At 63.6% G+C, this 57276-nt stretch carries 55 protein-coding genes (2 of these 55 running past the window's edge); 33 read left to right on the forward strand and 22 right to left on the reverse strand.

Features of this window, described 5'->3' with window-relative positions; translation table 11 throughout:
- Window positions 1-85: the 3' portion of a nuclear transport factor 2 family protein gene (locus ABD791_RS15055; RefSeq protein ID WP_345068195.1), read on the forward strand. Its footprint begins 485 nt before the window's first position; 85 of the gene's 570 nt are visible here — the last part of the coding sequence; its start codon lies off the left edge, out of view; its stop codon occupies window positions 83-85.
- Window positions 86-87: 2 nt separating this feature from the next.
- The gene (locus tag ABD791_RS15060; protein WP_345068197.1) at window positions 88-1743 is read left to right on the forward strand and encodes an FAD-dependent oxidoreductase; all 1656 of its coding nucleotides are present in this window, start codon (window positions 88-90) and stop codon (window positions 1741-1743) included.
- A 95-nt stretch (window positions 1744-1838) separates the two neighbouring features.
- Here ABD791_RS15060 and ABD791_RS15065 read toward each other — a convergent pair whose 3' ends face one another.
- Complete coding sequence (locus ABD791_RS15065) at window positions 1839-2780, reverse strand: alcohol dehydrogenase catalytic domain-containing protein (protein ID WP_345068199.1); 942 nt, start codon at window positions 2778-2780, stop codon at window positions 1839-1841.
- A 163-nt stretch (window positions 2781-2943) separates the two neighbouring features.
- On the opposite strand from ABD791_RS15065, the gene ABD791_RS15070 reads away from it, so the two are divergent.
- From ABD791_RS15070 to ABD791_RS15090, 5 genes are all read left to right on the forward strand, one after another.
- On the forward strand, window positions 2944-3984 hold the full coding sequence (locus ABD791_RS15070; protein WP_345068201.1) for a cyclase family protein: 1041 nt from the start codon (window positions 2944-2946) through the stop codon (window positions 3982-3984).
- A 124-nt stretch (window positions 3985-4108) separates the two neighbouring features.
- The gene (locus tag ABD791_RS15075) at window positions 4109-5296 is read left to right on the forward strand and encodes a thiolase family protein (protein ID WP_345068203.1); all 1188 of its coding nucleotides are present in this window, start codon (window positions 4109-4111) and stop codon (window positions 5294-5296) included.
- 195 nt (window positions 5297-5491) lie between these two features.
- Entirely contained in the window at window positions 5492-6166 is a 675-nt protein-coding gene (locus ABD791_RS15080; protein WP_345068205.1) for a TetR/AcrR family transcriptional regulator, read from the forward strand.
- A 157-nt stretch (window positions 6167-6323) separates the two neighbouring features.
- Window positions 6324-6833 (forward strand): nuclear transport factor 2 family protein, encoded by a 510-nt coding sequence (locus ABD791_RS15085; protein ID WP_345068207.1) that lies wholly within the window; start codon window positions 6324-6326, stop codon window positions 6831-6833.
- Window positions 6826-7620, forward strand: a complete 795-nt coding sequence (locus ABD791_RS15090; protein WP_345068209.1) for an enoyl-CoA hydratase/isomerase family protein — start codon at window positions 6826-6828, stop codon at window positions 7618-7620. The genes ABD791_RS15085 and ABD791_RS15090 overlap by 8 nt, the downstream gene beginning before the upstream one ends.
- Before the next feature lie 146 nt (window positions 7621-7766).
- On the opposite strand, the gene ABD791_RS15095 is transcribed toward ABD791_RS15090, so the two are convergent.
- On the reverse strand, window positions 7767-8318 hold the full coding sequence (locus ABD791_RS15095) for a carboxymuconolactone decarboxylase family protein (protein WP_345068211.1): 552 nt from the start codon (window positions 8316-8318) through the stop codon (window positions 7767-7769).
- Window positions 8319-8413: 95 nt separating this feature from the next.
- Window positions 8414-9370: a crotonase/enoyl-CoA hydratase family protein gene (locus tag ABD791_RS15100; protein WP_345068213.1), complete on the reverse strand. Its 957-nt coding sequence runs from the start codon at window positions 9368-9370 to the stop codon at window positions 8414-8416.
- A 168-nt stretch (window positions 9371-9538) separates the two neighbouring features.
- On the opposite strand from ABD791_RS15100, the gene ABD791_RS15105 reads away from it, so the two are divergent.
- Window positions 9539-10516 carry an NAD(P)H-dependent flavin oxidoreductase gene (locus ABD791_RS15105; RefSeq protein WP_345068215.1) on the forward strand — a complete coding sequence of 326 codons (978 nt, stop codon included), beginning with the start codon at window positions 9539-9541 and terminating at the stop codon, window positions 10514-10516.
- Window positions 10513-11346, forward strand: a complete 834-nt coding sequence (locus ABD791_RS15110) for an enoyl-CoA hydratase/isomerase family protein (protein WP_345068217.1) — start codon at window positions 10513-10515, stop codon at window positions 11344-11346. Before ABD791_RS15105 ends, ABD791_RS15110 begins: the two co-directional genes overlap by 4 nt.
- A gap of 27 nt (window positions 11347-11373) precedes the next feature.
- Here ABD791_RS15110 and ABD791_RS15115 read toward each other — a convergent pair whose 3' ends face one another.
- Window positions 11374-12390, reverse strand: a complete 1017-nt coding sequence (locus tag ABD791_RS15115; RefSeq protein WP_345068218.1) for a LacI family DNA-binding transcriptional regulator — start codon at window positions 12388-12390, stop codon at window positions 11374-11376.
- An 87-nt stretch (window positions 12391-12477) separates the two neighbouring features.
- Between ABD791_RS15115 and hisD the strand changes: the two genes are divergently transcribed.
- From hisD to istB, 4 genes are all read left to right on the forward strand, one after another.
- Window positions 12478-13791, forward strand: a complete 1314-nt coding sequence (hisD, locus tag ABD791_RS15120) for a histidinol dehydrogenase (protein ID WP_345068220.1) — start codon at window positions 12478-12480, stop codon at window positions 13789-13791.
- Window positions 13781-14548, forward strand: coding sequence for an SDR family NAD(P)-dependent oxidoreductase (locus ABD791_RS15125; RefSeq protein ID WP_345068222.1), 768 nt, complete (start codon window positions 13781-13783; stop codon window positions 14546-14548). Before hisD ends, ABD791_RS15125 begins: the two co-directional genes overlap by 11 nt.
- Window positions 14549-14630: 82 nt before the next feature.
- Complete coding sequence (locus ABD791_RS15130; protein ID WP_345068224.1) at window positions 14631-15023, forward strand: hypothetical protein; 393 nt, start codon at window positions 14631-14633, stop codon at window positions 15021-15023.
- Window positions 15020-15745: an IS21-like element helper ATPase IstB gene (gene istB, locus ABD791_RS15135; RefSeq protein ID WP_345068226.1), complete on the forward strand. Its 726-nt coding sequence runs from the start codon at window positions 15020-15022 to the stop codon at window positions 15743-15745. The genes ABD791_RS15130 and istB overlap by 4 nt, the downstream gene beginning before the upstream one ends.
- 145 nt (window positions 15746-15890) lie before the next feature.
- Here the strand turns inward: istB and ABD791_RS15140 are convergent, their stop codons facing one another.
- From ABD791_RS15140 to ABD791_RS15175, 8 genes are all read right to left on the reverse strand, one after another.
- Window positions 15891-16199, reverse strand: a complete 309-nt coding sequence (locus ABD791_RS15140; RefSeq protein ID WP_345068228.1) for a hypothetical protein — start codon at window positions 16197-16199, stop codon at window positions 15891-15893.
- Between the two features lie 267 nt (window positions 16200-16466).
- The gene (locus tag ABD791_RS15145; protein ID WP_345068229.1) at window positions 16467-17543 is read right to left on the reverse strand and encodes an MBL fold metallo-hydrolase; all 1077 of its coding nucleotides are present in this window, start codon (window positions 17541-17543) and stop codon (window positions 16467-16469) included.
- Window positions 17544-17624: 81 nt separating this feature from the next.
- Entirely contained in the window at window positions 17625-18536 is a 912-nt protein-coding gene (locus tag ABD791_RS15150) for a 3-hydroxyacyl-CoA dehydrogenase family protein (RefSeq protein WP_345068231.1), read from the reverse strand.
- Window positions 18537-18540: 4 nt separating this feature from the next.
- Complete coding sequence (locus ABD791_RS15155; protein ID WP_345068233.1) at window positions 18541-19725, reverse strand: thiolase family protein; 1185 nt, start codon at window positions 19723-19725, stop codon at window positions 18541-18543.
- Window positions 19726-19772: 47 nt separating this feature from the next.
- Window positions 19773-20894, reverse strand: a complete 1122-nt coding sequence (locus ABD791_RS15160; protein ID WP_345068235.1) for a bifunctional 2-methylcitrate synthase/citrate synthase — start codon at window positions 20892-20894, stop codon at window positions 19773-19775.
- Between the two features lie 26 nt (window positions 20895-20920).
- The gene (prpB, locus tag ABD791_RS15165; RefSeq protein ID WP_345068237.1) at window positions 20921-21832 is read right to left on the reverse strand and encodes a methylisocitrate lyase; all 912 of its coding nucleotides are present in this window, start codon (window positions 21830-21832) and stop codon (window positions 20921-20923) included.
- The gene (locus tag ABD791_RS15170) at window positions 21832-23367 is read right to left on the reverse strand and encodes an MmgE/PrpD family protein (protein ID WP_345068239.1); all 1536 of its coding nucleotides are present in this window, start codon (window positions 23365-23367) and stop codon (window positions 21832-21834) included. The genes prpB and ABD791_RS15170 overlap by 1 nt, the downstream gene beginning before the upstream one ends.
- Window positions 23364-24158 (reverse strand): GntR family transcriptional regulator, encoded by a 795-nt coding sequence (locus tag ABD791_RS15175; RefSeq protein ID WP_345068241.1) that lies wholly within the window; start codon window positions 24156-24158, stop codon window positions 23364-23366. The genes ABD791_RS15170 and ABD791_RS15175 overlap by 4 nt, the downstream gene beginning before the upstream one ends.
- Before the next feature lie 250 nt (window positions 24159-24408).
- Here ABD791_RS15175 and ABD791_RS15180 point away from each other — a divergent pair, with 250 nt between their 5' ends.
- The 4 genes from ABD791_RS15180 to ABD791_RS15195 all read left to right on the forward strand — a co-directional run bounded on the left by ABD791_RS15180 (window position 24409) and on the right by ABD791_RS15195 (window position 28239).
- Window positions 24409-25605, forward strand: coding sequence for a Re/Si-specific NAD(P)(+) transhydrogenase subunit alpha (locus ABD791_RS15180; protein WP_345068243.1), 1197 nt, complete (start codon window positions 24409-24411; stop codon window positions 25603-25605).
- Complete coding sequence (locus ABD791_RS15185; RefSeq protein WP_345068245.1) at window positions 25605-25916, forward strand: NAD(P) transhydrogenase subunit alpha part 2; 312 nt, start codon at window positions 25605-25607, stop codon at window positions 25914-25916. The genes ABD791_RS15180 and ABD791_RS15185 overlap by 1 nt, the downstream gene beginning before the upstream one ends.
- Complete coding sequence (locus ABD791_RS15190) at window positions 25913-27286, forward strand: NAD(P)(+) transhydrogenase (Re/Si-specific) subunit beta (RefSeq protein ID WP_345068247.1); 1374 nt, start codon at window positions 25913-25915, stop codon at window positions 27284-27286. The genes ABD791_RS15185 and ABD791_RS15190 overlap by 4 nt, the downstream gene beginning before the upstream one ends.
- Before the next feature lie 194 nt (window positions 27287-27480).
- Window positions 27481-28239, forward strand: a complete 759-nt coding sequence (locus tag ABD791_RS15195; RefSeq protein ID WP_345068248.1) for a MerR family transcriptional regulator — start codon at window positions 27481-27483, stop codon at window positions 28237-28239.
- A gap of 344 nt (window positions 28240-28583) precedes the next feature.
- Here ABD791_RS15195 and ABD791_RS15200 read toward each other — a convergent pair whose 3' ends face one another.
- Window positions 28584-29852 carry a multidrug effflux MFS transporter gene (locus tag ABD791_RS15200; protein WP_345068250.1) on the reverse strand — a complete coding sequence of 423 codons (1269 nt, stop codon included), beginning with the start codon at window positions 29850-29852 and terminating at the stop codon, window positions 28584-28586.
- 140 nt (window positions 29853-29992) lie between these two features.
- Here ABD791_RS15200 and ABD791_RS15205 point away from each other — a divergent pair, with 140 nt between their 5' ends.
- The 4 genes from ABD791_RS15205 to ABD791_RS15220 all read left to right on the forward strand — a co-directional run bounded on the left by ABD791_RS15205 (window position 29993) and on the right by ABD791_RS15220 (window position 33809).
- Window positions 29993-30502: an HtaA domain-containing protein gene (locus ABD791_RS15205; protein WP_345068252.1), complete on the forward strand. Its 510-nt coding sequence runs from the start codon at window positions 29993-29995 to the stop codon at window positions 30500-30502.
- Window positions 30503-30653: 151 nt separating this feature from the next.
- The gene (locus tag ABD791_RS15210) at window positions 30654-31709 is read left to right on the forward strand and encodes a cupin domain-containing protein (RefSeq protein ID WP_345068253.1); all 1056 of its coding nucleotides are present in this window, start codon (window positions 30654-30656) and stop codon (window positions 31707-31709) included.
- A gap of 7 nt (window positions 31710-31716) precedes the next feature.
- Complete coding sequence (locus ABD791_RS15215) at window positions 31717-32949, forward strand: FAD-dependent monooxygenase (RefSeq protein WP_345068255.1); 1233 nt, start codon at window positions 31717-31719, stop codon at window positions 32947-32949.
- Window positions 32946-33809, forward strand: a complete 864-nt coding sequence (locus ABD791_RS15220; protein WP_345068257.1) for a fumarylacetoacetate hydrolase family protein — start codon at window positions 32946-32948, stop codon at window positions 33807-33809. Before ABD791_RS15215 ends, ABD791_RS15220 begins: the two co-directional genes overlap by 4 nt.
- A 74-nt stretch (window positions 33810-33883) precedes the next feature.
- On the opposite strand, the gene ABD791_RS15225 is transcribed toward ABD791_RS15220, so the two are convergent.
- The gene (locus ABD791_RS15225) at window positions 33884-35005 is read right to left on the reverse strand and encodes a zinc-binding dehydrogenase (RefSeq protein ID WP_345068259.1); all 1122 of its coding nucleotides are present in this window, start codon (window positions 35003-35005) and stop codon (window positions 33884-33886) included.
- Window positions 35006-35299: 294 nt separating this feature from the next.
- On the opposite strand from ABD791_RS15225, the gene ABD791_RS15230 reads away from it, so the two are divergent.
- The 5 genes from ABD791_RS15230 to ABD791_RS15250 all read left to right on the forward strand — a co-directional run bounded on the left by ABD791_RS15230 (window position 35300) and on the right by ABD791_RS15250 (window position 40708).
- Window positions 35300-36538, forward strand: coding sequence for an acyl-CoA dehydrogenase family protein (locus tag ABD791_RS15230; protein WP_345068261.1), 1239 nt, complete (start codon window positions 35300-35302; stop codon window positions 36536-36538).
- An 8-nt stretch (window positions 36539-36546) separates the two neighbouring features.
- The gene (locus tag ABD791_RS15235) at window positions 36547-37299 is read left to right on the forward strand and encodes an SDR family NAD(P)-dependent oxidoreductase (protein ID WP_345068262.1); all 753 of its coding nucleotides are present in this window, start codon (window positions 36547-36549) and stop codon (window positions 37297-37299) included.
- Complete coding sequence (locus ABD791_RS15240) at window positions 37289-37813, forward strand: flavin reductase family protein (RefSeq protein ID WP_345068264.1); 525 nt, start codon at window positions 37289-37291, stop codon at window positions 37811-37813. Before ABD791_RS15235 ends, ABD791_RS15240 begins: the two co-directional genes overlap by 11 nt.
- Before the next feature lie 57 nt (window positions 37814-37870).
- Window positions 37871-38734 carry an SDR family oxidoreductase gene (locus ABD791_RS15245; protein WP_345068265.1) on the forward strand — a complete coding sequence of 288 codons (864 nt, stop codon included), beginning with the start codon at window positions 37871-37873 and terminating at the stop codon, window positions 38732-38734.
- A gap of 186 nt (window positions 38735-38920) precedes the next feature.
- Entirely contained in the window at window positions 38921-40708 is a 1788-nt protein-coding gene (locus ABD791_RS15250) for an HNH endonuclease signature motif containing protein (protein ID WP_345068267.1), read from the forward strand.
- A gap of 292 nt (window positions 40709-41000) precedes the next feature.
- Here ABD791_RS15250 and ABD791_RS15255 read toward each other — a convergent pair whose 3' ends face one another.
- Genes ABD791_RS15255 through ABD791_RS15265 form a run of 3 tightly spaced genes read right to left on the reverse strand, consistent with a single transcriptional unit; the run spans window position 41001 to window position 44516 of the window.
- Window positions 41001-42062, reverse strand: coding sequence for a maleylacetate reductase (locus ABD791_RS15255; RefSeq protein ID WP_345068269.1), 1062 nt, complete (start codon window positions 42060-42062; stop codon window positions 41001-41003).
- Complete coding sequence (locus tag ABD791_RS15260; protein ID WP_345068271.1) at window positions 42059-42943, reverse strand: dioxygenase family protein; 885 nt, start codon at window positions 42941-42943, stop codon at window positions 42059-42061. The genes ABD791_RS15255 and ABD791_RS15260 overlap by 4 nt, the downstream gene beginning before the upstream one ends.
- 16 nt (window positions 42944-42959) lie before the next feature.
- Window positions 42960-44516: a class I adenylate-forming enzyme family protein gene (locus ABD791_RS15265; RefSeq protein WP_345068273.1), complete on the reverse strand. Its 1557-nt coding sequence runs from the start codon at window positions 44514-44516 to the stop codon at window positions 42960-42962.
- Between the two features lie 352 nt (window positions 44517-44868).
- On the opposite strand from ABD791_RS15265, the gene ABD791_RS15270 reads away from it, so the two are divergent.
- From ABD791_RS15270 to ABD791_RS15285, 4 genes are all read left to right on the forward strand, one after another.
- On the forward strand, window positions 44869-46455 hold the full coding sequence (locus ABD791_RS15270; protein WP_345068274.1) for a sugar ABC transporter ATP-binding protein: 1587 nt from the start codon (window positions 44869-44871) through the stop codon (window positions 46453-46455).
- Entirely contained in the window at window positions 46452-47444 is a 993-nt protein-coding gene (locus ABD791_RS15275) for an ABC transporter permease (protein ID WP_345068276.1), read from the forward strand. Before ABD791_RS15270 ends, ABD791_RS15275 begins: the two co-directional genes overlap by 4 nt.
- Window positions 47441-48463 carry an ABC transporter permease gene (locus ABD791_RS15280; protein WP_345068278.1) on the forward strand — a complete coding sequence of 341 codons (1023 nt, stop codon included), beginning with the start codon at window positions 47441-47443 and terminating at the stop codon, window positions 48461-48463. The genes ABD791_RS15275 and ABD791_RS15280 overlap by 4 nt, the downstream gene beginning before the upstream one ends.
- A gap of 96 nt (window positions 48464-48559) precedes the next feature.
- Window positions 48560-49855 carry a substrate-binding domain-containing protein gene (locus ABD791_RS15285; RefSeq protein ID WP_345068280.1) on the forward strand — a complete coding sequence of 432 codons (1296 nt, stop codon included), beginning with the start codon at window positions 48560-48562 and terminating at the stop codon, window positions 49853-49855.
- Window positions 49856-50194: 339 nt separating this feature from the next.
- Here ABD791_RS15285 and ABD791_RS15290 read toward each other — a convergent pair whose 3' ends face one another.
- Together ABD791_RS15290 and ABD791_RS15295 are read right to left on the reverse strand one after the other, a co-directional pair.
- Window positions 50195-51475 (reverse strand): cytochrome P450, encoded by a 1281-nt coding sequence (locus tag ABD791_RS15290; protein ID WP_345068282.1) that lies wholly within the window; start codon window positions 51473-51475, stop codon window positions 50195-50197.
- Window positions 51476-51526: 51 nt separating this feature from the next.
- On the reverse strand, window positions 51527-52513 hold the full coding sequence (locus ABD791_RS15295; RefSeq protein WP_345068284.1) for a PDR/VanB family oxidoreductase: 987 nt from the start codon (window positions 52511-52513) through the stop codon (window positions 51527-51529).
- Between the two features lie 220 nt (window positions 52514-52733).
- Here ABD791_RS15295 and ABD791_RS15300 point away from each other — a divergent pair, with 220 nt between their 5' ends.
- Entirely contained in the window at window positions 52734-53339 is a 606-nt protein-coding gene (locus ABD791_RS15300) for a TetR/AcrR family transcriptional regulator (RefSeq protein WP_345068286.1), read from the forward strand.
- A 50-nt stretch (window positions 53340-53389) separates the two neighbouring features.
- Here ABD791_RS15300 and ABD791_RS15305 read toward each other — a convergent pair whose 3' ends face one another.
- Window positions 53390-54127, reverse strand: a complete 738-nt coding sequence (locus tag ABD791_RS15305; protein ID WP_345068288.1) for an SDR family NAD(P)-dependent oxidoreductase — start codon at window positions 54125-54127, stop codon at window positions 53390-53392.
- A 20-nt stretch (window positions 54128-54147) separates the two neighbouring features.
- The gene (locus tag ABD791_RS15310; protein WP_345068290.1) at window positions 54148-54780 is read right to left on the reverse strand and encodes a TetR/AcrR family transcriptional regulator; all 633 of its coding nucleotides are present in this window, start codon (window positions 54778-54780) and stop codon (window positions 54148-54150) included.
- A 148-nt stretch (window positions 54781-54928) separates the two neighbouring features.
- On the opposite strand from ABD791_RS15310, the gene ABD791_RS15315 reads away from it, so the two are divergent.
- Window positions 54929-55444 carry a MarR family winged helix-turn-helix transcriptional regulator gene (locus ABD791_RS15315; RefSeq protein ID WP_345068292.1) on the forward strand — a complete coding sequence of 172 codons (516 nt, stop codon included), beginning with the start codon at window positions 54929-54931 and terminating at the stop codon, window positions 55442-55444.
- Here the strand turns inward: ABD791_RS15315 and ABD791_RS15320 are convergent.
- Window positions 55441-56154: a flavin reductase family protein gene (locus ABD791_RS15320; RefSeq protein WP_345068294.1), complete on the reverse strand. Its 714-nt coding sequence runs from the start codon at window positions 56152-56154 to the stop codon at window positions 55441-55443. The two genes, ABD791_RS15315 and ABD791_RS15320, sit on opposite strands and share 4 nt — an antisense overlap.
- Before the next feature lie 286 nt (window positions 56155-56440).
- Here ABD791_RS15320 and ABD791_RS15325 point away from each other — a divergent pair, with 286 nt between their 5' ends.
- Window positions 56441-57276: the 5' portion of an SMP-30/gluconolactonase/LRE family protein gene (locus ABD791_RS15325; protein ID WP_345068296.1), read on the forward strand. Its footprint extends 112 nt past the window's final position; 836 of the gene's 948 nt are visible here — the first part of the coding sequence; the start codon lies at window positions 56441-56443; its stop codon lies beyond the right edge, outside the window.

Here is a 57276-nt window from a genome sequence, read left to right on the forward strand (position 1 = left end):
CGCCTGGACGAAGTCTCAACGAGACAAAAGCGATGTTCTTTACGCGCCATGGCCGGAGTCGGACGTTATTAATAAGGAAGAGTGAAAATGTCAGGCAAAGAAGAATCCCGTTGGGATGAGGAGTATGACGTCATTGCCGTCGGCTCAGGAGCTGGCGGAGTGGCCGCGGCGATCGCTGCAGCTATCGATGGTGCACGCGTACTCGTGGTCGAAAAGTACCATGAGCTTGGCGGCGTCACCGCGCTGTCTGCTGGCCAGATTTGGATCGGTCCTACGACTCAAGCGCGCGAAGCAGGAATCGAAGACTCGGTCGAAGACGTCCGCGCTTATGTGGATTTTTTGAGCGCCGGCTACGGTAACACTGACACGCGAGATGCCTACATCAGGACTGGCCCGCGGGTGATTGATGAACTTGTGGCTCTGGGACTCGACCTTCAGGTCATCGAGAAGATGCCCGACTATTACTACCCCACAGCTCCGGGTTCCAAGGCTGAAGGTCGTTATCTGGAAGGCGTACCTTTTCCGGCGAACAAGCTCGGGGAATGGGAGCACAAGACGATTTCAAACGCCGGCGTGAGCACCGGTGGCGTGGGAAGTAATGTCCTCAGCAATCGTGACTTGATTGAATGCGGAGGAGATCGCGAAAAGCTTGCTGAGCGAGGTATCGAGCGTGCAGCACGTTCGGAGCGCGCGCAGGGCGCTGGTATTTCGGCGAACCTCATCGCGATGGCGCTTGAGCGGGGCGTAGAGTTCCGCGCTAGTACGACAGTCGTCGAGTTGCTGGGCACCGACGGTGTCGATGGCGTCGTCGTTGATGGAGCGAGTGGCCAAAAGCGAATCCGTGCGAGCCGCGGAGTGGTGTTGGCAACGGGTGCGTACGACTGGAACCCCGAGCTTATGGAGACGTTCGAGTACGTGCGCAACCTCTATAGCGTTGTGTTGCCCACCGTTACCGGCGATCATTTCAAACTAGCATCGCGCTTTCGGGCGGCGATCGGCACGACTCTCCCGCAGGGCAAATCGACCCACCTCGGTATTCACATTCCCGGCGAGGAATGGGGTGGCCGCAAGATGTATCGTCATATGTTCCCTGGCATGCCCCACACCGTCGTTGTGAACCGTAAGGGTCGACGCTTCGGCGACGAATCATTTTTTCACAGCTACGTGGCCGCGCTCTACACGTTCGACGGCGACAAACAGGACTTTCCGAACTGGCCGGCATGGATGGTGTTTGACGAGGAATTTCGCCGAAAGTACAATCTCGGACCTCTCGCCGCTGGGGCGCCAATGCCCGAAGGTATGGCGATCACAGCCGATACCATCGAGAACCTGGCAGAGGCCGCTGGCATCGATGTTGAAGGACTCTCCGAAACGATCACGCGGTTCAACCAAGCCGCCGATTCTGGCGTAGATGACGAGTTTGGTCGCGGTTCGAGGCCATGGAGCAGGCTTTCGGCTGGAGACCCTGCTATGAAGCCAAACCCCAACATCGGCCCTGTGTCGAAGGGGCCATTTCATGCGATCAAGCTTGAGCGCGTCAACACGGGGCTTGCCTCTGCAGGGCTGAAGACTGACGAACAGGCGCGAGTAATCGACGTAGATGGGCAACCGATTCGCGGTCTCCATGCTGTCGGTAATACGGCTGCTCGACTTGAGTTCGGTGCTGGTTACAACAGTGGAATGGCTGTGGGTCGGAGCCTGGTGTTCGGTTATCTGTCTGGCAAGTCACTCATGGCCGGATAGGCTGCTCAACCAACGTGCTGAGGTCTCGGATCCGTATTCAGAATCCGAGACCTCAGCACGTTGCGGGGGAGCGATTGCTCAGCTTGATTTACCGATCATTCCCCGAAAACAGCGACTAAGCGCCCGCGCACGTCGCCGTTGCGTAGCCGGTCGAGCCCAGCAGGAATCTCGTCGAATGTAATCAGTTCCACCTGCGGTGAGAGCTCTCCACGATCGACGTAGCCGAGCATCGCAGTGATGTCAGCGGGGACTCCACCGAGCACGGAGAGGAGCTTGAGTTGCTTCATGATCATCGTGTGAGTGTTGATCGTCGCTTCGGATCGTCCCATCCCCACCAGGACGACTCGACCTTCTGATTTGACAGCCTCGATAGCTTCCGCAGTCGTGACGCCCATCCCGGCGAAATCGATGATCACATCCAGCTCTTCGTCTTTCAACTCAAGGATGCTTCGCACAACCCGTGATGCGCCTGCGTCTGTCGCGAGCTGCCAGGCCTCTTCGTTAATCTCGGCGACGAAGAGTTCAGCGCCCAGCAACTTTACGAGTTTCGCGCCAGTGAGTCCGAGCCCGCCGACGCCAATGACGCCGACCTTCTCGCCAGCCTTCACCATGCCGGTCGATACGACCGCATTGTGTGAGGTCTGTCCGGAATCGGAGATAGCTGCGGCAATCTCGAATGACATTCCGTCAGGGATCGGGATCACAGAGCCTTCGTTCGCGATCACGTGTTCGGCGAATCCGCCGTTACGCAGGTATCCGAAGAGCTCGTTACGTGGCCACACGACAACTCGCTGGCCGACGTGGAATGCGGTCACACCCTCGCCGAGGGACGTGACCTCGCCGGCGATTTCGTCGCCAGGAACGATGGGCAGGTTCGCAATCTTCATCCACACTTCATCGTCCATAAGGCCAATGACGGAGTGGCACAGGCCCGCCGCGCGGACGCGTATGGCGACCTCGCCGGGGCCCGGTGTCGGTGCCGCTATGTCGACGAGCTCGAGGGGCTCGCCTGTCTTGCTGAAATGCCATGCCTTCATGAGCAGAACTCCCTTGTTCGGTCGACGTCGCGGCTTTTACGGTGCGCGGCGTCTCCATCTTGCCTGTCAAAATCGATCTATGCAACGTTAGTGTTGACGATGTGGCGGGTACGCCGTAAAGTCAAGCTGAGCGCCGCCGCTCATTCGCGCGGCGGCGTGATCGATGAAGATCGGAGAACACACGATGAGTCGCGACGAGGCGAACAGCATCCCGGCCCGCACCTGGAAGGCGCCAACGTATGAGGTGACTGCAGCGGGCAAGGTTATCGGAGGATACACGCCGACGGGTGTCAATAACTGGGGTCGTTGGGGCGAGAACGATGTCCTGGGCACGACAAACCTCATCACGCCTGAAATCGTGGCCAATGCGGCCAAGCTGATCAGCACCGGTCGAGTTATCTCCATGGCGCTCCCGATCGGCACAGACGCTCCGGCATGGTCGGGGCGGCCCGCACCCCAGCATTACTTCACGATGACGGGGACAGACATCGTAGCCAGCCTGTCGTCACCTGATGACGAGCCAAGTGTTACCTTCACCGATGACTATGTCACGATGGCGATGCATGCGTCGACGCAGTGGGACAGCTTCGCGCACTGGGCGTTGGATGGCGTCCTGTACAACGGATTTTGGGTCGGCAACGTTACAGCGGCCGGATCTCGCGATCTCGATATCTCCCAGCTGAAGGAGTCCCTCGTCGGCCGAGGAGTCCTGTTGGATCTCCCGCGCCTATTGGGTGTGGATTTCATGGAGCCGGGCACACTCGTGACTCCCCAGATGCTTGACGACGCAGCAGCAAAAGAGGGGGTGGAGATTCGCTCTGGCGACATCGTCATCATCCGGACCGGCCACGTCGAGCGTTGGTACACGCTTGAGACTGATGCCGAGCGCGAGGACTGGAACGCGCGCGTGCCTGGCGTGGGGCGCGACACTATTGCGTGGCTTCACGCGCAGGATGTCGGCGCGCTTGTCGTTGACAACCCTGGGTGCGAAGTTGTTCCCAATGAGTTGCCGATGACTGTCCCCTATCCATTCCACGGAGGGGCACTCGTTGACTTGGGATTGCCATTGGGGGAGCTCTGGAGCCTCGGTGCCATCGCCGACGCGTGTGCAGCGGATGGTGTATATGAATTCTTTGTCAGTGCTCCGCCGCTCAACCTGCCGGGCGGGGTGGGGTCTGTTATCAGCCCCATCGCCATCAAGTAATTCTTCTTGACGTCAACCAATGTCTCAGAAGAGCGCAATACTTTTACCGTCATTTCCGGTCTCGCTCTGATGCAGCCGCGGCAACATCAGAGCGAGACAACGAAGTCCCGAAAGGATCACACCCATGAACACCACTGAAAAGGTTGTCATTGTCTCGGGAGCCCGCACGCCCGTCGGAAGCTTCGGAGGTGTGCTGAAAGACGTTGCGGCACATGAGCTCGGTGCAGCAGCAGCTATTGAGGCTCTCCGCCGTGGAAACATAGACGGAGCCGACGTCGGAGAAGTGATCATGGGCTGTATTGCCCAGAATGGCCCAGACGCCTACAACGCGCGACGCGTTGCGTTGGCAGCGGGATTGTCGAACAAGACGCCCGCTTTCACCGTAAATCGCTTGTGCGGATCAGGGCTTCAAGCTATCTGGTCGGGTGCGCAAGAGCTGCTGTGGGGCGGAGTGGATGTGGTCGTCGCCGGAGGCGATGAGAGTATGTCGCGCACGCCATTCATGGACTTCAATGCCCGCGGAAACGCGCGCCTCGGTGACCGCAAGCTCCTCGACGGTACTGTTGCTATTCTGACCGATCCGTTTAGCAACGCTCACATGGGCGTCACCGCGGAAAACGTGGCCGCGAAATATGGCGTTTCCCGAGCTGAACAGGATGCGTTCGCTGTTGAAAGTCAGCGACGGGCGTCTACCGATGCCGCTCGGGCTGCGTTTGCGGAAGAGATCGTGGCGGTGTCCTCCGGTGGGCGGAGGCCCGTTGAGGTCTCGGTCGATGAGCATCCTCGGCCCGAGACCACGATGGAGGCTCTTGCAGCCCTCAAGCCGGTATTTCGTGAAGGCGGTACGGTGACCGCGGGCAACACGTCGGGCATTAACGACGGAGCAGGTGCCGCGGTTCTCATGCGCGACGGTGATGTTCGTGCGCGAGGGCTCTCCGGACTCGCCACGATCGAAGCAGTGGTGACCGCTGGTAATGAGCCTGAACTTATGGGGTATGCGCCGGTGTATGCACTGCAGCGGTTGTGGGACAAGACCGGGTTGACGCCAGCCGACGTAGACGTCGTCGAGCTCAATGAGGCCTTCGCGGCGCAGGCCGTGGCCGTCATTCGTGACGCTGGCCTTGACCCTGCGAAAACCAACCCTTACGGCGGCGCTATTGCCATGGGGCACCCGGTCGGAGCGACCGGCGCGATCCTCACGGTCAGAGCTGCGCTTGACCTGCATCGCCGAGACCTCGAGTACGCCGTCGTTACGATGTGTATCGGTGGCGGACAGGCGCTCGCCGCACTCATTCGACGCTGGGACGCGTAGATCCGAGAAGAATGGACATCAGTTCTTCCTGCGGATGAGAGTCCTCTCGGCCGAGTCGCATTGGGCCGCTTTGGGGCGATTCTCAGCCTCACCGGGGTATAACCTTGCGATGATGTCTAACAATGATGTTGATAATTTGGGTAGTTGCGCACCGATAAGATCTGCCCAATTCAATCCACGATCTAGGAGTGCATTTTGGTAAAATCCGACTTGAGCGGAATTGGAAAACGGCGGCAGAATGCCCTCCGAGACGGCAACTCTGATTACGCGGCCAAACGGGCTGAACTCGTAAAGCTGGCTGCAGACGTGTTCCGTGAGAAGGGTTATGCCGGCGCGACGCTCGGCGACGTGGCAGCTGCCTTCGGAACAGATCGTGCTTCGCTCTACTATTACGTGTCTAGTAAAGAGGAGCTCTTCCAAGAGTGCATTCGAGGGCTCACGGGCACGAACTTGGAACGCGCCGAGCATATTGCTGCGAAGGAAGAGTCTCCGCGCGTGCGGATACGGGCGCTTATTGCGATGCTGCTGAACTCGCAGGTTGAGCACTACCCCTACATGTACCTCTATATCGGTGAGGACATGGCCCGCATCACGTCAAATGACGCGGAGTGGGCAGCGCAGATGGTTGACATTACGCGCAAGATTGAGCGCATCTTCATCGATGCGATCAACGAGGGAAAGGCGAAAGGGGAGTTCCGTGCGGATCTATCGACGACTCTCATCGCGAACTCGATTTTCGGAATGACCCAGTGGACTCACCGCTGGTATGTTCCGAACAAGAGCCGGTACTCGGCTGACGATATTAGCGGAACCTTTGCTGAGGTGTTGCTTTCCGGCATTGACGTCGAACGGGTTGCGTCTCAAGCCTGAACTGTCGCGTCTCGAGCCTGAAACCCGCACCGCCAACTGTTGCGTCTCGATGCTTCGCCGGCGGTGCGGGTTTTGTCGTGAACGCAGGTGTTGACGATGGCATCAACACCTGCGTAGAATGACGTAAGTCATCATCACGACAGACAATGGAGACCCCGTGATCGTCAACGCAGACAACCTGATCGCCACCGTCCAGCGCATGGCCGACGAGGACGCGATCGAGCGAGTCCTTTACACCTATGCTTTCCACCTTGACGCGGCTGAGCCGCAGGGGATGCTGCCACTGTTTACCGAGGACCTGTATGTGTCCTACGGGAACCACGGCGCGTCAGGTGCCGAGGCTTACCTCCACACGCTCGCCAACCCCGACACGGGCATCGCCGCGTTCTTCGCCGGCACAAGCCATCATGTGTCGAACGTTGTGATCGACTTCGTCGATGAGAACACGGCGAACGTGCGATCTGTGCTTCTCGCATGGCACAAGTACAACCGCGAGCGCCCGAACGGCATCGTGTACGGCCGATACCACGATGTCTTTGTTCGCACCGATGAAGGATGGAAGATCACTCGTCGCGAGCAGCAGACGGCAGGCACGGATAATTACCACGCGCGTCCCGAGAAGATGCTCATGATTGATCGTTCGTCACGGGAGCAGTCCGGTGAGTGACGTCGCTACAGCTGAAGCAGAGATCCTCTATGAGGTCAGGGATCATGTCGCCTACGTGACGCTCAACCGGCCAAAGTCGCTAAACGCCATCACTCACGGGATGGATGATTCGCTGGCTCGCATCTGGGATGAGATTGACGCCGACCCCGAGATCTGGGTCGTGCTGCTATCTGCTTCGGGCGAGCGGGCCTTCTCTGCTGGTGCCGACATTAGTGGCGGCGTCAGCACACGAGACAAGCGTCTCGCTATCGGGGGCGGTTTGACCGGTGTCGGTGGGCCGCTTCGAATTCTGAAGAAGCCGCTGATCGCTGCTGTGCAGGGCTACGTGCTGGGTGCCGGTTTCGAGCTTGCGATGTGTGCCGATATCATCGTCGCCGCCGACACGGCAAAGTTCTCGCTGCCCGAGATTAAGGTGGGGATTATCGGCGAGGCCGGTGTTGTTCACCGCGCCGTGCGCCAGCTCCCTTACCGCGTTGCGATGTCGCTCATTCTGACCGGCGAGCGCATGCCCGCCGAGCAGGCATTGCACTACGGGCTGGTGAATGAGGTCGTGACCGCGGACGCACTGACTGAGGCGGCCGAAGCCTGGGCGCGCAAGCTTACGTCAGCATCACCCCTTGCTCAGCAGGCGGCAAAGCACGCTGTCAACGCTCGCCTCGGGCACCCGCTCGAGGTTGCTGTCGCTACCAAGTTTGACGTCATCGAGGAGTACGCGAGCTCGCATGACGTTGTTGAAGGCCAGGCGGCTTTCGTAGGTAAGCGTTTACCGGAGTGGACCGGCCGATAGTAAATATCTCGGCATTCGATCGGGTGACCGACTGAAAGCGAATGCCCGGCCATATTTGGCCGGGCATTTCGCTTTGAAGCGTCGAGTCGTCTGCTTAGGCTGATCTGCAGAGCGACGAGAACGTCGCCATGTCTATCGACGATGCGTCAGTGTACGCCGATGTGGCTACTGGATGCAGCGCCGATTGCCAGCGCCTCCAGAATCATTGTGCGGTTCGCGCCCATCAGCACGGATGTGCGCAGGTGCATCCGCATGCCGGGCAGGTAGCGGTGCGAAACGGATGCATCGGCTGCCATGCTGATCAATTCTTTGCTCAGAGTGTCTACATGGCGGCTCTTGAACGGAACCCCGACGAATGTGATGAATGCCGTGAAGCTGTCCGGGGATGTCCAGAGCAACGCTTCAAGGAAGCCGGGAATCTCTTCCTTCATGGGAATCCAATAGCGGCGATCGCCGACATGGCGGTCCCAGATTTCTTGCCTCTCGGGATCGAACGCACCGCGTTCAGCCGACCCCGGGGAGGCCAGGTCGATCATCCTGGCGCCTTCGAAGAAGGTGTGTACCCCGATTGAGGCTAGTAACGTGACGACTTCGCTGAGCTGGTCTGGTGTCACACCGAGTGATACGGCTTCGTCGTGCCGCTGCTGCGCTGCGTCGATGTCGAGGCTCGAAGCCGAGATGTCCAGTGCGAACTGCATCAGGACGCGCTGGATTTGAGTCAGGCCATCCCCGTCAGGGACGTTTGCGAGAAGGTCACCAGCCTGCGCGTCGATCTCCTGTTGGCTGACCGCCGTCATGCGTTGGTGCCGTCGTCGGTGCGTTGTCCTGCAAGACTTCGCGACGGAATGATGGGCGCGATCTCCGATGCTCGGCCCTGAAACACCGGGTCTCGCTTCTCCAGGAATGCGGCGACGCCTTCCTTGCCATCGCCCATCGATGTCCGAAACATCGCCAGGGACTCCGCAAGATGCGCAGCAAGCGGATCGGTAGCGCCCGCCCCATGTAGGAGCAGTTGCTTTGACAGCCCCAACGCGACCGCAGAACGACCTCGAACAAATTCCTGCGCGAGCGCATAGGCGACCGGGAGGAGGTCATCTGGCTCATGGATCGAGCGAACGAGGCCCGCGCGAAGCACTTCCTCGGGCTTGAGGATGCAGGCTGAGTAAACCCATTCCATCGCCGTCGACAACCCCACGAGGCGGGGAAGGAACCAGGTCGAGCATGCTTCGGGCACGATGCCGAGGCGACCGAAAACGAAGCCGATGCGCGCTGAAGTGCTGGCGAGACGGATGTCCATCGACAGCGTCATCGTTGCGCCGATACCGACCGCAGGGCCGTTTATTGCTGCGATCACGGGTTTCGGTAGTGACTGGATGGCCAGCGTCACTCGTCCGCCGGTATCGCGAAGGCCGTCGTGAAATGGGCCCTGATCATAGGCGGCTTGGAATTCCTCTGGTGTCGGATCGAGAGATTCGTCGAGGCCGAAGACATTCCCGTCGACCGCGAGATCCATGCCGGCGCAGAAGCCTCGACCCTCGCCGGTCACGATCACGGCGCGCACTGAGTCTTCTCGGGCTGAGGTCAAGAACACATGTTCGAGCTCTCGCGCCATGGTGACGTTGAAGGCATTCAGCGCATCAGGGCGGGAGAGAGTCAATAACGCGATGCCGTCGTCATCGACGTGCCACGTCACCGTTTCAAAGGAGATTTCGGATGAATTCGAGGAAGTCATACGCTCATCATGCAACATAAGTGTTGACGACGTCTAGCCCTCGAGTGATTCAGTGTGGAGTGTAAGCAACGCTCGCGTTGACAGCCGCTTTAATCACGACTACAGTCAGGCGGAGCGGCGCAGAGCCTCAGATATGAGGACGGCGGCTGCGAATGTCTTTAACCACGATGGAGAGGTTGGTCGTACATGATCGTTACGAAATTCACCGAGGCGTTCGGTGTCGAGCACCCGATCGTCTGCGGCGGTATGACTGGAGTTGGACGCGCCGAACTTATTGCAGCGGTCGCCAATGCAGGGGCGCTCGGATTCTTGTCGGCGCTCTCGTATCCGACTCCAGCCGCCCTCGACGAGGCAATCAGGCAGACCCGAGGCTTGACCGATCGCGTGTTCGGTGTCAACCTGACCATGCTCCCCACCATCAACCCGGTGCCGTACGACGAGTACGTTCAGGTCATTGCGGACAACAAGATCTCGATTGTGGAGACCGCAGGATCCAATCCAGCACCCTTCATGCCGACATTTAAGGCGGCCGGCATCAAGGTCGTGCACAAGACTGTTGCCGTTCGGCACTCGCTGACGGCACAGCGCATCGGCGTTGACGCGCTGTCTGTAGACGGATTTGAATGCGCGGGTCACCCCGGTGAAGAAGACATCCCGAGCCTCGTATTGATTCCCGCGGTGGCAGCGAAAGTTGATTTGCCCATTATTGCTTCGGGTGGCTTTGCGACCGGAAGTGGGCTCGCAGCGGCTCTCGCGTTGGGTGCTGACGCCATCAACATGGGAACCCGATTCGTTGCGAGTCTCGAAGCGCCGGTCCACGTCAATGTTAAGAACCAGATCGTGGCGAACACTGAACGAGACACGAAGCTCGTTTTCCGGAAGTTCAGCAACACCGCGCGGGTAGCAAAAAACGCGGTCTCTGAACGAATCATCGAGATTGAGAAGCAAGACGGTACGACCTTCGCAGACATCGCGGCGCTTGCCTCCGGTGCGCGCGGTCGGGAGCAGGTGCTTGCACAGGGTGATGTTGACGGCGGGCTGTGGTGGGCTGGCCAGTCGCAGGGCCTCATCACAAATATCGCGTCGTGCCAGGAGATTGTGTCGACGATTGTTGCCGAAGCCGAGGAGATCATCCGCGGTCGCCTGACGAGTGTGATCGCATGAGTGCGCAGCCAACCTTTAAGTCCATCCGGCTGGAGCACGAGTCGCCGATCTCTTGGGTGATTCTGAATCGTCCGGAGAAGGCGAACTCGCTTTCGAATGAGTTGCTCGAGGAGTTCTCGGCCGCACTCGATTGGTTGCGTGACAACGGCGAACCCGTCATTGCGATACGCGGCGAGGGGAAGGGCTTCAGCGCTGGTTACGATCTCGGGCAGGTCGCGCCAGACTCCGTAGTCGACTTCGACGCCGATCGTGCACGGCTTCGTCGCAACCTCGCTCGGTACGAAGCGATTTGGGAGCACCCCAAACCGGTCATCGCGGCGGTTCATGGATACTGCATCGCCGGCGCGAGTCAGCTCGTGACTTTCACGGACATCACCATCGTCGCCGATGACGCGAAGATTGGCATCGTCTCGATTCCGGTAGGTGCCGGCTACGTCTCGCCCGTCTTGGCTACCCTGATTGGCCCGAAGCGCGCCAAAGAGCTCTCCTTCGTGCCCGGGAACAGCATCGACGGGCGCACAGCCGTCGAGTGGGGATGGGCAAATCATTCGGTGCCGGCATCGGAGCTTCTGAACAGCGTTCGCAGTCTTGCTGAGCGAATTGCGATGACGCCACCGGCGATCCTTGCCATCAAGAAGGCGGCCATCAACCGGGTTGCAGACGGCATGGGTCACCGCACCGCGCTTGCCGATCTTGCCCAATTCGACGCCACGGCGCACCAGGCGCCGGAGGTTGCCGAAGTCAAGAGACATATTGCGGCTGAAGGTCTAAAGGCGGTTATCGCGGCGTATTGCGTCGCTCCCACATCAGACCTTTCCGCATCTCGCTAACGGTCTAACTTAGCGTCTCGTTAACCGTCAGGCCGGCTTCGGAGGCAACTTCTCACGGGGCCGGCCATGGCTGTCTCTGCGGACGAGCGAGACCTCGAGAATGTGACGCAGCGGACTCTTCTCCCCTTCCATCGCCTCGTGCAAAGCAGCGACGCTGACACTCGCGAGGGCATTGAGGTCGCAGTGCACTGTGGTGAGTGACACAATGTCCCACCCGGCTGCCGGGATGTCATCGAAACCGACGATAGAGACGTCGTCAGGCGCCCGCCACCCCATCGCGCGAACAGCGTTGAGCGCTCCAATTGCGACGACGTCGTTTCCGCACACGATCGCGGTTGGCGGTTCTGAGGACGTGAGCAAGGTCAATGCGCCGTTTCGGCCACCGCTGACGGTGTAGTCGATGCGCAGTACCTGGCGGTCGGGGATCCGTAGGCCGTGCTCGCGTAATGCCTCCCTGAGTCCCTGCTCACGTTCGAATGCGGTGGAGAACTGAGAGGGCCCGGTGAGGAGGGCGATTCGGCGGTGGCCCTGCTCAACCAGCAGATCGGCGAGCAAATGCGCGCCGTTGGAGAAGCCACAGTTGCGGCTGAGGGGGTCATCAACCGTTCGATTTACGAAGACATGGGGCACGTCACGCGAACGGAGATCTTCGGCCAAACGCGAGTCGCGCGCGGCCGTGGTCACGAGCACACCGTCGTATGAGCCGTCGCTGAGCGCATCTGCGGTGAGCACGTCGTCGGAGGAGTCTGCCACGAGCACGGCTCGATAGCCCAGATGGGCGAGTTCCCGGCGAAGCGGCTCGATAAGTTCGGGGTAATACGGGTTGGTCAGCGCCTCAGAAATAATCGCGACGCGACGAGATCGCCGGGTGGCAAGCGAACGGCCGGCTTCGCGGGGCACATAATTTAGCTCGCGTGCGGCACGGTATACGCGTTCTTTGGTCTCTGGGGAGATGCTTGGCAGATTTCTCAGCGCGCGCGAAACCGTTGGCTGGGAGACTCCGGCGCGCGCTGCCACATCAATGCTTGTGGCAGGGCGGGGCATCCAGATTTCTCAATTCATCATCGTCAGCGTTGACATGTATACGTATGCACAACATGCTAGCACTGCATCCCAATGGAGAGGAACCTCATGGCAAGGTATTTAAAGACTGGTAACGCGGCAGCAGATCAGCAAGATAGCTCAGACGCTGTTCGATCAACTGTCGAGACTGTGCTCGCGGATGTTCGATTGCGTGGGGACGCAGCTGTGCGCGAATATTCTGAGCGCTTCGACAAGTGGTCACCTGACGATTTCCTTCTCACTGCTGAGCGGATCGCCGAGATCATTGCGACCGTCCCAGACCAGGTGATCCAAGACATTATTACTGTGCAGGCGCGCGTGCGTGACTTCGCCCAGCGTCAGCGTGATTCTTTGCACGATTTTGAAGCTGAAGTTGAGCCCGGCGTCTTTCTGGGGCAGAAGAATATCCCCGTATCCTCCGTCGGTGCTTACGTACCGGGTGGCCGGTATCCGCTGCTGGCTTCCGCACACATGACCGTCGTGACGGCAAAAGTTGCTGGCGTTCCGCGAGTGGTGGCATGTACACCGCCGATCCGTGGGGAGATTCCTGCTGCAACGGTTGCGGCGCTGCATCTCGCAGGTGCGGATGAGATCCGTCTATTGGGCGGTACGCAAGCAATTGCCGCGATGGCGCTCGGCACCGAGACAATCGGTCGGGTTGACATGCTGGCCGGCCCTGGCAACGCGTTCGTCGCAGAGGCTAAACGACAATTGTTCGGCACCGTTGGTATCGACCTGTTTGCGGGCCCGACTGAGGTTCTGATTGTCGCCGACCACGCGGCCGATCCGTTCATCGTCGCGGTTGATCTCCTCAGTCAAGCGGAGCATGGCCCCGATTCTCCCGCCGTACTTATTACGACCTCCGAGGACCTTGCTCGTCAGGTGATGGCGCACATCGATGAGATCCTTCCCGGGATGCCCACGCGAGACTTCGCGGAGACGTCTTGGCGCGAACACGGTGAGGTCATCGTTGTTGACGACCTCACTGAGGCGTACGCGCTTGCTGATACGTATGCATTCGAACACGTGCAGATCCTAACCGAGCAACCGCGCGAAGCGCTGGAGAGGATGAGTGATTATGGTGCTCTTTTCCTCGGTGAAGGTACCTGTGTCTCGTACGGTGACAAGGTCATCGGAACAAACCACACGCTTCCCACTAAGAAGTCGGCTCGGTACACCGGTGGGCTCTGGGTAGGTAAGTTCATCAAGACGGTCACGTATCAGGAGGTCACGACGCAGGTGGCGAGTGCCGAGCTGGGCGAGCTTCTGGGGCGTGCCGCGCGCGTTGAGCTGTTTGAAGGTCACGCTCGCTCCGGTGATGTTCGCGCTGCCAAGTACGCGGGTCAGAAGTTTGAGTGGCTAGGTGATCGGTATGCCAATTGATCGCATCTCCGGCCGAACGGCCGTTGTCACCGGTGCGGGTAATGGCCTTGGTCGGGCAATCGCGATCGCGCTTTCCCAAGAGGGTGCGAGGGTCCTCCTTGTAGGGCGATCCGTTGCGAAGCTCGATGAGACCGCAGCGCAGCTATCCGGCGCGTTTCGGGTGCTCACGTGTGACGTGTCGGAACCTTCGTCGGTTGCCGCGTTCGCGGAGCAGATCGCCGACGAGGAGGTATCAATCCTCGTCAATAACGCCGGTATCGCGGGCCCCGTCGCAGACCTGGTGGATATCGAGCCGGACGACTGGGACGAGGTCTTTGCGACTAACGTCAAAGGCGTCTATCTGATGTGCCGGGCGTTGCTGCCACCCATGGTGAAACGGGGCGCGGGTGATGTCATCAACCTGGCTTCAGTCAGCGGTAAGCGCCCGCTCGCTCGCCGAACACCGTATACAGCGTCGAAGATGGCCGTGATTGGACTGACGGCGACACTGGCTTGGGAAGTCGGCCCGCTCGGAATCAGCGTGAACTCGTTGTCTCCAGGGCCGGTCGAAGGCGAAAGGATGACGCGTAATTTCGCCAGGGATGCGGAAGTCACAGGCTCAAGCTTCGATGAGGCGCGGGAATCATTCGTCTCGCGCGCTGCCCTGCAGCGCATGGTGACGGAGGAAGAGGTTGCAAACGCCGCCGTTGCGATGCTGGGAATGCCTGGCCTGTGCGGGGCAGACATCGACCTGTCAGCGGGCATGATCGCGCGCTAACGAGGATTGGTGACGAAGGTTCTCGACCCCGGAGGCAACCCGACGGAGTCGAGAAACTGGCCAGTAGGAGTTTGCGGGTGCGGTGAACCGTCCAGGGTTTCGTGCCGTCTTCTTTCTGGTGAAAGGATTCGACTATGCCCAAGACGTTCCCTCCGAGGTGCGGGACCGCGCAGTGGTGCTTGACGAGCTCAACAGCTGGGGCGGCCCAGATGTTCCCGATCCCGGTGGTGATCGTCAGGTGCTCGGTGGCATCAACGTCACTTCACACGACCGGGCGTGGGCCAGGCGACTGACCATCACCGACCCCGACCACGTCGCCCAAGCGGCTGTGCTGCGACGCCAGTTCCAGACGCTGCACCGCGATCAACGGCCCCAAGCCCGCGTCGTTTTCGTCGAGTCGGCCAGTTTGTCGTCCTACGACGACCTGTTCGGCGTCGATACCGGTCACGGCCTCGGCGATCTGAGGCTCGCATGAGCGCGGCTGCGTCTCAGATCGAGTACTACGCCCGCGCGCTGCGCGCCCCGCGGATCAATGACGCGTTCCGGTGCCTGGGCGACCAGGCCCGCGACGCCGGCTGGTCCCATGAGGAGTACCTCGCGGCGGTCCTCTCCCGGGAGGTGTCCCGCGCGGCATTGCGGATCAAAGCGGCTCGGTTCCCCGGTCACAAAACCTTGGACGACTTCAACTTCGATCACCAGCCCTCAGCCGACCGGAACCTGATCGCGCATCTGGGCACGAGCACGTTCGTGACCGAGGCAAAGAACGTCGTCCTCCTCAGTCCTCCGGGCCTCGCCGTCGCGTTGGGCGTCCAGGCCGCCAAGCACGGCCACCGGGTCCTGTTCGACACCGCGACTGGGTGGGTCGCCCGGCTCCAAGAGGCTCAATCGCGCGGCAAGCTCGCCGCAGAGCTGACCAAGCTGCGCCGCTACAGCGTCCTGATCTGTGACGAGGTGGGCTACATTCCGTTCGATCAGGACGCGGCGAACTTGTTCTTCCAACTCGTCGCGAGCCGCTACGAACACGGGTCGCTGATCCTGACGAGCAGCCTCTCGTTCGGACTCTGGGGCGAAGTCTTCGGCGACCCCACGGTCGCGTCCACGATGATCGACCGGATCGTGCACCACGCCGACGTCCTCAGCCTCAAAGGCGCCAGCTACCGGCTCAAAAGCCACCAGACCGCGTCCGATACGGCGTAGTAGAAGACACGAATAGTGGTCCTGTTTTCAAACGGAACTATTGGCCCTGTTTGGGCCGGCGTCACCATGTTCACAGGAGACAACCCTAGGGAGTTCGGGGTGAGGCGGAGCTACTTTACCGGTGGATGCCCAAAGTTGATATGGATCAGTCGGCTGCGTCCACAGCGGTGACGCTCAGCTGGAGGTCGTTGGTTTCAAGAGTTGTTTGGTCCACGAAGTTGGTGAGGTCTGTGGCGGTATCCCTGCTAATGGTCATGACTCCGTTCAAGGTTATGGCGTTGATGCTCGGTGCGGTCACCACTTCCCCTCCGGCAACGAAGGCAAGCTGATCGGGAGCGGACATACTGAAATCGGGGCGATGGTGCTCGCCGAGGATCATGATCTCCAGTCCGCCGGCGTCAGCGAGTGTGGCTAGTTCGATAATCTGGGTGAAGCGTGAATCGGCGCAGTTCACTTAGCCGAGGAATGCTGTTCTACGGACTTCTGGAATTCAGCGTCGGCCACGTGCCCGTCAGATATCGCGACATTGCAGTCGACGCCACACCGAAAACCGCCAGACATGGCCACCCGCCGAGCCTCGACCGGCCACCTGCCAATCATCCCTGGTGTGCCTTAGTCCGGTCAGATGGATAGCCAATAGATGTCATTCGATGATCCGGAAATTGCAGGACCGGAGTGGCTCGTACCAACCTGGAGATACCTCAACTGAACGGCATTGGACCTAGCTGGTGACATCCGCCCCGAGCCTGGCGATCCACGGCGAGCCGGCCAGCTGCTCTGGCGCACCCCAGACGATCGTGCCCTGGGCCGAGAGGTGCTCAACGTGGGCAACTGTTTCGGAGAGGGCGCTGCGCAGGTTCAGGCCGTCGAGGCTCTCCCAGCCGCGTGACCAGGTCAGCCGCTCGGCAATCTCCCAGAGGGAGAGCGCGGAAAGCGTCGTAACAATCTCAATGATTTCTTGGGCTCGTACGTTGTGGTGAATTTGAAGGGCAATCGCCCGGTTGCGCAGGCCGTGAAAACGGTACTCGTGGGCCGGGCAGACCTCAAACGCATCCCAGTCGTGCATGAGCACGAGGGATTCGTAGTATGCGGCGAGGGCGTTCCAGTGCCCGCTGCGTGCGCCGAGACCCACGTGCGGCGAGATGCGCGGCAGGATGTGATCGCCGGTGAGAATGACTTCACTGTCTTCGTCGGCGAGACAGATGTGCCCCTGGGTATGCCCCGGCGTCTCTACCACGCGGATACGTCGCCCGGCCAACGGGAGATACGCATCGTGCTCAAGGAACTGAGTCGGCCGCGCCAGCTGGGCGAAATATTCCGTCTCTTCTGGGGGCGGAAGCAGCGAGTCGAGAACGTCAGCGGGGACTCCGCATCGCACCAGCCAGGCGCGGTCGATTGCCCGAGGATCGCTGGAGAACAGACGTTGTTCGAGAGCATCGTCCTCGTTCCGGTGCATGCCGATCCAGGCTCCCGTGATATCGGCGAGACGGGAGACCATGCCCAGGTGATCAGCGTGGAGGTGCGTCGCGACGATCCCGACGACTGCTTCCAGGGATGAACCCGCACGCGCGAGGCCATCGAGGAGTTGCTCCCAGCCCGCGTCACTGTCTAGCCCCGGGTCAACGACAACGCACTCGCCGATTTCGTTGAGGACCAGATAGCTGAGGGTGTACCGTACCGGGCTCGGGTGCATAGAAATCGGAACTGACCAGACGAGCGGCCGGACCTGCTCGATGGGAGGAAAAGTCTTGTCGACCCAAGCTTGCTTCTGTACCGTTCCGGTTATCTGTAGAGCCACCGGGTTCCTCTCAGTTTGTCTCTCGCTGGGCTGGCGTAGCGCCTCGCGCGTGCCTCACAAGCGCACCCTTATATATAGGAGTTATATATAGGAGTAAAATCCGCGCCCGGACTTCTGCCCGAGATGGCCACGTTCCAGAAAGCGCCGGAGGTTGTTCGGCACGATTAACGCGGCATCCTTCGTCTCGCAGTAGAGAGCATCGGCGACGCTGCACACAACGTCCAGACCCACCAGGTCGGACAATCGGAGCGGCCCCATCGGATGCCCGCAGCCGAGCGTCATCCCCTCGTCGATGGTCTCGGCACTCGCATAGCCGCTGTCCAACATTCTCGCTGCGGACAGCAGGAACGGAATGAGGAGGGCGTTGACGACAAAACCGGGGCGGTCCGTGATGACGAGCGGTGTCTTGCCGAGCTGGTCGCGAACGAAGACCTCGATCGTGTTCTGAACTCCGACATCCGTTTCGATTGTCGAAATCACCTCGACGAGAGGCATCTTCGACGCCGGGTTGAAGAAATGCAGGCCCAGAAAACGGGAGGGATCGGTGAACGGCACCGACAGCCTGGTGATGGGGATCGACGAGGTGTTGGTCGCGATGATCGTGTCGGCCGAGACAACGGACTCGATGCTCTGCAGAACCTGAAGCTTCAGGTCCAATCGTTCGGGAACGGCTTCGATCACGAGCTCGGCGGCGGCGATCCCCGCAAGATCCCCGGAGGGGACCAGCTGCGCCAGGGCGGCGGATGCGGCGTCGGCAGTGAGTTGCCCCTTCGCCACCGCTCGCTGGAGGGAAGCCGCGATGGTCGTGCACGCGGTCTCGAGTGCGGCCGGATTCGCGTCGTGGAGCACGACCGCGAGTCCACCGCGCAGACAGGATTCGGCGATGCCGCGACCCATCGCGCCGCTGCCGACGATCGCGACAGTACGTATTGCGACGGTACGTGCCGCGACGGTAGCAACGTCGACCGTCTCACTGACGACCGCTCCACTCACCGGGTCATCCGTCGAACCGCTTGATCAGTGCGGCGAGGGCCTGGCCGCCGCCGATGCACATCGTCACGACGCCGTACTCGAGGCCGCGGCGCTGCAGGTCTTTCGCAGCCCGGAGCAGCAGGATGGCGCCGGTCGCGCCGACCGGGTGGCCGAGCGCGATGGCCCCGCCATACGGGTTGGTGCGTTCGGAATCCAGGCCGGCGTCACGAATCACGGCGACGGCCTGAGAGGCAAAGGCCTCGTTGAGCTCGACCGTGCCGATATCCGCCGGGCTCAGTCCGGTCGCCGTGAAGAGCTTCTGCAGGGCAAGGGTCGGCGCGTAGCCCATGAGTTCGGGTTCAAGCGCCGCAGTGGCGACGTACTCAAGCGTCGCGAGACCACCGAGGCCACGCTCACGCACGCGTTCCTCTTTCATCAGCACGACCGCCGCGGCACCGTCATTGATGCCCGACGAGTTGCCGGCCGTGACGCTGCCGCCCTCGCGGAACGCCGGCCGCAGAACAGCGAGGCTCTCGACCGTCGTGTCCGGGCGCGGATGCTCATCGAGCGTAACCGTCACCGGTCTCCGGCCACCGACCTCGACCGGGGTGATCTCTTCCGCGAAGGCAGCCAAGGCCTCGGACGTGCCGGCGCGGCGCTGGCTTTCCGCCGCAAAGGCATCCTGATCGGCACGAGAGATGCCGAACTTCGCGGCCACGTTCTCGGCGGTCACGCCCATGTGCTGGCCGCTGAACGGGTCGGTCAACATCGCCAGCGTGCCGTCGACGAGCGTTCGATCGCCGAGACGGGCATTGTCGCGGGCATTGAAATCCAGAAACGGCATCCGTGACATGGACTCGTCGCCGCCGGCGAGAATAACGTCGGCACCGCCCCAGCGCAGCTGCTGAGCGCCGGACCAGATCGCCTGCAGCCCACTGCCGCAGAGCCGGTTCACGGTGAATGCGGGCGTGTGCACCGGCAGGCCGGCGGCGATCGCCACCCGACGGGCGTTGTAGGCATCCGGCCCGACCTGGCCGATGCAGCCCATGATCACCTCGTCGATCTCGCTGGCGTCGACGCCGCTGCGCGCGAGGGCCGCGCGGGCGGCGATCGCGCCGAGCTCGTGTGCCGGCACCGACTTCAGGCTGCCGCCGTAGCGGCCGATCGGGGTGCGGGCTCCGTCGACGATGACGATCCGTGCTTCTACCAAGGGAGATTCCTTCTGGTTGCGGGTCAGATTCAGGCGGCGGGTCAGATTCAAGCGGCGGCGAGGTGCCGCTCGTCCGGCCCGTTGTAGGCGCTCAGTGGGCGGATCAGCGCGTTCGACTCCAGCTGCTCCATGATGTGCGCGGTCCAGCCGGTGATGCGGGCCGCCACGAACAGCGGGGTGAACGCCGCGGTGTCGAAACCCATCAGGTGATAGGCCGGTCCAGACGGGTAGTCGAGGTTCGGCAGGATGCCCTTGCGCTCGGTCATCGCCAATTCGAGCGTCGTGTAGAGCGAGAGCAGCGCTGGCCGATCGTAGTGCTCGATCAGGGTGTCGAGCGCGGTCTTCATGGTCGGCACCCGGGAGTCGCCGTCCTTGTAGACGCGGTGCCCGAAGCCCATGATCTTGCGTTTCTCCGTCAGGGCGCCTTCCAGCCACCCCTCGGCAGCCGCCGCATCACCGATCTCGTTGAAGATGTGCATGACTGCCTCGTTGGCGCCGCCGTGCAGCGGCCCTTTGAGCGCCCCGATCGCGCCGGTGACGGCCGAGTACAGGTCGGAGAGGGTCGAGGTAATCACCCGGGCGGTGAAGGTCGAGGCGTTGAACGAGTGCTCGGCATAGAGCACCATTGACACCCGGAACGCGTCGACGACGGCCGGGGCCGGCACCTCGCCGAAGGCCATGAACAAGAAGTTCGACGAGTAGTCGAGGTCGTCGCGCGGTGCGATCAGCTCCTGGCCGCGCCGACGACGCTGGTCGTAGGCGACGATCGCCGGCAGCTGCGCGAACAGGCGCAGCGACTTGGCGAGGTTCGCCTCACGGGTGTCGTTCTCGGCATCCGGGTCGCTTGCACCGATCAGGCTGACCGCGGTGCGCACGACATCCATCGGATGCGCCGTGGTCGGGGTCAGGTCGATGACCGCCTGCACGGCGGGGCTGAGCGCACGAAGCGCACGCTCGCTGGCCTCGAATGCGGCTCGTTCGGCCGGCGTCGGCAGCTCGCCGTGCCAGAGCAGGTAGGCGACCTCCTCGAATGAGCACTGTGCGGCGAGTTCCTGCACCGGGTAGCCGCGATAGAGCAGCGAGTTGGTTTCAGGATTGACCTTGGAGATCGCGGTGTAGTCGACGACTACCCCGTTCAGTCCCTTGCGAATATCAGACGTCACTGTCATTGCTCGTTCCTATCGGTGGGGCAGGCTCAGCGCGAGACCTGAAAGTTGAACACAGAGGTGTCGAAGCGGTTGTACGCCTCATAGTCGAGCAGCTCGTAGAGGTCGGCGCGGTGCTGCATCTCGCCGAGCACCGGCTCAAGGGTGCCGTGCTCGTTCAACGCGTCGAGACCGCGAACCGCCGAACCCATCGCCAGCCGCAGCAGCGAGACCGGCCAGATCACCATGTTGATGCCGATGTTCTGCAGCTGGTCGACGGTGAACAGGGCGCTCTTGCCGAACTCGGTCATGTTGGCCAGCAGCGGCACGTCGACCGCGGCACGCACGGCCTCGAACTCGGCCAAAGTGGCCATCGCCTCGGGGAAGATCGCGTCGGCGCCGGCATCGACCAGCTTCTTGGCCCGGTCGGTCGCCGCCGCCAGGCCGCCGTCACCCGGCACGGTGGCACGGATGTCGGTGCGCGCCATGATCAAGAAGTTCGGGTCGCGCCGGGCATCGACGGCCGCCCGGATGCGCTTGAGCGCCGTGTCCTCGTCGACGACCTGCTTGCCGTCGAGGTGCCCGCACCGCTTCGGATTGACCTGGTCCTCGATGTGGGTTCCGGCGAGTCCCGCATCCTCGAGCGTCTGGATGGTACGCGCGACATTCATCGGCTCACCGAAACCGGTGTCTGCGTCGACGATCGCCGGCAGGTTCGTCATCCGGGCGATCTGCTGGGCGCGGGTGGCGACCTCGGTCAACGTGGTCAGGCCGATGTCGGGCAGGCCGAGGTCGGCCGAGAGCACGGCGCCCGAAATGTAGACGCCGTCGAAGCCCTTGGCCTCGATCAGCCGCGCCGAGAGCGGGTTGAACGCCCCCGGAAAACGCTGGATCGTGCCGCTGGCGAGCCCGGCGCGCAAAGCTTCACGCTTGGCGGCGGGCGTTTCTGACGAGTACAGCATTAGAAGAGTCCCTTCGGCAGCGTGAAAGCCTGCAGCAATCCCGGCTTCGCCACGATGGTGAGCTGGCCGATCTCGGCCGCGGTCAGCTCGGGCAGGCGCTCGGCCAGGTCGAGGAAGCGCTCGATCTCCGCGGCCGCGAGCACATCGGCGGCGAGGGTGCGGAACTTCGCAATGTACTGCGCGCGACCGAACGGTCGGGCGCCCAGCGGGTGCGCATCCGCCACGGCGATCTCGTCGACAATGGTCGAGCCGTCGGTCAGGGTGATTACGACGCGACCGCCGAACGCCTTCTCGTTCACGTCGAGCGAGTGATAACGACGCGTCCATTCGGCATCCTCGACCGTGGTGGTCTTCTGCCAGAGGGCGACGGTGTCGGAGCGCCCGGCGCGCTCGGGAGCGTAGGAATCGACGTGGTGCCAGCTGCCGTCCTGCAGCGCAACGGTGAAGATGTACGGGATCGAGTGGTCGAGCGTCTCACGCGAGGCGGTCGGGTCGTACTTCTGCGGGTCGTTGGCGCCGGAGCCGATCACGTAGTGCGTGTGGTGGCTGGTGTGGATGACGACGGAGGCGACGTTGTCGGGGTTCGTGACCTCGGGGTGCTCCTGGTGGAGCTTGCGGGCCAGGTCGATCCAGGCCTGCGCCTGGTACTCGGCCGAGTGCTCCTTGGTATAGGTGTCGAGAATGGCGCGCTTGGCCTCGCCTGCGGCGGGCAGCGGCACGGTGTAGGCGGCGCTCGGCCCGTCGAGCAGCCAGGCGATCACGCCGTCTTCACCCTCATAGATCGGGGTCGGGCTGGTCTCGCCGCGCATCGCACGGTCGACGGCCTCGACGGCCATCTTGCCGGCAAAGGCCGGAGCGTGTGCCTTCCAGGAGGAGATCTCGCCCTTGCGCGACTGACGAGTGGCCGTCGTGGTGTGCAGCGCCTGGCCGACGGCCTGGAAGATCGTCTCGGCCGGCAGGCCGAGCAGGGTGCCGATGCCGGCAGCGGCGCTCGGGCCGAGGTGCGCGACGTGGTCGATCTTGTGCTTGTGCAGGCTGATCGCCTTGACCAGGTCGACCTGGATCTCGTAGCCGGTGGCGATGCCGCGCACGAGGTCGCGCCCGGTCAGTCCGCGCTGGGCGGCCACGTGCTGGGCAACGGCCACGATCGGCGGGATGTTGTCACCCGGGTGGGAGTACTCGGCTGCCAAGAAAGTGTCGTGATAGTCGAGCTCGCGCACGGCCACGCCGTTCGCCCAGGCGGCCCATTCGGGGGAGACCCGCACCGCGGCATCCTCACCGAACACGTTGGCGCCCTCGCCACCGGTCGAGCGCACGTGCGCCAGCGCCTGCGAGCGGGCCGAGACCACCGGCTTGCGGGTGAGGGATGCGGCGGCGACCGAGGCGTTGTCGATCACACGGTTGATCACCATGTCGGTGACCTCCGCCGAAACCTCGACGGGGTCGACGGCGACCTGGGCGATCTTCCAGGCGAGCTGGTCTTCGCGGGCCAGGTTCTCGTCGCTGCGGTACACGCGCACGGGGTGCTCGATCATGGGATGTCCTTTCGTGGGGAGGCGCTCGCCGCGGCGTTCGTCTCGGGGGTCGTGCCGGTGTTTGTCTCAGTGTTTGTGGTGGAGGCAGTGCTTGTCGTGCTCGTCGTGGGGGCAGAGCCGCCGGGCAGCGGCGGAATCGTCGCCAGGATGTTGTCCAGACTGTTGCGCAGATGCACAGCGGTCGCCTGGCCGGCGAGCATTTCATCGCGGCGCAGAATCGCGTCGATGATCAGCAGGTGCTCGGTGCGCGCCTGCTCGAGGCGAATCGGGTTGGCGTGAGCGTGGCGCCTGGCTCGGGCGAGATGCCCGCGGATGTCTTTCAGCGCGCTCCGCAAGTAGCTGTTGTCCATCGCCTCATCGATGGCCGCATCGAGGCGGTCAGCGAGCAGGTACGACGCATCCGAGCTGTCACCGGATTCAGCGGCCGTTCCGACATTGTTCGTCGCAGCAGCCGCATCCGTCGTGGCCAGAAACGCTTCTTTCAATGATTCGAATGAGGAGGAGTCACGGCGCCGGGCGGCGAGGCGCGCGGCTTGGGTTTCCAGCGCTTCGCGCAGCTCGAAGAGTTGCTCGATGTGCGCGCGAGAGACGGGCGTGACGACTGCCGTGCGCCCTGAGTTATTCGACACCAGGCCCTCATTGATCAGGCGCGAGAGCGCTTCTCTGACGGGCGTGCGCGAGACACCGATGCGGGCAGAGACCTCGATCTCAGCCAAAGGGGCGCCAGGTTCGAGCCGCCAGTGGATGATGTCATCCCTCAGACGTTCGTAGGCAATATCGCTAGCGCGCATGGCTTCACCATATCAAGGGCGAGTCGGTTGTGTATACATTGAGTAACCCAATCTGGCGTGCTTGCCGGAATTTATCCGCTTTCTGCCCATTTTCTAAAGAATTGGAATTCTTATGTATGCAGAAGCGATCTTTGGGCAGTGGGCGTGGAATACGTTTTGCAGCATGCGCTGCGGGTGCGCGTTCGACGAACAGCCAATCAAAGGAGATTCCGATGTACATACAGCGAGCCGTTAATAGAACCGAGCGCGCGTGAGGGCCGGGGTAGCACGCGAGCGCGTGGCGGGTGAACGGCGGGTTGCCGCAACTCCGGAGTCGGTGGGACAGCTCGTTTCCTTGGGATGTGACGTTCTCGTCGAGGCGGGCGCCGGTGTCGAAGCGGGTCATTCCGACGCGTCGTATTCTCAGGCGGGCGCCACCGTCGTTTCGACGCTGGAGGTAGACGATCTCGATGTTTTCCTGCACGTGCGGCCACTCACCCCTGACTTCGTGGCGCGGCTTCCCAGTGGTGCGATCACCATCGGGCTGGCCTCGCCGTCGGCGGAACTGCCGACCGTGCTAGCCCTGGCCGAGGCCAATGTGACGGCGTTCGCGCTCGAACTCGTTCCTCGCATTTCTCGCGCCCAGTCGATGGACGCCCTCAGTTCGCAGGCGCTCGTTGCGGGGTACCGCTCGGTCATCGAAGCGGCGATCCGATTTCCTCGTTTCTTTCCGCTCTATATGACTGCGGCAGGCACCGTGCCGCCGGCACGGGTGCTGGTGCTCGGCGCGGGCGTCGCAGGGCTCCAAGCGATCGGCACGGCCAAGCGTCTGGGAGCCCGTGTCAGCGCGAACGACGTGCGACCGGCATCCGCCGACGAAGTCGCCTCGATGGGGGCAACGTTCGTTCACCTTGATCTTGATGCACAGACCGAAGGTACCGGCGGCTATGCGCGCGAACTCGGGCAGGACCGCGCCGCGTTGCAGCGCGAACTGCTCGCGCCGCATGTGGCGGCAGCCGATGTGCTGATCACCACGGCGGCCATCCCCGGCCGTCCGGCCCCTCTGCTCGTGACGACTGAGATGGTGGCCGGGATGAAGGCCGGGTCGGTGGTGATCGACCTCGCCGCCGAAACGGGCGGCAACGTCGAGGGTGCCGTTGCCGGTGCCGATGTCGCGGTGGCGACCCGAGCGGGCGACGGCTCGGTGACGTTGGTCGGCATGAAGGATGCGGCCTCCTCGATGGCGACGGATGCCTCGCGTCTGTATGCCAAGAACGTGGCCAATTTGCTCGCGCTGATGGTCACCGACGACAGTGCTGACGGCGGTGCCGACAGGGGTGCCACCGGCCCTGCACTCACCCTCGACTTCGACGACGACGTGATCGCCGGCGCGTGCTTGACCCATGACGGGGTGGTGCGACATGCGCCGACCATTGAGTTGCTGAATGCTTTGGAAGGAGCTCGCTGATGGATCCCGTCACACTCTTAACGGTCGTCGTGCTGTCGGTCTTCGTGGGCTTCGAGGTGGTGTCGAAGGTGTCGAGCACCCTGCACACGCCGTTGATGTCCGGAGCCAACGCGATCCACGGCATCATCCTGATCGGCGCGATCATCGTCGCCGGTCAGGCCGGCGATCCCTGGCTTCTCGCTGTCGCGCTGCTAGCTGTGGTGCTGGCGACCGCGAACCTGGTCGGCGGCTTCGTGGTCACCGATCGAATGCTGCACATGTTCCGCGGTCGCGCACCGCGCCGCCCCGAGTCGAAGGTGGACGCCGCATGAGCATCCTGTCGTCTGAATGGACCGCCCTGCTCTACCTGGCGGCTGCCGTCTGCTTCATCCTCGCGCTGAAGGGGTTGAGTTCGCCGCGCACCGCGCGTCGCGGCAACCTGATCGGCGCCGCGGGTGCCCTCATCGCCGTGGTCACGGTCTTTCTATCGGTGAAGCTGGAGAATATCCCGCTGATCCTGGTCGCAATTGCCGTGGGGTCGGCCATCGCCACCCCGATCGCCCGGCGAGTGCAGATGACGCAGATGCCGCAGCTTGTCGCGCTCTTCAACGGAGTCGGTGGCGGCGCTGCCGCTCTCGTGGCGGTGCTCGAACTCGGCCACAACACCGATCCCTGGTTTCGGCTCGCCGTGGTCTTCACGATGCTGATCGGTGCCGTCTCGTTCGCCGGCTCGGCCGTGACCGTCGCCAAGCTGCAGGAACTGATCACCACCCGCCCGGTCGTGTTCCCCGGAATGCGGTGGATCATGAGCCTGGCGGTCATCGCCGTGCTCGTCGCCGGTGGCTTCGTCATCGCGACCGGCTCGGCCGGCTGGGCGATCGCCCTGCTCGTGCTGGGGCTGATCGCCGGACTGCTCTTGGTACTGCCGGTCGGCGGTGCCGATGTGCCGATCGTCATCTCGCTACTGAACGCCTTCACCGGACTCGCGGTCGCGGCATCCGGTCTCGTGCTGGGCAATGTGCTCCTGGTGGTCGCCGGAACTCTGGTCGGGGCGAGCGGTACCATCCTCACCCGGGCGATGGCCTCGGCGATGGGTCGCGGCGTGAGCGGCATCATGTTCGGCGCGTTCCGCGGCGGCTCGACCGCCGGATCGACGGTGCAGAGCGATCGCCCGGTGCGCTCCTCGAGCGCTGAGGACGTGGCGGTATTGCTCGGCTACGCTCAACGCGTGGTGATTGTGCCCGGCTACGGACTCGCCGTCGCGCAGGGGCAGCACACCATTGCCGAGTTGGCCACCGCCCTCGAGGCCCGCGGCATCGGCGTGGACTTCGCCATTCACCCGGTGGCCGGCCGGATGCCAGGGCATATGAACGTGCTGCTGGCTGAGGCAAACGTTCCCTACGAGTCGCTCAAGGAAATGGCCGAGGTCAACCCCGAGTTCAAGAACACCGATGTCACCCTGGTCGTCGGGGCCAACGATGTGGTCAACCCGGCTGCCAAGACCTCGCCCGGTTCGCCGATCTACGGGATGCCGATTCTGGAGGTCGGCCACTCGAACCAGGTGGTGTTTCTCAAGCGCTCGATGCGGCCCGGTTTCGCCGGCATCGAGAACGAGCTGTTGTTCGATCCGAAGACCACGCTGCTCTTCGGTGATGCGAAGGACTCGCTCGGCAAGGTACTCGGGGCGGTGAAGGCGCTCTAGCCACCCGTTCGGCCGAAAATGCCACGCTTCTCTCCGGAAGCGTGGCATTTCTGCGCCCGGGCGGAGTGTTCGACCGTGCCTCAATCCGTACCGTGGACTGGCCTCTTGACATTGACGCTGCGTCAAGATCTAACGTGGAACTCACAGCCGCACCGCGCTGCTGACGTTCACTGCACCGCCCGGAAGGATGCCCGATGGACTGGTCGATCCAAGAGATCGCACGGCTGGCCGGCACGACGAGTCGCGCCCTGCGGCACTACGGCGAACTCGGCCTGTTGCCGCCGAGCCGCATCGGCGGCAACGGCTACCGCTACTACGACGAGCACGCGCTCCTGCGACTGCAGCGCATCCTGCTGCTGCGCGATCTGGGCCTCGGCCTCCCCGCCATCGGCGAGGTGCTGGACCGCGAATCGGCGGCCGGCCCGGCGCTGCGCGGACACCTGGCCTGGTTGCAGCAGGAGCAAAACCGGCTGGCCGAACAAATTCGGTCGGTCGAACGAACACTTGACGATCTTGAAGAAGGAAGGCAGCTCATGGCTGAAAGCATGTTCAACGGTTTCGACCACACCCAGTACAAGGAGGAGGTGGAACAGCGCTGGGGCACGGATGCCTACCGTGCCGGTGATTCCTGGTGGAGCGGCATGACGGATGCCGAGAAGTCGGCCTGGCAGCAGCAACAGAAGCAGCTCGCGCGTGACTGGCAGACCGCTGCAGAGAGCGGAATCCCCGCAGACAGCGACGAGGCCCAGGCGCTCGCCCAGCGGCATTTCGACTGGCTGAGCGGCATCCCGGGCACGCCGCGCGGCGCATCCGGTGGCCCGGCGAAGGAGTACTTCGTGGGGCTCGGCGAAATGTATGTCGCCGACGAGCGCTTCGCGGCGAACTATGGCGGCGTCGCGGGTGCGGAGTTCGTGCGCGATGCGCTGGAGGTCTTCGCGGAGCGCAACCTCTAGCGTGAGACCTTCTCCGGCCCACGCGTGCGCTCAAATCGTCGCGTCGGCGATTGCGCAGGCGACGATTTGAGCGCACGCGCGGAACGTGGCGGCATCCGCCTCATGAACGCCCGCCAACAAGGCACCGACCCGGCCCCAGCTGCCGCAGCCACCCGCACCAGAAGCCGCAAGGATTCGCGTTCGGTCACCAGGCACCGCACACATCGTGCGGTATCTGATGACCCGTGCGGTTTCTGACGACAGCCGTCCCGTGACCTCGGTCCCGACTCGAGCACCCACGTAAGCAATCTGCACCGGAGTCCGCGCCCGTCGCCCGAGCGCCATCCGTCGTCGTCGTGGCTGAGTCAGGAGATTTCCGAGGGCGGCCGAGCCGCGACCTCGTCGGTGACGCCTGCCGTGGTCTCGCTGACACCGTTCCGCATGGCGAGCAGGGCGACGATCGCGCCCGCTCCACCCACGGTCACGATGATGGCGAGCGGCAGAATGCTGAACTCGCCCGCGATGCCCGCGAGGGGTGCCGCGATACCGCCGATCAGATATTGGGCGCAGCCGAGCAACGCAAGGGCCGTGCCCGCGGCGAATCGAACGTCGGTGATGACGAGCGCCGTGCCCGGGCCGAAGACGAAGCCCATTCCGATCGAGGCAAGGAAAAGCGAGGGAAGGAGCGTGAACGGTGTGATGACGTGCAGGAGGGCGATCGAGAGAAGGGCGAGACCGCCAGCGGTGAGTATGCCGAGGCCGACGAGGCAGAGCTTTACGATGCTTATGCGCCGGGAGAGCTTCGCTGCAACCGCGCCCATGAGGGTGAGGCCGATTCCATTGATGGCGAAGACGATCGTGTAGCCGGTCGGCGAGAAGCCGAGGATTGATTGCACAGCGAAAGGCGACGCTGAGATGTAGGCGAATGTTGCGCCGACTCCGAGGCACATCATGACGCTGCCGAGAACGAAGCTTCGGGTGCGCAGAACGCTGGCGAAGCTGCGCATCACGTGTGCGGGAGCCGAACTCGTGCGGCGTTCGATGGGCAAACTCTCGGGGACACCGATGCAGACCGCGACGAGGGTCGCGGCGCACAGGGCCGTGAGCGTCCAGAAGATGACGGGCCAGGCGCTCCACTCGAGCATGACTGCGCCGATGACGGGGCCGATGACCGGTCCGACTCCGCCGATGAGCCCGAGGATGCTGAAGACGCGGGCCGTCTCGGATCCGGCTGTGAGGTCGGACACGACGGCTCGACCGATGACAACACCCGCCGAGGCACCGATTCCCGCAAGGAGTCTGAACAGCAGCATGAGCTCGATCGTCGGGGCGATCGCGGAGAGTGCGCTCGCGATGAGCGATACCGCAGTGCCGATTATGAGGAGGTTGCGGCGGCCGATGGAGTCGGAGAGCGTGCCGAGCACGAGCTGTCCGGCGGCCATGCCGATGACGTATGCCGTGAGAGTCGCCTGCACCCATGCTGGCGTTGTCAGAAAGTCGTCGACCATCGTGGGCATTGCCGCGAGATAGATGTCGGTGCCAAGGGTGCTGATAGCGGTGAGGGCGCCGAGGGTGATCAGAAGCACGAGGGGGAGGCGGGCGTCGGCTGTGACGCTGGCCTGTGAGGTGGTCATTCGAGAAAGTATTCCGTTGACGGACTAACTGGCGAAAGGGGTATCCCGGCCCGAATTCAGACGAATTGGTGGCCGTTGATATGACTTTCTCGACATTTGTTACGTTGGCGGAATGTTTGTTGACCTACTAGTTTTGCCGGATGGCCATGAACACCACGCGCGCAGTCGAGACCAGTGAGACCATCCGCGACGACGTTGGAATGGCCTGGCGAATCAAGGCCAGCTTCGTGAAATACATCGCCGGGATGAACGACGGGGCCGTGCGCATCCTGCCCGGCTCCAGCGTGACTCCGAACGGTGAGTACTATTTCACACTCGAGCACTATGACTTCGACAGCGAGACTCTGACCGGTGTCGTGAAGTTTCGCGGCGGCGTGGAGTTCTCCGGCCACTTCGGCATGCTCAACCTGAGCCTCACCGACCCGTGGATCTCGTTTCGTGAGGGGACTGCGCTCATCTCCGCCGTCACGGGTGCAGGAGAACGCGTCGAATTCTGCGCCGTCGCCGCGGCCGCCCCTCTCATCGACGGGGATGTTTTGATGTGGCGAGACATCCCGACATTTTTGACGAGCGTCGGCGAGCCCCTCTTCAACAACGTCTATCGCGGCAACGAGCCGTTCGCCCCGCTCACTGTCCGCATTCCCGCATAGCTCGGTCGTGGGTCCCTCGGGCCCGTTCGCCATCCCGCAATTTAGTACGCGTGCGGATTATCCGTTGACATACTAAATGCGTTCGCTTAGTCTGATTTGAAACTAGACCGTGTACGGACCATCCGTGCGCTGATCAATGGAGATTGATGTGATGACTTCGAATAACTCGGCCGAGAAAAACGCCGACTACTACGAGCGACTCAAGGCCGCACACGTTGCTGCCTTGTGGACCATCCCCGGCACGCTGGCCGCGGAACCCACTCTCGATGAGGTGCCATATGTGTGGCACGCCACAGACGTTTTTCCGTTGCTGCGTGAGGCGATCGACGTCGTCGACCTCGGTGACGAGACCGACCGTCGGGCGCTCAACGCGTCAAACCCCAAGCGCATTTTCGGCACCAGCCACAACCTGGTTGCCGGCTACCAGCTGGTGCTGCCGGGCGAGACCGCACCCGCGCACCGCCACTCGCCGAGCGCCATCCGACTGCTGCTCGAGGGATCCGGCCACACGACCGTCGATGGTGAGCCCGTTTTCATGGAGCGCGGCGACCTCGTGCTCACGCCGCCGTACGCCTGGCATGACCACCGTCACGAGGGCACCGTTCCGATGATTTGGCTCGATGGCCTCGATGTGCCGTTCGTGCGCGGCCAGCACGCTCAGTTCGCCGAGGAATATGAGAACGGCGAGCTTCAGGCTCTCAACCAGGGTGAAGACGCCAGCGTCGCTCGCTACGGAGCGGGAATGATTCCGGCCGAGCGCGAGTGGACGAAGTCGTACTCCCCGTTGAACAAGTACCCCTATAAGACCTCGAAGGCGTCGTTGCTGAACTTCCACGCCTCAGAGGGGCAGCCGTCGACCGGCTCGTCGATGGAATACGTCAACCCGATCACCGGCGGACCGGTCATCCCGACCATCACCTGCTTTTTGACCGTGGTTCCGGAGGGGCAGAAGTCGAAGGCCTACCGCCACACCCCGAGCAAGGTGTTCTGCGTGCTCGAAGGCAGCGGCTACAGCATCATCAATGGCGAACGCTACGACTGGGAAGAGAACGACTTCTTCGTCGTGCCGTCCTGGCACTGGTACGAACACCACGCCAACGAAGGTTCCGACGCCATCCTCTTCTCGATGAGCGACCGGCCGATCTATGAGCCATTCGGTCTGCTGCGCGAGCAGGTTGCCCCCGACGCTCCCGTGAAGGCGAGCTAGGTTCGTCGTGTCGCAGAACACAGAAATCATCGTCGTCGGCTGCGGCATCGGCGGGGCCAGCACGGCCCTCGCCCTCGCCAAGGCCGGCCACCGCGTACGCGTGCTCGAGCGTGCACCCGTCATCGCCGAGGTCGGTGCCGGACTCCAGGTCGGCCCGAACGCGATGCGCATCCTGCGCGATCTCGGGGTGAACGACTACCTCACCGAACGCGCCGTGCTGCCCGATCGAGCCGTCATGCGCGAGATCAGCACGGGCGACGAGGTCGTCTCATTCGACTTCGGCGACGACTTCCGCGCGCTGTACGAGGCTCCCTACGCGGTCATGCACCGCGGCGATCTGTTGACGGGCCTCATCAAGGCGGCCGAAGCGACGGGCCTCGTCACGATCGAACCGGGCAAGGGCATCGTCGACATTGTCGACAACGGTGACACCGTCACCGTTCGCGCGGCCGATGGAACGAGCTACACCTCCACTGCCGTCATCGGCGCAGACGGAATTCGCTCCCGCATCCGTGAATATGTCATCGGCGCCTCGGCTCCGCTCGCGTCGAAGTACGTCATCTACCGCGGCACGATCAAGCGCACCGACGAGATCGAGAATGCCGTCACTCTGCAGGCCGGTCCGAACCACCATGTCATGCACTACCCGATTCGCGGCGGGTCAGAGGTCAACGTCGTCGTGTCGTTCAAGAGCGAGCGTGACGTGCCCGGTGGCCCAGAGTGGGGCAGCGTCGAGGAGCTGCGTGAGACGTTTGCCGGGGCGAATCCGCTCGTGCAGCGCTTGCTGGAGCAGATCGACACCACCAACCGCTGGACACAGTTCGACCGGGAGCCGGAGGCTGGCTGGTCGAAGGGGCGCGTTGTCCTGATGGGCGACGCCGCGCATCCGACTCACCAGTACCTCGCCCAGGGCGCTGGGCAAGCCATGGAGGATGCCGTCGAGCTGGCTCGCGTGATCACCGAGTTCGGTGACGACGTGTCGGGCGCATTCGTTGAATTTGAACGGCGTCGCTTCGACCGCACCAGTGCGGTGCAGCGCGGCTCCCGGTTCTGGGGCGAGCTCAGCCACGTGGGCGGAGACGAGGCGCGTGCGCGCGACCTGCTTCTGCGCTCGGTTGCACCCGACGACCGACGCTTCATTGACTGGATCTACACGACGAGTGACGATGTACCGCTTCCGTTCATCCCGCCGCACCGCGACGAATACCGTGCAATCGAGCCAGTGCTGGTGACGGCGTGAGGCTCGGGCTGTTCGACGGCGGGCGTCTCGGGCTCGTGCGCGGCGCTTCCGTGCTCGACATCTCGGCGTTTGCCGGGGAGCCGGGGCCGGCAGGCCGCCTTGACGCCCTGGTGCGTCGCGGCATCACCGAGATTCCCAACGAGGTTGTGGCCTCGGCGTCGGCGCTGAGCATCGACGACGTGGTCTGGGATGCCCCGCTCCCGCGCCCCGGCAAGATCATCGGCGCTCCGGCGAACTACTACGACCACGTCGACGAGATGCCTGACACCGCCACCATTCTCGACTGGGGCTTCTTTCTGAAAGCCGGCAGCTCGGTGATCGGCAACGGGGGCACCGTCGAAATTCCTTACACGGATGTGCCCACCCACTATGAGGGTGAGCTGGCTGTCGTGATCGGCACGGGTGGGCGGGACATCGCGCTTGACGACGCCTGGAATCACGTCTTCGGGTACACCTGCCTGATGGACATCACGATCCGGTCGAGTGAGGACCGCTCCACGCGCAAGTCGTTTGATACCTTCACCCCGCTGGGGCCGACGGTCGTGACCGCTGACGAGGTCGGGAACGCCGGGGATCTGATGCTGCGCCTCGACGTCAATGGCGTGCAGAAGCAGTCGAGCAGCACCTCGAAGCTGATCTACGGCATTCCAGAGCTCATCGCCTACGCCAGCTCGGTGACAACTCTGGAACCCGGTGACGTGATCGCCACCGGAACTCCGGCAGGGGTCGGCCCGATCGTGAACGGCGATGTCGTCACAGTCACCATCGACACGGTTGGGACGCTGAGGGTTGATGTCAGTGACCGTCGGGCGATCCCGCACGCCGATCGACCAGGGCCGCGCACGGCGCTGCACCGCTAACTCGAACAAGGGCACTCGCACAGAGAAGTCCCCGCCTGAATCATCAGGCGGGGACTTCTCTGCGTGCGGTGAACCTAGCTCTGCGGCATCAGAATCGGGGCGAGCACGGTGCGGGCCATCATGTCGGTCATGGCGTCGTTGATCTGCGCGAGCGAGTAGTGACCGTCGATCATCCCGGCGACGTCGAGCTGGCCGCGCTCAATCATCTTCACGATCCACGGGATGTCGCGGCGCTGGCTGATGCCGCCGCCCTGGCAGGCATGCACCGTCTTACCCTGCACCGCGAATGGAAGCGCAGTGAAGGTAACCTTCGCCGTCATCATCTGGTCGGTGACGCTGCACAGCACGACGTGACCGCCCGAGCGGCACATGTCCCAGGCCTGCTCGATGGCCCGCGCATCCGCAGCCGCTTCGAAGACAAAGTCGCCCCCCGCGCCGGCGAGCATGCCTCCCTTATTGCCGGTGATCTCCTGAACCGCGGCGATTGGGTCGCCGGCACCGGGGTCGACGACGTGCGTCGCGCCGAATTTGAGGGCCAGCGCGCGGCGGTGCGGCAGCGGGTCGACGGCCACGATCGTGCCGGCACCGACCATCTTTGCCGCCTGAATGTAGGAGATGCCGACCGATCCGGCACCGAGCACGACGACGTCAGCGCCCGGGGTGATGGGGGCGATCCGAAGCGCCGCGCCGACGCCCGTGGCGATGGGCAAGGCCACCATGGCCAGCTGATCGAATGGCAGGTCGGTCTCGACCTTTGTCGCCTGGATGTCGGGCACGATCATGTGCTCGGCGAAGGCTCCGACGTAGGCGTTGCCTGCCATCTCGACGCCATCGGCGCCCGTGTAGGTGTTGGGCCCCATCCACGCCATCTCGGCGCAGAACTCGGGGCTGTTGTTGACGCAGAAGTGACACTCGCCACACTCGGGCGTGCTCGTCACGACGACCTTGTCGCCGACCGCGAGACGCTCGACCCTGGACCCGATCTCGATGACGACGCCGGCGCCGCAGTGCCCCAGAATCTGGGGAACGGGCTGGCCGACCGTCTTCGGGTGGTTGGTCAGCGGAAAGTAGTCGGAGACCGAGACATTCGCCGCTTCGACGCGCACGACAATTTCGTGCGGACGAAGGGGCAGCGCCTCGACCTCGCGGATCTCAATGTTGGGGTTGCCCAGTTCGGTCCATACGGCGGCTTTCACGGTAATCCTCCTTGATTCTGTGCAGCGATTCAGTGCCCGTCGAAGATCGGGATGAACTCACAAATACACTACGTGTGTGTATTGATTATGGCGGAATCAATCGAATGATTTGTCATGCTTCCACTGAGGGCCTGAGATTTTTACAAAGAATTTGATTCCCGCACTCTTCCCAAACGATACGGTAGCGTCTAGTATTTCGAATACGCCAGCTTCGATCGCTGAAACTGCGCGTGGCCCAGACTCGCGAGGACGCGAATGGGCCAGTGACTGAACATGTAAAGGAGCATGACCCAGATGAGCACCCTAACCAGCGTGATCGCCCCCGACCGGGCCACCACAGCAGAGGACCTGATCGCTGCAGTTCGCGATATGCGCGACCGCCTGCGGGCACAGCAGGACGAAGCCGAAGAACTGGGCGGTTACACCGAAGCCATTCACGAGGAGCTCCTCGCCGCCGGTGCCTACCACTTGCTCACTCCCAAACGTTTCGGCGGCCTCGAGATGAGCACCCGCACCTTCGCGCAGGTTGTCATCGAGGTTGCCCACGGCGACCCGGGAAGCGGCTGGTGCTACAGCCTCGGTCACGGACACGCGATGTCGACGGCCGCCTGGTGGCCCGCCGAAGCACAGGAAGAGGCCTACAGCAGCCCCCGTGGCTACTTTCGCGCGTCACAGTCGATGCCCCCGTCGGGCACGGCCAAGAAGGTTGACGGCGGCTACATCATCAACGCCCGCTCGCCGTACCAGTCCGGCAGCCCCTACTCGACCCACGCCACCGTGCACGTCATGTTGGAGGGCGGCGACGCAGCCCACCCCACCTTCGTGCACGCCCTCGTCCCCGAAGCGCAGTTCACCCGGGTCAACGACTGGGGCGGCGACGCCATCCTCGGAATGCGCTCCAGCGGTTCCAACAGCGTGCTCGTCGAGAGCCAGTTCGTTCCGGAAGGCAACGTCGTCTCCGGCGACTGGTTGCAGTCGCCTGAACTCTCGACCTCCCCTGGCGTCGAACTGCACGGCAACCCCCTCTACCTGGGCGTTCCGCAGACCTTCCTGATGACCGAACTCGCAGCCGTCATGGTCGGCTCGGCCCGCGCCGCCCTCGACGAGTACGAGGAGATCATCCGCTCTCGCACCACGTTGCTGCCACCACGGATGCTGCGTTCCCAAGACCCGCAGCACCAGCGCGACTTCGGCACGGCCAAGATGATGACCGACTCCGCCGAAACCATCGTGCTCGCGGTCAACGACGTCTACGCACAGCGTTGCACCGACGCGGTCGAAGGACGCCAGCCGTACACCCGCGCGATGGACATTGAGGGCTTCGGCCAGCTCGTTCATGCTGCCGATATGGCCAGCGAGGCCGTTGAGCTGCTCTACCGTTCGGCCGGTGCCAGCGCCGCAAAGAAGGGGCAGCGGATGCAGCGCTACATGCGCGACATCCAGATGTACCGCACCCACAATGTCGCTCAGTACGGCCAGCTGGCACAGCGCATCGGCGCCGTGAACCTCGGCGAAGCCACCTCGATTTACTAGGAGCCCGGATGTCCAACCACACCAATAAGACCGCCGTCGTCACGGGCGGCGCCCGCGGCATCGGTCGCGCCTACGCCGAGCGTCTCGGCCTCGACGGCGCGAACGTCGCGATCATCGACCTCGGTGATTCCTCCGAAGCCGTCGCCGCGATTGAAGCGGCCGGCGGCCGTGCCCTCGGCGTTCAGGCCGATATCTCATCTCCGGAGGAGGTGGAGCGTGCCGCCCGCGAGGTGGAGGCCGCGTTCGGCCCCGTGCAGATTCTGATCAACAACGCCGGTATCCACCCCGACCCGCCGGTTCCGTTTCTGGAGATGACCTTCGCCCAGTGGCGTCGGATGCAGTCGATCAACATCGACTCGATGTTCCTGGTGACCCGCGCGTTTGCCCCGAAGATGACGGAGACCGGCTGGGGCCGCATCGTCAACCTGAGTTCGGCATCCGCCTGGGTGGCTGTTCCGAACGGTTCGCACTACGGCACCTCGAAAGCGGCGGTCGTGGGTCTGACCCGCGCCCTGGCCACCGAGCTGGCCGACTTCGGCATCACCGTCAACGCGATCGCGCCGAGCATGGTGCGCACGGACGGCCTGCTCAGCTTCGTCGGGGAGGACATCTTCGAGAATGTTGCCCAGACCCAGAGCGTGAAGAAGAAGATGCTGCCAGAGCACCTCGTCGGGGCCATGGTCTTCCTCGTTTCCGATGAGGCGGAAATGATGACGGCCCAGGTGCTGCACGTGGATGGCGGAACCGTTCGTGTCGGCTGAGATGGTGCTCGAGCGAGAGGCTGCGCTCACGAGTACCGTGCTGCGCAACGTCTTCTCCTGCTTTCCGAGCGGTGTGGTGTCGCTCTGCGCGCTGACCACAGACTCCGATGGAGCGCCGGCGCCGCACGGGATGGTGGCCAGCTCCTTCACCTCCGTCTCGATCGACCCGCCGCTCGTCTCGGTCTATATCGCGACCGGCTCGTCGACCTGGGACAAGCTGCGCACCGTCGATCGCATCGGAGTCAGCGTGCTCGGAGCGGAGCATTCAATACTCGGACGCCAGATGTCGGTCAAAGGTGTTGACCGCTTCGCCGGGATTGAATGGCGCACCCGCCAGAATGGTGCGGTCTTTCTCGACGGCGCGGCGGCGATGCTCGAATGCAGCGTCGAGAGCGAGTCGGAGGTGGGCGACCACGTGCTCGTCGTGCTCCGATTGCACGACGTCGAGACTGACATGAAGGTCAGGCCGCTGGTGTTTCACCACAGCCGGTTCACCCAGCTCAAGGATTCCTGACCCACACAGAACTCCACGAACGCAGCACCTCCCCACCCCCAGAAAGGACCATCACCCATGGTGATCGCTGTTACCGGCGCAAGCGGCCAGCTCGGCCGCCTCGTCATCGAGAAGCTCATCGAACGCGGGACCGACCCGGCGTTGATCGTCGGACTCGCCCGCACCACCGAGAAGGCCGCCGACCTGGCGGCGCGGGGAGTCGAGATCCGCCACGCGGACTACTCCGATCCGTCGACACTGACCAGCGCCCTGTCGGGGGTCAACCGCCTCGTGCTCGTTTCAGGCAGTGAGATCGGCCAGCGTGCGGCACAGCACCTGAACGTGATCCTGGCGGCGAAGGCAGCCGGAGTGAGCTTCATCGCGTACACCAGCCTGTTGAACGCCGATGCGTCAACGCTCGGCCTGGCGGTTGAACACCGGGCGACCTCAGCCGACCTCGAGTCGGCGGGCATTCCGTATGTAGAGCTCCGGAACGGCTGGTACACGGAGAACTACACGGGCGGGCTCGCCCCGATCTTGGCTGCCGGAACCCTGCACGGCGCTGCAGGCGACGGCCGTATCGCGTCGGCGACGCGCGCCGACTACGCCGAGGCCGCCGCCGCCGTGGTGCTCGCCGCCGACGCAGCGTCGGGCACCGTGTATGAACTCGGTGGCGACGAGCCGCACACGCTCGCCGAACTGGCCCGCGTGGTGAGCGAGGTGAGCGGCACGCCGGTGGCGTATGAGAACCTCACCGCTGACGCGCTTCGTGACCTGCAGATTGCCAACGGAGTGCCGGAAGGCTGGGCCGACTTTGCGGCGGCGACCGACACCGGTATTGCCGGCGGCGACCTCGACACCGATTCCCGCGACCTCTCGGCTCTGATCGGCCGTCCGACGACGTCGCTGGCCGACGCTGTCGCAGCGGCTCTTCGCGACTAGCCGTCAGACAGAGAAACCCCCCGGACTCCTTCGAGGCCGGGGGTTTTTGTGCGTGGCGTGCGCCGCAGTCTGACCAGGTACGGGTGCAGATATCGACCTAACCCTCCACAGAGGGGCACCCGACGAGTTACTCACGGATGTTGGGAATCCCGCGGTTGCATCTTCCCCTTTTTCTAGTCTTGAAGTATGCAGAATCTCACCGATCAGCTCCGGCAGGCCGCTGACGCGTCCGCCGACATCGGTGACGGCGCCGCCGGCTACGCAGCGCTTAACGAGCTGGACTTGCTCGAGTCTCAGAAGCAGCTCGCACGGATTCGCCGGAACTACGACACGCATGCGGCCTGGGTGGCCGGGGAGATCGCCCGGCGCTCCTCGCGGGAGCTGGGTTTCTCCGGGCTTGCCCAACGCAACGGGTTCCTCACCCCGGAAGCGTTGATCCAGTCGGAGACCGGGGGCACCCGGGCGGAGGCCGCGAAACTCGTCGCGGTCGGCACCCTGATGACCGACACCGAGGCTGCCGAAGCCGCCGCAGAACGTCGCCAAGCCGACCCCGATGCGCCGCTCACCGAGCTGCCGGAGCTCGCCGCCCCCTGGCTGGCCGTCGTCGCCGGGGCGGTGCGGGCCGGCACCCTGTCGATCGATGCGGCGGAGGCGATCCGCAAGGGTCTCGGTGACATCGACCCGGGCGTTCCGGCCGAGAAGCTCGCCGCCGCCGCACAGTTCCTGCTCGAAGAGGCCGCCACCTTGAACGCGGACCAGTTGCTCCGCCGGGCCCGCCGGCTGCGCGATCAGCTCGACGCGGACGGCATCGCCCGGCGGGAGAAGACCCAGCGCGACGCCCGCAGCTTCCGGATCTGGCGTCAGGACGATGGGATGTACCGGGTGTCGGCGTTGCTGCCGCCGGAGGACGGCCGCCTCGTCGAGTTGATCGTCGACGGCGCCACCTCGCCGCGACGCGGCGGCCCCCGGTTCGTGGATGCGGCGACGCAGGCCCGCGCCGACGCCCTCCGCGATGACGAACGCACGACCGCGCAGATCGCCGCCGACGCGATCCTCGCCCTCTTGCAGCTGGGCGCGGAGGCGGACCCGAACACGGTGTTCTTCGGCCGCCGCCCGGCCGTGCGCATCCTCGTCACCGAACACGACCTCGCGCACACCGTCCCGGATCCGGCCTTTCAGAACCTGTCCGGTCAGAACCCGGCCGGTCAGGACTTGGCGGGTCAGACACCGGTCGGTCAGGCGCTGACTCGTCCGACAGCGGCCGGACCTGCGCCGACCGCAATGCCACCGACCGGATCGACACCGACCCAAGTGTCACTGGTCGGATCGTCACAAACCGGGCCGACCGGAGCCGGGCCGACCGGAGCCTCGCCGACCGGAGCCTCGCCGACCGGAGCATCGCCGACCGGAGCGTCACTGGCCGGATCGTCACAAACCGGGTCGACCGGAGCGTCGCCGACCGGACCGGCCCCGACCTGCCTGGCCCCGCCCGGGCACGGCCAGATCGAGGGACACCCCGACCCGGTCTCGATGGACACCGTGAAACGGCTGCTCTGTTCCGGGTACACCGGCATCGAGTTCGACGACGACGGCCAATGCATCAACGTCGGACGCGACCAACGCCTCTTCACCCAACGGCAACGCACCGGTCTCGCTGCCCGCGACGGCGGCTGCCGTTGGCCCGGCTGCGACCGGCCCGCGTCCTGGTGTGAAGCACACCACATCGAACATTGGAAAGCCGAACAGGGCAAAACCGATATGGCCGACGGCATCCTGCTCTGCAAAGCCCACCACCTGCTACTCCACGACAACCACTGGCATGTGTTCCGCACCGGCGCCAACTACTGGCTCCTCCCACCCGTCCCCATCGACGCCGACCAGGCGCCGATCCCGATGCCGAGCAAGAGTCCGCTGATGCTCGAACGGTTCCCGCCGCAACACCCGACGGAGCAACCGACGAAACTCACCGGCTGAACCTCCGTTGGTCGAGCCCGTCAGACCTCCGCCGGTCGACCCTCAGACGCAACCACCGGTCTACGACTGGCTCACCGGGTCTCGACACGCTCGACCACCGGGGTGTAGATCGGCCCACCCGATCTCGACACGCTCGACCACCGAGCGAGCGATGCCGTTGGAACCGCCGACCATCGAAACTGCCTCGCAACCGAACTCGGTCGTCGGTAGCGGGCAACTCAAGCCCAGACTCCCGACCGCCAGCGAATCAGCGACAAAACGATCTGATTCCTCGTGCGGTCGGGCTCGCTTTCTAGCCGAGTGCGCCGCTCCAGGCACGGGCGAGCAGCGTGCGTAGCCCCTCTGCGGTGACCTCCCGTGGGTTCGCGTACGGGCTCGCAATGGCCGCGTCAACGGCGGTCTCCAGATCGTTCTGTGTGAGGCCGAGCTGTTTCAGCGAGGACGGGACATCCCAGTCCTGGCGCAACGTGATCAGACCGGCGACAGGATCGTCGGTGCCGAGCGCTCGCTGCAGGGCGGCGACGGCCTGTGGTGCCGCCGGCGCGTTGTATTCGAGCACGTAGGGCAGCACAATCGTGTGGGTATCGGCGTGCGGCAGATTGAAGGTGCCGCCCAGAATGTGGCACAGCTTGTGATGCAACGACATGGTGGTCGCGCCGAGACAGGAGCCGCACAACCACGCGCCGTAGAGCAGATTGGAGCGTCCGGCGAGGTCGGCCCCGTGCTTGAGCTGGGGAAGCGCCGTTGCGATAGCCCGCACGCCTTCCTCAGCCATCAGACTGATCAGGGGCGATCGATCCGGCGCCCACAGCGCTTCGACGGCATGCGCGATGGCGTTCATTCCGCTTGTGGCTGAAATGCCGAGCGGGAGTGCGAGGCTGAGCTCCGGATCGTAGATGACCTTGACGGGGAGCACGACGCGGTCACGACCGGTGGTCTTCACCCCGTTCTCGGTGATGCCCCAGACTGGAGTCATCTCGGAGCCGGCGTACGTCGTCGGCACAGCGACGGTCGGGATGCGGTGGCGCAGTGACAGCGCCTTACCTAAACCGATCGTCGAGCCGCCGCCGACCGCGACGCATCCGTCTGCTCCGACCTTTGCGACGACGGATGCGGCCTCATCGACGATCTCGATCGGCACGTGCATCGTGGCCTTGGTGAAAATCGCGCCGACCAGCGGTCCGAGCTGAGCGGCGATCTCGCCCGCCAGGCCGGCCTGCCCTGGAGTGGAAAGCACGATGACCCGGGTGAGTCCGAGCGCCTCGACCTCGGCACGAAGGCCGGAGATGGAGCCGGCCCCGAATGTGACGTCCATCGGTTGGGCTGCATAGCTGAACGCGAGCGGGTCGCTCACGCAGCGGCCTCTTCCTCGTCGGTCGCGAGCACAATGTTGACGATCGCGTGGTGGTAGGGCGATGAAAGCCCGACCGATGCGGCCTGGTCGGCATCGGTCACCGGGTGGAAGGGCACGATCAGACTCTCGCGCACCGCGAAGACCGTGTCAGAGTCGATGTACGGGCTGTCGGCGACGAACATATGGGTCGTCAGCTCGCGATAGCCGTCGGCCTGCGCAATGAAGTGCACGTGGGCGGGGCGGTAGGGATGACGGCCGGTCAGATCGAGCAGAACGCCCACCGGACCGTCATTGGGGATCGGGTAGTGGCTGGGAACGATGCTGCGGAAACGGAACTGGCCGTCGGCATCCGTTCGGAAGATTCCGCGCCCATTGCCGGCCGGCTGCACGTCGGGCTGCTGCACATCGTAAAAGCCCTCTTCGTTGCACTGCCAGACATCGATCACTGCGTTGGCGATGGGATTGTCGTCGGAGTCGGTGACGCGACCGGTGATGTAGGCGGGCTCACCGCCTGGCAGGAGATTGATGGCGTCGCCGAGCGCGCGCCGTGGAGACTCTGTCATGTGGAAGGGTCCGAGCACCGTCGCCTCTGTGGCGTGGGCGTCGTCGCTGTCATTGAGCGTCTCGACCAGCATCGAAATGCCGAGCACATCGGAGAGCAGAATGAACTCCTGACGGGTCTCGTCGCACTTCTGGCCGACAGCGGTCAGAAACTGGAGCGCGGCGTCGAGCTCCTTCTGGGTCAGTCGAAGTTCTTTCACTGCGGCATGCAGATGTGATGTGACAACCTGGAGGATCTCGCGCAGGCGCGGCTCGGTCGAAGGGGCAAAGCTGTCCAATACGGCAGCAGTCAGGTCGTCGCCGCTGAGGTCGGAGGTCATGACCGGTCCTTTCTATTCACTGAGTGCGGGGTGGTCGCGGGGCGGGCAGAAACTGCTCACGGATGAGGCGGCGCGAGAGCTTGCCGGCTGGCGTGCGAGGAAGCGGGGTCGGGCTGAGCTGAACCGAGACCGGTACGTCCTGCGCCGAGGTGCGGCCGGCCCACCAGACCCGGATATCGTCCTCCCGGATTCCGCTTCCCGGTGTGACGGAGAGCACCGCATGCGGCAACTGCCCGAGTTTTTTGTCTGGCACTCCGATGACGACGACCTCATGAACGGCCGGATGGTCGGAGAACGCGTCTTCCAAGAATGAGGGAGTGACCGTCGTGTCCCCGTACCGGATGATGTCCTCGACGCGGTCAGAGAGAAAGAGCACGCCGTCTTCGCTCGTGTGACCGAGGTCGCCGGTGCGCACAAAACCGTCAGCGGTGAGCTTGGCAGCCGTGCCCTGTGGGTCGTCCCAGTAGGAGTGCATCGTGCCGGCGGCATCCGCCGTGATCTCGCCGGTCTCGCCGGCCGGGAGCTCGTTTCCATCGGGTCCCACAATGCGGATCGCGGAGCGGACGGTGGGGCGGCCGACACTCTGCAGCAGCTCGGGCTCAGCGGCGATTCCAGCCGCAATGAGGTCGGGGGTCAATGCCGCAATCGGCACGCATTCGCTCTGGCCGTAGACGAAGGTAAGCACAGGGCCGAATCGCTCGGTCACACTGCGGATGACGCGGGAACTCAGGGGAGCGCCCGCCGAAATGATGCTACGGAGGCTGGAGAGATTGAAGCCGTCGATTCCGGTGTCATCGACGAGACCCTGCACGAGGGGTGGAAGGGCCATCAGGATGCTGGCCCGGTGCTCCTGAATCAGGCGTGCAGCAGTGGACGCCTTTCGGTCGGGCGCCACGACGATGCCGATCCCTTTGGCGAAGCAAGAGTAGAGGTACGTACTGGCGCCGCCAGCGACCGGGCCGCCCACGACGAAGAGATCTCCGGCGCCCGCCGACGGGGGAAGGAGCGTCATATTGTCGGTGGTCACGTCCAGCCAGCTACCGTGCGTCTGGACGGCGCCCTTCGGCCGGCCCGTTGTCCCGCCCGTGTAGCCGATCTGCAGGATGTCATCCTGAGTGAACGCCAATCCGGGGTCGCTGGGATCCGCCGCAGCAATCACATCGGCGTAGCGCAGGTGGGCGTCAACATCGTCGACGATGATCGCCTCGAGATGTTCGAGACTGATCAGGGCGTCACCGCATTCGGCCAGGCCAGTGGCATCGGTGATCAGCACCCTGGCCCGGCTGTTCTCCAGCATGTAGCGGTGGGATTCAGCGTCATTGCCCTGGTGGAGCGGAACACGGATGTAGCCACCGATCGCGAGGCCAGTGATCTCTTCGACTGACCGCAGAGCGTTGACTCCCAGGGTGGCCACAGTGTCGCCGCGGCGAATGCCGAGGGCAGCCAGGCCGTTCGCCAGCCGGAACGACCGTTCCAGTAGCTCACGGGAGGTGAGCGTCGTTCCTCCGAAGATTACTGCGGCGCTATCCGGCCGGTACCGGGCGAATTTTCCCACGATCTGCCCGCAGTCCATGTCACTCCTTCGTGAGACCAATTGGCGACGCCGATCGCGGCGTCGGTGTCCAACCTAGAAGCCGCTGAGTGCCTGGGCAAAGACGAACTCGGGCTCAACTCATTCGTTGCTTCGCATAAACGGGTGTCGGACCCACTCGCGCCGCCCGCGCCGCCAGGCCACATTGTGGTGTTGTGGGCGCATCCATATGATCCGCTGGATAAAACAGCGGCGACTATGTCTTTCTGTTGCGGCGGGGCAGTCGCTTAGCTTGGGCCAAACAGCACAACGGTTCGACACCCATTCGGGTGGACCTGACCGTTGGACAGCCCGACGTTGACTTGCGATAAACCCCACAGATTGAGACATGGTAATGGCGCCAGATGCACAGGCGACTTCGGTCGACAGCCTCGCTCGAGGAGTAGTCGAGCCTTCGGGCGCCGGCATCAGCATTACTAACCTGGCCAAGCGATTCGGGCCGGTCAAGGCAGTGCGGAATGCGTCCTTCGAAATTCTCCCCGGCGAGGTACACGTGCTGATGGGCGAGAACGGCTCGGGCAAGAGCACACTAGTGAAACTTCTCAGCGGTGTGCAGAGCCCCGACCGCGGCACCATCACCGTTCGCGGCACGTGCACCACCGGGTTCTCGAGCCCGCAGGCGGCCCGCGCGGCCGGGATCATCACTGTCTTTCAGGAAGTTCTCACTGCCGATACACGGTCGGTGCTTGAAAACGTCTGGGTCGGAGTTGACGGCCTGTTTCGCAACCGAGTGTCGGCACGAGCGAAGCGCGAGCGCGCCACCGAGGTGCTGCAGCAACTCCTCGGCTATGTCCCTGATCTCGGCACACCGATGCTCAATTTGTCGCTGAGCGAACGGCAAGCCTGCGTCATCGCCCGCGCCCTCGTCTCAGAGCCGCATCTGCTCATCCTGGACGAAGCCACCTCTGCTCTCGATGTCGCCACCCGCGACCGCCTGCTCACCATCATTGGCCGGCTGAGCGCTGAAGGCGTCAGCACGCTCTTCATCAGCCACCGGATGGATGAAGTCGAAATCATCGGTGATCGTGTGACGGTTCTGCGCTCCGGTGAGACGGTCGCCTCCTTTGAACGTGGAGCCTGGCAACCGCACGACCTCGTGCAGGCGATGAGCGCGATCGGACAATCCGCCGAAGACTCACGCGCACGTCGAACGAAGGGGAACAGCGCAGCTGCCCCGCTGTCGATCCAGGCCCGTGCGCTGCGTCTCACCTCAGACAGCCGGCCATTCGACGTGACCGTTCGGCGTGGAGAGGTCATCGGGCTGGCGGGCCTGGACGGTCACGGCCAGGAGGAGTTCCTGATGGCGCTGGCCGGCATCCGTCGTGCACAGGCCGGTTCGGTCACTCGCCACGACGAGGAACGCCTGGTCGACATCGACTCGAATCGGATCGCCGCTCGCAACCGAGTCGCGTACCTGCCCCGCGATCGGCGTGCCGATGCCATCTTCGGCTGGATGCCGATCCGCGACAATTTCGCGCTGCCCACCCTCGAGAAAGATGGCCGGGCCGGCTTCGTCACGGCCAAGCGAATCGATGCGCGGCTGGCGCATTGGCGAGAGGCGCTGTCCATCAAGTACGGGCACTCGTCCGACGCCATCACCACTCTGAGCGGTGGAAACCAGCAGAAGGTCATCCTGGCCCGCTGGCTCGCCGCCGGACCTCGCGTCTTGCTGCTCAACGACCCCACACGGGGCATCGACATCAACGCCAAACGCGACCTCTACAAGGTGGTTTCCAAACTGGCCGATGAAGGCATGAGCATTGTCATGCTGTCGTCAGAGATTGACGAGCATCTCGACCTGATGGACCGGGTTCTCGTTTTCCGTGAACAATCGCTGTTCGCCGAAATCGCACACAACGAGCTGACGAGAGAGAAACTCGTCGCCGCCTATTTCGGACAGGAAGAAGGTAACGCGGCATGACTACCGCATCCCTGACCGTTCCCCGCAGCTCCGGCGCCGGGACATTCTCGCTCCGAAGCTGGATCGCGAAGTACTACTTCGTGCCGGCCCTCGTCATCTCAATCGTGTTGCTCGCAATCAACCTTTGGCTTCAGCCGAACTTCAACTGGGGCCAGCAGCTGCTGATTTTCGCGCCGTTTGCGATCGTCGCCATGGCGAGCAGCTTTGCGCCGATGTCCGGTGGCGGCGGCATCGACCTGTCGATTTCCCCCGTCATGACGCTCACGAGCGCCGTCTACGTCGTCTGGTTGGCGCCGAATGGTCTCGGCGGTCTCATCGCCATCCCCATCGTGCTGGTCACGGGTGTGCTGGTCGGTCTGGTCAACGGGCTCATCGTCACACGCCTGCGCATTTCACCCATCATCGGCACGCTCTGCATGAACTTCATCATCATCGGGGTCTGCCTGAAAGTTGCTCCGCAGGCGACAGTGATCACTACAGGCTGGATGCGCGACCTCGCGGTGAACGGACTGTTCGGCATCCCCGCCGGTTTGGTGCTCATCGCGATCCCGGTCATCATCTGGTCGGCCCTGCGTCTCACGCCGTTCACTCGCACACTGCTCTGGGTCGGCAGCAACGACATCGCTGCCTTCGCCAGCGGCGTGAACGTCGGACTCGTGCGCGTCATCGCCTACTCGCTCGGCGGTCTCGTTGCGGGCATCGGCGGCATCACGCTGGTGACCCTGTCCGGCACGGTGGACGCGTCCACCGCGGCCGCCTACCTGGTGCCGGGCCTCGTCGCCATGGCCCTCGGCGGCGTGGCCGTCGAGGGAGGACGCGGCGGAATGGCCGGTCCCATATTCGGAGCAGCGATCATCTACCTCCTGCAGGGCGCACTGACTGAGGCCGGATTCGAGCAGGCCTGGCTGCAGGTCGTCTACGGTCTGCTTCTCGTCGGAGCCATCATCTTCAGCAAAAAGCTCAGCGTTGCAGGAAAGAGAGCATCATGACGACCACCTCAAACATCGTGGTCATCCCCGAGAGCACCTCGCCGGCGGCTCGGCTCTGGCGCGGCTTCGTCGCAGTACAGAAGGAATACCCGGCGTTGCAGCTCGTTGCCATCGCCGTGATTCTGCTCATCGGGGCCAACCTGCTGCCCGGTCTGCTCAACCCCAATGGCATCCGTCTCATGCTGGTGATGGCGGCGCTGACAGGTCTGGCCGCTCTCGGCCAGACACTCGTCATCATCATCGGCGGGATCGACCTCTCTATTGCGAGCGTGATCGGCGCTGCCGGACTGGCCGTGAGTCAGCTGCCCGGAAAGTACGGCATCGACTTTGGCGTGGTCTTCATCGGTGTCATCATCGGGGCAGCGCTCCTCGGTGCCGGAATCGGCTATGTCAGCCACCGTTTCGACCTGAATCCGCTCATCATCAGCTTGGGCGCCGGTGCCTTTGCCCTCGGCGTGGTCTACGTGCTCAAGGGCGGCTACTTCACGGGGACGGCTCCCAGCTGGCTCGGCTCGTTCATGTCCCCGGTCTCGACCACATTCGGCCTGCCGATTCCGCCCGTCGTGATGCTCTGGATCGTCGTCGCGATCATCATGTTCGTGCTGTTCACCTGGACGGCCAGCGGTCGCCGCCTGTCCGCAGTGGGCACCAACCGTCGTGCCGCTGACCTCTCGCTCGTCAAGAGCCGCAGGATCTGGGTCATTGTCTTCATGATCAGCGCCGTCGGATCTGCCGTGGTTGGAACCCTGCTCGCCGGTTACTCCGGGAGCGCAGACCTCACCCAGGGCAATACCTATATGTTCCAGAGCCTCGCGGCGGTTGTCGTGGGCGGAACGATGATGGGCGGCAAGGGCGACTACAACCGGACGATCACCGGCGCCCTGCTCATCACCGCCTTGAACACGGTGCTCATCGGCCTGGGATTCTCGAGCGCCGACCAACAGATTCTCTTCGGCGCCGTCATCCTCATCTCCGTGGTCGTCTACGGTCGCGAGCGCCGCCTGCGGGATCGAATCTGATCTCGCTCCTCACCGTCCGCGGCATTCCCCGCCGCGGATCAACGCAATACCTGTATCTGACCACCTGCAATGACGCAAAGGAATGGGTAACCCCACATGGCAATCAACAGCATCTCGACACGACGAATGGTGAAACGCGCCCCCGTTATCGCCCTCGCCGCCCTCTTTATCGGCACCTCGCTCGTTGGCTGTAGCGCAGCCACCGACACGCCGACCGGCTCGACCGGCGGCGGCAGCGCCGTTGCAGCAGCCACACTGGCGGACTCGGGCTGCGGCTCGCTCCCCGGTGGTATGCCGGCCGATCCGGATGGCGTTCTCGCGAACATCGCCGCCCCGGCAGCGAAGGCACTCGAAGGCATCGACTTCACCCTCAGCAAGAGTGCCTGGGCTGACACCCCCGAGAACAAAGGCCCCTGGACCATTGGTTACAGCGCGCTGCCTATCACCGGCGCCATCAACCAGGGCTACCTCGACCAGCTTCAGAAGCGATTCGACGAGGCCAAGGCCGCCGGCCTCGTCACGGGTGACTTTCAGATCAACCTGATGCCGGACCCGTCGTCGATGTCGCCCGCTCAGCAGCTGCAGGGTTACCAGTCGCTCGTGAGCAGCGGTGTGGACGGAATCCTGCTCCAGGCGTTTGCGCCGGTCGCCATGGCGACGGCGGTTGACGATGCCGGTGCGGCCGGCATTGTCACCTCGTCGTTCACGCCGATCTCGAGTTCGTACGCGGTCGCATCTGGAGTCTCCTTCTTCCAGGATGCCGGTTCCGCTGCGGCCGGTGTGCTCGGCCAGCTGGGCGGCAAGGGCAAGGTTCTGATCGTCAACGGAATCGAGGGTATCGACCCGCAGGTGCAGGGCGCCAACGGTGTGAAGGCGGCGCTGTCGGTGTGCCCCGACATCGAGGTCGTTGCTGAGATCCCCGCCATGTTCACCAACGGGACAGCCAAGACCGCGGTGCAGAACTTCCTCGCGTCGTACCCTGGCAAGATCGACGCCGTGCTCCAGATGGGCGGCATGGCGACCGGCGTCATCAACGCCTTCGAACAGGTCGGCCGCGATGTGCCGCTGGTGGGCATGAACGGTGCCAGTGCCGGCGCATTGGCGTACTGGAACGAGAACAAGGCGAGCTACTCGCCGGCCGGGGTGGCCGGAAGCCCGGCACAGCAGGCTGACGCCGCGTGGGACGTGCTCATTCGCACCCTCGCCGGAAAAGGCCCGAAGGCAAACTACATGCCGCTGATCCCGACGCTGATCACGAGCGACAATGTTGCGGACTTCGTTGTGGAAGGTGCAGACCAGAACTCAGACGCCCCAATGGGCGAGGGAGCACCGTACGTGACCCCGGAGGCGCTCGACGAATTCTTCGCCATCAGCGGTAGCCCCGAGAAATAGACGTACTCGTCACCGTGAAACGCCCCTGGCCTGTGCGGCCAGGGGCGTTTTGTCATGCACCGCAGGCTGAGTCGCCGGTGGTTGGGCTTGGTGAGACATCCGTCGGCCAGCCGGACAACGGAACCCCGACCCAAGGATCGGCTTGCCGGTCCCGCCGACTTTGACAGGTGCGGTCGAGGTGCCCCGGTGCGCCGGTCAAACTCGTCCGAAACGGTCAAGCTCGCCGCGGCCTCGATGGTGGTCTCGCTCCGTGTGGGCCGTCCTGGGTTCCACCGTCATGGTGAAACGCGTGAGGGGGCGGGGTCCTGTTGGACCCCGCCCCCTCACGCATTGTGCGATTCAGGCTTTGTCGAAGGTGACGACGACTCGGCTCGGAATGCGGAAGTTGAAGCCGGGCAACGGGGTCAGGTCGCTGGCTTCCTCATCGAGCACGAGGTTCTTCGTGCGGGCCAGGAGGCGTTCGAGGCCGACCTGGGCGTAAAGCCGGGCCAGGGGAGCGCCGGGGCAGCGGTGTTCGCCGGAGCCGAAGCTCAAGTGGTGCATCACGTTGCGACGGCCGGCATCGAACTCATATGGGTTCTCGAACTTCTCGGGATCGTGGCTTCCTGCCCCGAACGAAGTGAAGACGATTGCGCCGGCCGGCACCTCGATGCCGTCGACGACGGTGTCCTTGACACAGCTGCGAGGGTGCCACTGGAGTGGACCCTCCATGCGCACGGATTCTTCGATGACCTTGCGGAACTTGCCCGAGTCCTCGCGCAGGCTTTCCTGCAGCTCGGGCATTTGGGTGAGGTGCACGATCAGCGCAGCCACCATCGCGGCAGTGGTGTGGTACGCCGCGAGGAACATCGAGCGCACGTGCACGACCATGGCGTTCTGGTCGAACTCGCCGTCACGGGCGATCTGGTCGTGGATAACTTCACTGAGGTAATCGTCCGTCGGGTTCTCCAACCGCATGCGGCACTGTTCGAGAACGTAGTCTGAGCTCTCGTCGAGCGCCTTCTCCGTGCGCGCGATCTCCTCGGCGGTGGGTGCGGTCATGCTCAGTCGGGTCACGATGTCTGTCCAGCGCTTCACGTCGGCGGCATCCTCGCGTGGCATGCCCATGATGATGGTGAGCACTTCGAGCGGGATAGCCTCGGCGAAGGCGTCGCTCATGTTCGCGGTGCCGGCGTCGATGAAACCGTCGATGAGACGGTCGGCCACTTCGGCGATCACCGCGGGATAGCTGGCCATCCGCTCGGGGGTGAAGAGCTTGTTGGCCCAGGCGCGCTTGACGTCGTGATCCTCGCCTTCGGTGAAGGCAATCCCTTCCGGGCGGTAGCGAGTGGGAACCTCTGGGTACGGCAGGTTCAGGAGCGCGGCCATGTCGGGAAGCACATGAGAGAGGTTGGAGTCGAACTCGTCGATGTGGCTCAGGATGTGCGAGACGGCTTTCCAGCTGGTGGCCAGATAGATGGGGCGACCGTTCGGGTGCGGCTCGGCGAAACGATAGATGCCCGCCTCCTCGCGCAGCGTGTTGAAGTAGGAGGCCGGCTGCTTGCGTGTATCGGGCGGCGGCGGCCAGGCCGCGAGTTCATCGGTGCTGACCTCGAGCAGAGTGGGGGCGGGAATGGGCACGTAGACCTCCGTTGGCTTGGTGTGATTCGGGTGGTGAATGAAGAGTGAGCGCTAGAGATCCAGCACGAGCTTGGCGCATTTTGAGCGCGAGACACAGATCATCATGCAGGTGTTTTCAGCCTGTTCAGCGGGGCTCAGCACCGAGTCACGGTGGTCGGCTTCTCCCGAGATGATGGCAGTCTCGCAGGAGCCGCAGGTGCCCTCTTCGCAGGAGGTGAAAACGTCGACGCCGGCGTCGCGGGCCGCCTGGAGGATGCTGACGCCAGGGCCGACCGTGAGCGTCAGCCCACTCGCTTCCAACTCGACCTCGAACTCGTCGAGGGAGGCCGCCTGTTCGAACTTCTTCGGGGCAAAGCGTTCCATGTGCACTGCGCCGGTCGGCCAGTGTGCGCTGCGCTCTTCGACAGCGTTCAGGAGAGGCGCGGGGCCGCAGGTGTAAATGAGAGTGTCGGCCTGGGACTCGCCGAGCAGACCGGCGAGATCGATCCGACCCTTCTCATCTTCGGGCCAAACGACGAGGCGCTCGCCGTGAGCGGAAAGCTCCTCGAGAAAGGCCATCGACGCGCGCTGACGGCCGCCGTAGACCAGGGTGTACTCGGCGCCGGAGCGCTGTGCCTCTGCGACCATCGGAATCAGCGGGGTGATGCCGATGCCGCCGGCGATGAAGATGTAGCGCTCGGCCGGCTGGAGCGTGAAGTGGTTGCGCGGTCCGGTCACAGCAACGGTGTCGCCGACCGACAGGGCGCTGTGCACGAACTCGGAGCCGCCACGGCTCTGCGGCTCCCGCAGAACGGCGATGCGCCAGCTGGAGTCGTCATCGGGGTTGGAGCAGAGCGAGTACTGCCGGGTGAGACCGCCGACGGTGATGTCGATGTGCGAGCCCGGTGTCCAGGCGGGCAGAGCCGCACCATCGGCACTGGTGAGGGTCAGCGCCCGCACGCCGTCAGCGACAGTGTCGATTAAGGTGATGGCCAACATGAAGCTCACCTCAGAGTGACTCCCCGTGGCGGTGGTGACTTCGGTAGTGAGATTGGTCATCGCCAACATCTCCTTCAGGATCTGTGTCTGGCTCGTCCCGTGTACTCGAAGTTTTCCGATTCCTGGTTGGAAGCCACGTCTTTGTGTGTAGCGAGCATTTCATATAGAACAACCGACGGCAAGACGTAAGGGACTGCGATTCATAACAAACCCGCTCGGAACGGTGCTTGACCGAAATGTGACGCCTGACAGGATGGGTGTCGTGTCCACTGTGATGACAATGAAGCAAAAGCAGGGCGCCGAATCCCGGGAGAAAATCCTCGATGCGGCCGTCGGGCTCATTTTCGAGCGCGGTTACTCCGGCACCACGATCTCCGCCCTCTGCAAGCGGTCGGGGCTGCTCGTCAGCTCGGTCTACCACCACTTCGGCAGCAAAGACGGAGTACTCGCGGCAGTGGTTAAACGTGAGTCGGAGCGATTCTTCACCGAGCTCCCGCGTTGGGACGACTTTCCGGGCGAGGACGTGGTGCTGCGATTCCGCTCCTTCATGGAAGCAGTCGGATCCGCAATTCACGAAGACCCGAAGTTCTTTCGCATCCTGGTGACGCTGTCCATGGAACCGGCTGACATCAGCGACGAGACGATCGACTCAATCCGGCGTGTGCGCGAAGGCGGGCGACACTATTTGGATGAGTCCATTTCAGCGATGGTTGAAGCGGTCCACAGCTCTCACGATCCGGTCGAGATCTCGTCGTTCTGCCTGGCGGTGCTCGAGGGCTCGGCAATCGGGCGTCGCATCGAACCAGGAGTGCTCGTGCACGACCTGGTCTTCCGCCAGCTGGCGACGGCGGCGATCGCCCTCGCCAGCGCTCCCGAAGACGACTGAGGCGCCGGGCGACAACTGCCGCCGGGCGCCCGTCAGAGACGAGGTCTGGGCTAGACCGACGTCTGTCCGCCGTCGATGAAGAATCCTTGCCCGGTGATGAACGCGGCCTCGTCGCTGCCGAGGAAGGCGGCGAGGGAGGCAACTTCTTCAGGCTCGCCGAGTCGCCCCATCGGCACTTGCTGCGCGAGCACGTCGTGGCCGACGGGCGCTCCGTCGAGGATGGGTGTGCGGATGAGACCGGGGCAGATCGCGTTGACCCTGATGCCCTCCCGCGCGTACTCCATGGCGGCCTGCCGGGTCATCATGATCACCGCCCCCTTGGACGGCGGGTAGGCAAAGGATCCGGGAGCAGAGATCAGCGACGCAACCGAGGCGGTGTTGACGATGTTGCCGCCGCCGTTTCGCAGCATCAGCCTGATGGCGCCGCGCATGGCGAGAAACGCGCCGCGCACATTGATGTCCATCACCCGGTCCCACTCTTCTAGCTCGTATTCGTGCGCCCGCAGCGCGGCGCCGGTGATGCCGGCGTTGTTGTACAGCACGTCGAGTCGGCCGAACCGCTCCTCGGTGAAGCTCAAGAGGGCGTCGATGTCTTCTGGTCTCGAGACATCGCAGTGCAAGGGGACGATCGCGTGGGGAAAGGCGGCAGCGGTCTCCGCCTCTGACCCGCTGATGTCGGCAGCGACGACGCGAGCACCCTCTTGCGCGAGGCGCCAGGCGATGGCTTTGCCGATTCCGGAACCGGCCCCGGTCACGATGGCTACTTTGCCGTCGAATCGTGAGTTCACAAGTGAACCTTTCCGCGCGGTCAGGCGCTTTTCAAAAGTGGGATGAGGATGGTGTCGACGAGTTCTACTTCGAATTGCTCGTCGATCGGGTCATAAGTCAGAAGCATCCGGGCCATAGCGAGCGATGGCGCGATGTCGTGGAACAGGCGGATGTCGCGAGCCGCCGCAGGCACCTCGCCGCGGGCGATGGCGCGCTCGACGATGATCTCGCTGCTGTGGTTGATCGAGGAGATGAATCGGCCGCGCATATAGGCGACCAGATCGGGGTTCTTTCGCATGGCTTGAATAAGGCCCACGATGATGGGGGCCTGACTGCTTTCGAACGAGCTGAAGACCAGAAAGCTGGGGATGGCGGCGAGCAGATCACCGCGCAAGGTGCCGGTGTCTTCCGGGAGCGCTTTGACCACGGTTTCCTGTGCACGCACCGCGTCGAGGATGAGCTCAGGTTTGCCGGGCCACCGACGGTAGATGGAGGCTTTGGCCACGCCGGAGCGTGCGGCGACGCCCTCGATGCTGGTGTGGTCATAGCCCACCTCGCCGAGAAGTTCGAGCGCAGCCCGATGGATGAGGAGGTCGACCCCCGGGTCGCGGGGTCGTCCGCGAGAGGCGGTGGAACTCGTGCCGCGCTCGGTTTGATCGCGCTTCGTTGCCACGTCAGCCTCCTTGATCATTGCCACTCGCACAAATCTATACGCCAACGTATCGTAAATGGTTCGTGCGGTGGATGTCTGTCTACGGTCTGTTAAAAAAGCCGGGCGAGCGATGGTCGAGGGAGCGCACAGCACTCGCTACACTCAACGCGTGACCGATTCGATCCCCACTCCGGCCGAGGCCGAGATGCACAACCGGCCCGGGCACCTCATCCGCAGAGCCCAGCAGGTGCACAGCTATCTCTGGACGAGCATGGTGTCCAAGGACGTCACGCCCAGCCAGTTTTCTGCACTCACCGTCGTCGCCGCGAACCCCCTCTGCGACCAGATCACGCTGTCGAGGGAGTCCGGCCTTGACACGTCGACGGCGGGCACGGTCATTCACCGACTCGTCGGCGCCGGCTGGGTCGAGATCGATCGTGACCCGAAGGACCGTCGCCGCAAGCTCCTCAGCCTGACCATCGAGGGGCAGCGCGTCTTCGATGAGACTCTGGTGAAGGCATCCGCCATGACCGAACGGATGGTCGAATGCCTGGATGGTGGGGAGCAGCGCCAGCTCACCTCGCTCCTCGCTCGAATCGTCACCCATGGTGAGAAACTCCGCGAATCTCATGCCGAGGGTGCGACCGCCGCCGGATCTCCCGGCGGCGGATCGAGCGTTCGCTAGAACGTGCGCGGTGAGCTGCGCATCATGTCACGCCAGTCGTCGACAGGCGTGAGTACCGGGTCCTCGACACCCTCATCGAAGCCGCGGAAGTCAGACTGGCTGACGCCGGCCAACTCAAGCGGGCGGTAGTCCCATTCGACCTTCATCGGGTCGTTGGCTGGCACGAACTGGTCCATGTAGCGACCACCGCAGAAGTGCGCCGGCTTTGCCTGATCCCAGATGATCATCTGGTTCTCGTCGATGACGTTGGCGTTCGCCGAGACCGCTTGGGTCATTCCGGTGACGGTCATCCGGTGAATCCAGGAGTGGGTCCAGTCGACCTTCATCTCGAAGTGGGCGTAACACTCCTTGATGCGGGGTGGGGCGATGGTCTTCGACGGCACCGTCGTCAGGCCGACCTTCTCCAGCTCGTTGATGCCGCGCTTCCACGGCAGGCCGATGATGAGTACCTTTTCGAGCAGTTCGCGGTCGAAAGGCACCAGGTTGATAGTGAACTCACCCGTGGCGAGGATGTTTGCGTGGGTGTCGCTGCCCTGGGTGCAGGTGAACGAGAGTTGCACTGGGTCGTGGCAGACACGCACTGTCGACCCATACGATGCGGCGTTGACGTTTCCGTCGGCGTCGACCGTGGTGATGATCGCCAACAGCGAGGTGGGCGCAATGATGCAGTCCCAATTCTCGGGTCGGACATCAACCTTCTCTACATTCATGGGAGCTCCTTTGCGTGGGGGTATCGTCGGCTCGTCACAAGCATCAGGGCGCGGGGCGCATGCCTCTGACGATCCATCTAGGAAGCCTAGAGCGGGCAGTGCCGCGGGCGGAAAGACCGAAGGTGGCCGACTCATACATGCGCGGTTATGAGACCTGCGCTCATCGTGGGGGCCGTATCAATTGACCTGGATCGCTCTCAGTCGCGGCGAATGCCCCGCCGGCCGCACCGCTACAGTGAACGACACGAGAGCCCCAGCGCTCGACGACCCGTCAGAAGGAGTGTCAATGCCGACCAGCACGGAGGCCCCCGGCCGCCACGGCCGAACCATCCGTCACATCGTGGCCACCGCGGTCCATGAGCGACTCGTCGGTACCGATACCCCGGGCGGCATCACCCCGATCCCGGAAGGCCCCGCCTTCGACCGAGACGGCAAGGTTTTCTTCATTAGCGCCTTCCCCGACGCCGACGGCTACAAGGTCTTTCGCTGGGACCCCCAGACGAATGCCATCGAACGCATCATCGCCGATGACAGCATCGCGCTGGCTTCCCTCGTTCTGCACAGGGACGGCCGGATCTTTCTCGCGGACTTTCGCGGCGGTTCACACGGTGGCGGCCGCATTGCCGTCGCGAACGCCGACGGCAGCAACCTGCGCACCTTCATCGGCGAATTCGAGGGCACGGCGATCATTCCGGACGATCTGATCTTTGCCGCCGACGGCACCATGTACTACAACGATTTTCAGGGCACAGCGCTGAATCCGACCGGTCGCGTCATTCGGGTCGACCCGGACGGCAGTCAATCACTGCTGATCGGTGGGGTCGCCATGCCGAACGGTATCGGTCTCTCGGTGAAACAGGACCGCCTCTGGATCAGCGAGCACGTCACTAACCGGCTCCTCGGCATCCAACTCGACGGACGAGCAGTACCCGACACCCGTGTCTACGGCTACTTCACCGGCGGGCTGCTCGACTCCATCACGATCGACTCGGCCGACAACGTCTATCAGGCCGTCTACGACGGCGCCCGGGTGGAGGTGCTCGACGGGGAAGCCAACCCGCTCGCCGTGATCACCCCAGGGGAGAACCCGCTACGCGACTACCCACGGACGACCCATGTCGC

The organism is Glaciibacter kafniensis (assembly GCF_039538945.1).
Classification (GTDB): Bacteria; Actinomycetota; Actinomycetes; order Actinomycetales; family Microbacteriaceae; genus Cryobacterium; species Cryobacterium kafniensis.

Bases quoted from the DNA above. Each gene is read 5' to 3' on its own strand.
- ABD791_RS15060 (WP_345068197.1), top strand. From the start codon at position 88: ATGTCAGGCAAAGAAGAATCCCGTTGGGATGAGGAGTATGACGTCATT.
- ABD791_RS15065 (WP_345068199.1), bottom strand. From the start codon at position 2,780: ATGAAGGCATGGCATTTCAGCAAGACAGGCGAGCCCCTCGAGCTCGTC.
- ABD791_RS15070 (WP_345068201.1), top strand. From the start codon at position 2,944: ATGAAGATCGGAGAACACACGATGAGTCGCGACGAGGCGAACAGCATC.
- ABD791_RS15075 (WP_345068203.1), top strand. From the start codon at position 4,109: ATGAACACCACTGAAAAGGTTGTCATTGTCTCGGGAGCCCGCACGCCC.
- ABD791_RS15095 (WP_345068211.1), bottom strand. From the start codon at position 8,318: ATGCAGTTCGCACTGGACATCTCGGCTTCGAGCCTCGACATCGACGCA.
- ABD791_RS15100 (WP_345068213.1), bottom strand. From the start codon at position 9,370: ATGTTGCATGATGAGCGTATGACTTCCTCGAATTCATCCGAAATCTCC.
- ABD791_RS15105 (WP_345068215.1), top strand. From the start codon at position 9,539: ATGATCGTTACGAAATTCACCGAGGCGTTCGGTGTCGAGCACCCGATC.
- ABD791_RS15110 (WP_345068217.1), top strand. From the start codon at position 10,513: ATGAGTGCGCAGCCAACCTTTAAGTCCATCCGGCTGGAGCACGAGTCG.
- ABD791_RS15115 (WP_345068218.1), bottom strand. From the start codon at position 12,390: ATGCCCCGCCCTGCCACAAGCATTGATGTGGCAGCGCGCGCCGGAGTC.
- hisD (WP_345068220.1), top strand. From the start codon at position 12,478: ATGGCAAGGTATTTAAAGACTGGTAACGCGGCAGCAGATCAGCAAGAT.
- ABD791_RS15125 (WP_345068222.1), top strand. From the start codon at position 13,781: ATGCCAATTGATCGCATCTCCGGCCGAACGGCCGTTGTCACCGGTGCG.
- istB (WP_345068226.1), top strand. From the start codon at position 15,020: ATGAGCGCGGCTGCGTCTCAGATCGAGTACTACGCCCGCGCGCTGCGC.
- ABD791_RS15160 (WP_345068235.1), bottom strand. From the start codon at position 20,894: ATGACAGTGACGTCTGATATTCGCAAGGGACTGAACGGGGTAGTCGTC.
- prpB (WP_345068237.1), bottom strand. From the start codon at position 21,832: ATGCTGTACTCGTCAGAAACGCCCGCCGCCAAGCGTGAAGCTTTGCGC.
- ABD791_RS15170 (WP_345068239.1), bottom strand. From the start codon at position 23,367: ATGATCGAGCACCCCGTGCGCGTGTACCGCAGCGACGAGAACCTGGCC.
- ABD791_RS15175 (WP_345068241.1), bottom strand. From the start codon at position 24,158: ATGCGCGCTAGCGATATTGCCTACGAACGTCTGAGGGATGACATCATC.
- ABD791_RS15185 (WP_345068245.1), top strand. From the start codon at position 25,605: ATGGATCCCGTCACACTCTTAACGGTCGTCGTGCTGTCGGTCTTCGTG.
- ABD791_RS15190 (WP_345068247.1), top strand. From the start codon at position 25,913: ATGAGCATCCTGTCGTCTGAATGGACCGCCCTGCTCTACCTGGCGGCT.
- ABD791_RS15195 (WP_345068248.1), top strand. From the start codon at position 27,481: ATGGACTGGTCGATCCAAGAGATCGCACGGCTGGCCGGCACGACGAGT.
- ABD791_RS15200 (WP_345068250.1), bottom strand. From the start codon at position 29,852: ATGACCACCTCACAGGCCAGCGTCACAGCCGACGCCCGCCTCCCCCTC.
- ABD791_RS15205 (WP_345068252.1), top strand. From the start codon at position 29,993: ATGGCCATGAACACCACGCGCGCAGTCGAGACCAGTGAGACCATCCGC.
- ABD791_RS15210 (WP_345068253.1), top strand. From the start codon at position 30,654: ATGACTTCGAATAACTCGGCCGAGAAAAACGCCGACTACTACGAGCGA.
- ABD791_RS15230 (WP_345068261.1), top strand. From the start codon at position 35,300: ATGAGCACCCTAACCAGCGTGATCGCCCCCGACCGGGCCACCACAGCA.
- ABD791_RS15235 (WP_345068262.1), top strand. From the start codon at position 36,547: ATGTCCAACCACACCAATAAGACCGCCGTCGTCACGGGCGGCGCCCGC.
- ABD791_RS15245 (WP_345068265.1), top strand. From the start codon at position 37,871: ATGGTGATCGCTGTTACCGGCGCAAGCGGCCAGCTCGGCCGCCTCGTC.
- ABD791_RS15250 (WP_345068267.1), top strand. From the start codon at position 38,921: ATGCAGAATCTCACCGATCAGCTCCGGCAGGCCGCTGACGCGTCCGCC.
- ABD791_RS15260 (WP_345068271.1), bottom strand. From the start codon at position 42,943: ATGACCTCCGACCTCAGCGGCGACGACCTGACTGCTGCCGTATTGGAC.
- ABD791_RS15265 (WP_345068273.1), bottom strand. From the start codon at position 44,516: ATGGACTGCGGGCAGATCGTGGGAAAATTCGCCCGGTACCGGCCGGAT.
- ABD791_RS15270 (WP_345068274.1), top strand. From the start codon at position 44,869: ATGGCGCCAGATGCACAGGCGACTTCGGTCGACAGCCTCGCTCGAGGA.
- ABD791_RS15275 (WP_345068276.1), top strand. From the start codon at position 46,452: ATGACTACCGCATCCCTGACCGTTCCCCGCAGCTCCGGCGCCGGGACA.
- ABD791_RS15280 (WP_345068278.1), top strand. From the start codon at position 47,441: ATGACGACCACCTCAAACATCGTGGTCATCCCCGAGAGCACCTCGCCG.
- ABD791_RS15285 (WP_345068280.1), top strand. From the start codon at position 48,560: ATGGCAATCAACAGCATCTCGACACGACGAATGGTGAAACGCGCCCCC.
- ABD791_RS15295 (WP_345068284.1), bottom strand. From the start codon at position 52,513: ATGACCAATCTCACTACCGAAGTCACCACCGCCACGGGGAGTCACTCT.
- ABD791_RS15300 (WP_345068286.1), top strand. From the start codon at position 52,734: ATGAAGCAAAAGCAGGGCGCCGAATCCCGGGAGAAAATCCTCGATGCG.
- ABD791_RS15320 (WP_345068294.1), bottom strand. From the start codon at position 56,154: ATGAATGTAGAGAAGGTTGATGTCCGACCCGAGAATTGGGACTGCATC.